This is a genomic window from Peribacillus sp. B-H-3, from assembly GCF_048572925.1.
Classification (GTDB): Bacteria; Bacillota; Bacilli; order Bacillales; family DSM-1321; genus Peribacillus.
Window position 1 is genome coordinate 2,201,102 of record NZ_CP183879.1, and the last position, 53,899, is coordinate 2,255,000.

54 protein-coding genes, 1 rRNA gene and 3 pseudogenes (2 of these 58 cut by a window edge) are annotated in these 53,899 nt (G+C 34.9%); 47 read left to right on the top strand and 11 right to left on the bottom strand.

Translation table 11 applies throughout. The features are described 5' to 3' along the window. The 9 genes and pseudogenes from ACN6MY_RS10860 to ACN6MY_RS10900 form a co-directional block, all read left to right on the top strand. Window positions 1-376: the 3' portion of a YneB family resolvase-like protein gene (locus tag ACN6MY_RS10860; RefSeq protein WP_419883933.1), read on the top strand. It extends 278 nt beyond the left edge of the window; only the last 376 of its 654 coding nucleotides appear in the window; its start codon lies beyond the left edge, outside the window; the stop codon is at window positions 374-376. Between the two features lie 62 nt (window positions 377-438). Next, complete coding sequence (locus ACN6MY_RS10865; protein ID WP_071350648.1) at window positions 439-675, top strand: DUF896 domain-containing protein; 237 nt, start codon at window positions 439-441, stop codon at window positions 673-675. A gap of 260 nt (window positions 676-935) precedes the next feature. Next, the gene (sirA, locus tag ACN6MY_RS10870; protein WP_419883934.1) at window positions 936-1,376 is read left to right on the top strand and encodes a sporulation inhibitor of replication protein SirA; all 441 of its coding nucleotides are present in this window, start codon (window positions 936-938) and stop codon (window positions 1,374-1,376) included. 85 nt (window positions 1,377-1,461) lie between these two features. Further along, window positions 1,462-1,677 carry a YneF family protein gene (locus tag ACN6MY_RS10875; RefSeq protein ID WP_419883935.1) on the top strand — a complete coding sequence of 72 codons (216 nt, stop codon included), beginning with the start codon at window positions 1,462-1,464 and terminating at the stop codon, window positions 1,675-1,677. A 183-nt stretch (window positions 1,678-1,860) separates the two neighbouring features. Beyond that, window positions 1,861-2,769, top strand: coding sequence for a tyrosine-type recombinase/integrase (locus ACN6MY_RS10880; RefSeq protein WP_419883936.1), 909 nt, complete (start codon window positions 1,861-1,863; stop codon window positions 2,767-2,769). A 272-nt stretch (window positions 2,770-3,041) separates the two neighbouring features. Beyond that, window positions 3,042-3,801 (top strand): annotated as a pseudogene (locus ACN6MY_RS10885) (STM4504/CBY_0614 family protein). Between the two features lie 304 nt (window positions 3,802-4,105). Continuing rightward, a pseudogene (locus ACN6MY_RS10890) lies at window positions 4,106-5,110 on the top strand (tyrosine-type recombinase/integrase). A 374-nt stretch (window positions 5,111-5,484) separates the two neighbouring features. Beyond that, window positions 5,485-6,177, top strand: a complete 693-nt coding sequence (locus ACN6MY_RS10895) for a hypothetical protein (protein WP_419883937.1) — start codon at window positions 5,485-5,487, stop codon at window positions 6,175-6,177. A gap of 298 nt (window positions 6,178-6,475) precedes the next feature. Then, on the top strand, window positions 6,476-7,426 hold the full coding sequence (locus ACN6MY_RS10900) for a GIY-YIG nuclease family protein (protein WP_419883938.1): 951 nt from the start codon (window positions 6,476-6,478) through the stop codon (window positions 7,424-7,426). Window positions 7,427-7,602: 176 nt separating this feature from the next. Here ACN6MY_RS10900 and ACN6MY_RS10905 read toward each other — a convergent pair whose 3' ends face one another. Beyond that, entirely contained in the window at window positions 7,603-8,262 is a 660-nt protein-coding gene (locus tag ACN6MY_RS10905; protein WP_419883939.1) for a helix-turn-helix domain-containing protein, read from the bottom strand. 362 nt (window positions 8,263-8,624) lie between these two features. Between ACN6MY_RS10905 and ACN6MY_RS10910 the strand changes: the two genes are divergently transcribed. From ACN6MY_RS10910 to ACN6MY_RS10920, 3 genes are all read left to right on the top strand, one after another. Next, entirely contained in the window at window positions 8,625-9,512 is an 888-nt protein-coding gene (locus ACN6MY_RS10910) for a hypothetical protein (RefSeq protein WP_419883940.1), read from the top strand. 598 nt (window positions 9,513-10,110) lie between these two features. Beyond that, entirely contained in the window at window positions 10,111-10,974 is an 864-nt protein-coding gene (locus ACN6MY_RS10915) for a hypothetical protein (RefSeq protein WP_419883941.1), read from the top strand. 378 nt (window positions 10,975-11,352) lie between these two features. Then, window positions 11,353-11,571, top strand: a complete 219-nt coding sequence (locus tag ACN6MY_RS10920) for a hypothetical protein (RefSeq protein WP_419883942.1) — start codon at window positions 11,353-11,355, stop codon at window positions 11,569-11,571. 13 nt (window positions 11,572-11,584) lie between these two features. On the opposite strand, the gene ACN6MY_RS10925 is transcribed toward ACN6MY_RS10920, so the two are convergent. After that, window positions 11,585-11,758, bottom strand: a complete 174-nt coding sequence (locus ACN6MY_RS10925; RefSeq protein ID WP_419883943.1) for a hypothetical protein — start codon at window positions 11,756-11,758, stop codon at window positions 11,585-11,587. Between the two features lie 15 nt (window positions 11,759-11,773). Continuing rightward, window positions 11,774-12,235: a hypothetical protein gene (locus tag ACN6MY_RS10930; RefSeq protein WP_419883944.1), complete on the bottom strand. Its 462-nt coding sequence runs from the start codon at window positions 12,233-12,235 to the stop codon at window positions 11,774-11,776. Window positions 12,236-12,563: 328 nt separating this feature from the next. Between ACN6MY_RS10930 and ACN6MY_RS10935 the strand changes: the two genes are divergently transcribed. From ACN6MY_RS10935 to ACN6MY_RS10965, 7 genes are all read left to right on the top strand, one after another. Next, window positions 12,564-12,782 carry a hypothetical protein gene (locus tag ACN6MY_RS10935; RefSeq protein WP_419883945.1) on the top strand — a complete coding sequence of 73 codons (219 nt, stop codon included), beginning with the start codon at window positions 12,564-12,566 and terminating at the stop codon, window positions 12,780-12,782. 693 nt (window positions 12,783-13,475) lie between these two features. Then, the gene (locus ACN6MY_RS10940; protein WP_419883946.1) at window positions 13,476-13,649 is read left to right on the top strand and encodes a hypothetical protein; all 174 of its coding nucleotides are present in this window, start codon (window positions 13,476-13,478) and stop codon (window positions 13,647-13,649) included. A 320-nt stretch (window positions 13,650-13,969) separates the two neighbouring features. Beyond that, window positions 13,970-14,386, top strand: coding sequence for a hypothetical protein (locus tag ACN6MY_RS10945; RefSeq protein ID WP_419883947.1), 417 nt, complete (start codon window positions 13,970-13,972; stop codon window positions 14,384-14,386). 905 nt (window positions 14,387-15,291) lie between these two features. Then, the gene (locus tag ACN6MY_RS10950; protein WP_419883948.1) at window positions 15,292-15,855 is read left to right on the top strand and encodes a GNAT family N-acetyltransferase; all 564 of its coding nucleotides are present in this window, start codon (window positions 15,292-15,294) and stop codon (window positions 15,853-15,855) included. 278 nt (window positions 15,856-16,133) lie between these two features. Beyond that, window positions 16,134-16,469, top strand: coding sequence for a hypothetical protein (locus ACN6MY_RS10955; protein ID WP_419883949.1), 336 nt, complete (start codon window positions 16,134-16,136; stop codon window positions 16,467-16,469). A gap of 168 nt (window positions 16,470-16,637) precedes the next feature. Then, complete coding sequence (locus ACN6MY_RS10960) at window positions 16,638-17,000, top strand: hypothetical protein (protein WP_419883950.1); 363 nt, start codon at window positions 16,638-16,640, stop codon at window positions 16,998-17,000. A gap of 188 nt (window positions 17,001-17,188) precedes the next feature. Then, window positions 17,189-17,515, top strand: coding sequence for a hypothetical protein (locus ACN6MY_RS10965; RefSeq protein WP_419883951.1), 327 nt, complete (start codon window positions 17,189-17,191; stop codon window positions 17,513-17,515). A 157-nt stretch (window positions 17,516-17,672) separates the two neighbouring features. On the opposite strand, the gene ACN6MY_RS10970 is transcribed toward ACN6MY_RS10965, so the two are convergent. Further along, a complete protein-coding gene (locus ACN6MY_RS10970; protein WP_419880509.1) occupies window positions 17,673-18,911 on the bottom strand; it encodes an IS110 family transposase in 1,239 nt (412 codons plus the stop codon). Window positions 18,912-19,710: 799 nt separating this feature from the next. On the opposite strand from ACN6MY_RS10970, the gene ltrA (ACN6MY_RS10975) reads away from it, so the two are divergent. Then, the gene (gene ltrA / locus ACN6MY_RS10975) at window positions 19,711-20,985 is read left to right on the top strand and encodes a group II intron reverse transcriptase/maturase (protein ID WP_419883952.1); all 1,275 of its coding nucleotides are present in this window, start codon (window positions 19,711-19,713) and stop codon (window positions 20,983-20,985) included. A 183-nt stretch (window positions 20,986-21,168) separates the two neighbouring features. Continuing rightward, window positions 21,169-21,678, top strand: a complete 510-nt coding sequence (locus ACN6MY_RS10980; RefSeq protein ID WP_419883953.1) for an N-acetyltransferase family protein — start codon at window positions 21,169-21,171, stop codon at window positions 21,676-21,678. A gap of 192 nt (window positions 21,679-21,870) precedes the next feature. Here ACN6MY_RS10980 and ACN6MY_RS10985 read toward each other — a convergent pair whose 3' ends face one another. Then, window positions 21,871-23,109 (bottom strand): IS110 family transposase, encoded by a 1,239-nt coding sequence (locus tag ACN6MY_RS10985; RefSeq protein ID WP_419880509.1) that lies wholly within the window; start codon window positions 23,107-23,109, stop codon window positions 21,871-21,873. Between the two features lie 799 nt (window positions 23,110-23,908). Here ACN6MY_RS10985 and ltrA (ACN6MY_RS10990) point away from each other — a divergent pair. Both ltrA (ACN6MY_RS10990) and ACN6MY_RS10995 read left to right on the top strand, forming a co-directional pair. After that, window positions 23,909-25,183: a group II intron reverse transcriptase/maturase gene (gene ltrA / locus ACN6MY_RS10990; protein ID WP_419883952.1), complete on the top strand. Its 1,275-nt coding sequence runs from the start codon at window positions 23,909-23,911 to the stop codon at window positions 25,181-25,183. A 183-nt stretch (window positions 25,184-25,366) separates the two neighbouring features. Next, complete coding sequence (locus ACN6MY_RS10995) at window positions 25,367-25,876, top strand: N-acetyltransferase family protein (protein WP_419883953.1); 510 nt, start codon at window positions 25,367-25,369, stop codon at window positions 25,874-25,876. A 192-nt stretch (window positions 25,877-26,068) separates the two neighbouring features. On the opposite strand, the gene ACN6MY_RS11000 is transcribed toward ACN6MY_RS10995, so the two are convergent. Continuing rightward, entirely contained in the window at window positions 26,069-27,307 is a 1,239-nt protein-coding gene (locus ACN6MY_RS11000) for an IS110 family transposase (protein ID WP_419880509.1), read from the bottom strand. A gap of 495 nt (window positions 27,308-27,802) precedes the next feature. On the opposite strand from ACN6MY_RS11000, the gene ACN6MY_RS11005 reads away from it, so the two are divergent. The 3 genes from ACN6MY_RS11005 (at window position 27,803) to ACN6MY_RS11015 (ending at window position 30,648) form a co-directional block, all read left to right on the top strand. Next, entirely contained in the window at window positions 27,803-28,681 is an 879-nt protein-coding gene (locus ACN6MY_RS11005) for a serine/threonine protein kinase (RefSeq protein ID WP_419883954.1), read from the top strand. 100 nt (window positions 28,682-28,781) lie between these two features. Beyond that, window positions 28,782-29,621: a DUF5677 domain-containing protein gene (locus tag ACN6MY_RS11010; protein WP_419883955.1), complete on the top strand. Its 840-nt coding sequence runs from the start codon at window positions 28,782-28,784 to the stop codon at window positions 29,619-29,621. 358 nt (window positions 29,622-29,979) lie between these two features. After that, entirely contained in the window at window positions 29,980-30,648 is a 669-nt protein-coding gene (locus ACN6MY_RS11015; protein ID WP_419883956.1) for a hypothetical protein, read from the top strand. 649 nt (window positions 30,649-31,297) lie between these two features. Here ACN6MY_RS11015 and ACN6MY_RS11020 read toward each other — a convergent pair. Further along, window positions 31,298-31,498 carry a hypothetical protein gene (locus ACN6MY_RS11020; RefSeq protein ID WP_419883957.1) on the bottom strand — a complete coding sequence of 67 codons (201 nt, stop codon included), beginning with the start codon at window positions 31,496-31,498 and terminating at the stop codon, window positions 31,298-31,300. A gap of 866 nt (window positions 31,499-32,364) precedes the next feature. Between ACN6MY_RS11020 and ACN6MY_RS11025 the strand changes: the two genes are divergently transcribed. The 16 genes and pseudogenes from ACN6MY_RS11025 to ACN6MY_RS11100 all read left to right on the top strand — a co-directional run. Next, window positions 32,365-33,837, top strand: a complete 1,473-nt coding sequence (locus ACN6MY_RS11025) for an HNH endonuclease (RefSeq protein WP_419883958.1) — start codon at window positions 32,365-32,367, stop codon at window positions 33,835-33,837. Window positions 33,838-34,495: 658 nt separating this feature from the next. Continuing rightward, on the top strand, window positions 34,496-35,059 hold the full coding sequence (locus ACN6MY_RS11030) for a recombinase family protein (protein WP_419883959.1): 564 nt from the start codon (window positions 34,496-34,498) through the stop codon (window positions 35,057-35,059). Window positions 35,060-35,316: 257 nt separating this feature from the next. Next, window positions 35,317-35,808: a hypothetical protein gene (locus tag ACN6MY_RS11035; RefSeq protein WP_419883960.1), complete on the top strand. Its 492-nt coding sequence runs from the start codon at window positions 35,317-35,319 to the stop codon at window positions 35,806-35,808. Then, complete coding sequence (locus tag ACN6MY_RS11040; RefSeq protein ID WP_419883961.1) at window positions 35,808-36,890, top strand: serine/threonine-protein kinase; 1,083 nt, start codon at window positions 35,808-35,810, stop codon at window positions 36,888-36,890. Before ACN6MY_RS11035 ends, ACN6MY_RS11040 begins: the two co-directional genes overlap by 1 nt. Before the next feature lie 12 nt (window positions 36,891-36,902). Beyond that, window positions 36,903-37,085 carry a hypothetical protein gene (locus tag ACN6MY_RS11045; RefSeq protein ID WP_419883962.1) on the top strand — a complete coding sequence of 61 codons (183 nt, stop codon included), beginning with the start codon at window positions 36,903-36,905 and terminating at the stop codon, window positions 37,083-37,085. A gap of 140 nt (window positions 37,086-37,225) precedes the next feature. Next, a complete protein-coding gene (locus ACN6MY_RS11050; RefSeq protein WP_419883963.1) occupies window positions 37,226-37,327 on the top strand; it encodes a hypothetical protein in 102 nt (33 codons plus the stop codon). A 317-nt stretch (window positions 37,328-37,644) separates the two neighbouring features. Next, window positions 37,645-38,013: a DUF4288 domain-containing protein gene (locus tag ACN6MY_RS11055; protein WP_419884139.1), complete on the top strand. Its 369-nt coding sequence runs from the start codon at window positions 37,645-37,647 to the stop codon at window positions 38,011-38,013. 20 nt (window positions 38,014-38,033) lie between these two features. Next, entirely contained in the window at window positions 38,034-38,918 is an 885-nt protein-coding gene (locus ACN6MY_RS11060; protein WP_419883964.1) for a hypothetical protein, read from the top strand. A gap of 492 nt (window positions 38,919-39,410) precedes the next feature. After that, the gene (locus ACN6MY_RS11065) at window positions 39,411-41,147 is read left to right on the top strand and encodes a DUF262 domain-containing protein (RefSeq protein WP_419883965.1); all 1,737 of its coding nucleotides are present in this window, start codon (window positions 39,411-39,413) and stop codon (window positions 41,145-41,147) included. A 485-nt stretch (window positions 41,148-41,632) separates the two neighbouring features. Beyond that, window positions 41,633-42,088 carry a DUF488 family protein gene (locus ACN6MY_RS11070; RefSeq protein WP_419883966.1) on the top strand — a complete coding sequence of 152 codons (456 nt, stop codon included), beginning with the start codon at window positions 41,633-41,635 and terminating at the stop codon, window positions 42,086-42,088. Next, a complete protein-coding gene (locus ACN6MY_RS11075; RefSeq protein WP_419883967.1) occupies window positions 42,081-42,521 on the top strand; it encodes a DUF488 family protein in 441 nt (146 codons plus the stop codon). Before ACN6MY_RS11070 ends, ACN6MY_RS11075 begins: the two co-directional genes overlap by 8 nt. Window positions 42,522-42,539: 18 nt before the next feature. After that, window positions 42,540-43,208, top strand: a complete 669-nt coding sequence (locus ACN6MY_RS11080; RefSeq protein ID WP_419883968.1) for a dual OB domain-containing protein — start codon at window positions 42,540-42,542, stop codon at window positions 43,206-43,208. 1,061 nt (window positions 43,209-44,269) lie between these two features. Continuing rightward, the gene (gene istA, locus ACN6MY_RS11085; RefSeq protein ID WP_419884140.1) at window positions 44,270-45,526 is read left to right on the top strand and encodes an IS21 family transposase; all 1,257 of its coding nucleotides are present in this window, start codon (window positions 44,270-44,272) and stop codon (window positions 45,524-45,526) included. Further along, a complete protein-coding gene (gene istB / locus ACN6MY_RS11090) occupies window positions 45,523-46,284 on the top strand; it encodes an IS21-like element helper ATPase IstB (RefSeq protein ID WP_419880522.1) in 762 nt (253 codons plus the stop codon). The genes istA and istB overlap by 4 nt, the downstream gene beginning before the upstream one ends. A 156-nt stretch (window positions 46,285-46,440) precedes the next feature. Then, the gene (locus tag ACN6MY_RS11095; RefSeq protein WP_419883969.1) at window positions 46,441-47,493 is read left to right on the top strand and encodes a hypothetical protein; all 1,053 of its coding nucleotides are present in this window, start codon (window positions 46,441-46,443) and stop codon (window positions 47,491-47,493) included. 746 nt (window positions 47,494-48,239) lie between these two features. Beyond that, a pseudogene (locus ACN6MY_RS11100) lies at window positions 48,240-48,350 on the top strand (YneF family protein); the annotation flags it as partial. A 361-nt stretch (window positions 48,351-48,711) separates the two neighbouring features. Here ACN6MY_RS11100 and ACN6MY_RS11105 read toward each other — a convergent pair. The 4 genes from ACN6MY_RS11105 to ACN6MY_RS11120 form a co-directional block, all read right to left on the bottom strand. Continuing rightward, window positions 48,712-48,906 carry an aspartyl-phosphate phosphatase Spo0E family protein gene (locus ACN6MY_RS11105; RefSeq protein WP_419883970.1) on the bottom strand — a complete coding sequence of 65 codons (195 nt, stop codon included), beginning with the start codon at window positions 48,904-48,906 and terminating at the stop codon, window positions 48,712-48,714. A 145-nt stretch (window positions 48,907-49,051) separates the two neighbouring features. Next, a complete protein-coding gene (locus tag ACN6MY_RS11110) occupies window positions 49,052-49,498 on the bottom strand; it encodes an NUDIX hydrolase (RefSeq protein ID WP_419883971.1) in 447 nt (148 codons plus the stop codon). A 125-nt stretch (window positions 49,499-49,623) separates the two neighbouring features. Then, window positions 49,624-49,833: a hypothetical protein gene (locus ACN6MY_RS11115; protein ID WP_419883972.1), complete on the bottom strand. Its 210-nt coding sequence runs from the start codon at window positions 49,831-49,833 to the stop codon at window positions 49,624-49,626. Window positions 49,834-50,251: 418 nt separating this feature from the next. After that, the gene (locus ACN6MY_RS11120) at window positions 50,252-50,419 is read right to left on the bottom strand and encodes an aspartyl-phosphate phosphatase Spo0E family protein (protein ID WP_071353307.1); all 168 of its coding nucleotides are present in this window, start codon (window positions 50,417-50,419) and stop codon (window positions 50,252-50,254) included. A gap of 280 nt (window positions 50,420-50,699) precedes the next feature. Here ACN6MY_RS11120 and ACN6MY_RS11125 point away from each other — a divergent pair, with 280 nt between their 5' ends. The 5 genes from ACN6MY_RS11125 to ACN6MY_RS11145 form a co-directional block, all read left to right on the top strand. Beyond that, window positions 50,700-51,407, top strand: coding sequence for a cytochrome c biogenesis CcdA family protein (locus tag ACN6MY_RS11125; RefSeq protein ID WP_419883973.1), 708 nt, complete (start codon window positions 50,700-50,702; stop codon window positions 51,405-51,407). A gap of 188 nt (window positions 51,408-51,595) precedes the next feature. Beyond that, window positions 51,596-51,955 carry a response regulator gene (locus ACN6MY_RS11130; protein WP_071353694.1) on the top strand — a complete coding sequence of 120 codons (360 nt, stop codon included), beginning with the start codon at window positions 51,596-51,598 and terminating at the stop codon, window positions 51,953-51,955. Window positions 51,956-52,264: 309 nt separating this feature from the next. Then, on the top strand, window positions 52,265-52,708 hold the full coding sequence (locus ACN6MY_RS11135; RefSeq protein WP_419884141.1) for a CcdC family protein: 444 nt from the start codon (window positions 52,265-52,267) through the stop codon (window positions 52,706-52,708). A gap of 70 nt (window positions 52,709-52,778) precedes the next feature. Next, window positions 52,779-53,078, top strand: a complete 300-nt coding sequence (locus ACN6MY_RS11140; RefSeq protein ID WP_419883974.1) for a DUF3219 family protein — start codon at window positions 52,779-52,781, stop codon at window positions 53,076-53,078. A gap of 479 nt (window positions 53,079-53,557) precedes the next feature. Next, window positions 53,558-53,899 (top strand): 16S ribosomal RNA (locus ACN6MY_RS11145) (it continues 1,209 nt past the right edge of the window).

Consider the following 53,899-nt stretch of genomic DNA (forward strand, 5'->3'; position numbering starts at 1 on the left):
CAAAGAGGGGATTACTATTTACACGCTTTCACATGAAGGTGAAATAGAATTATCGGATTCTGATGCCATGGTTATAGAAATTGTCGGCATTGTTGAAGAGTATCAGAGAAAACTTCATAATCTAAAAATCAAAAGAGGCATGCTTCGGGCAGTAGAACAAGGGTTCCGACCGGAAAAAAACCTGAAAAACCATGGCAATCCTTCCGGCAGAGAGAAAAAGGAAGTCCCGGTTGAAGAAATTGTGCGTTTAAGGGTGAATGGGCTGACCTTTGAAGAAATTTCAGCAACTTTAAGAGGATTTGGCTATAAAGTTTCTAAGGCTACGGTCCACCGCCGTTATCTTGAGCATCAAAAAGGGATGGAAAATCAGTCATAGAACTTGTTTTTTTCGATGATTTTATATAACATGACAGTATCAGAAAAAGAAGGAGCGAGACGATGCTGTCGAAAGAAAAAATCGCCCGTATTAATGAATTGTCAAAGAAGTCCAAAGCAGAAGGCTTAACAAATGAGGAAGCAAAAGAGCAATCTAAGCTTCGAAGTGAATACCTACAGACTTTTAGAAAATCAATGTCCGATACCCTAGAAAACGTGACAGTGATAGATCCAGAGGGCAATGATGTCACGCCCGACAAAATTAAAGAAATTAAAAGCATGAAAAAAAATCTGCACTAAACATCGCAGCATGGAAAAAGAGAATGCATAATATATGTATTCTCTTTTTTAATAGGAATTCGTGTGAGTTACCTTGAAGAACTGAAGGCCCCTGGTTAAGTCTGTTTCCGATTTATTAGTGTAAAGTCATTGATAAAAAACCTCTCAATAGTGATTGAATCATGCTTTCGACAAAATTATTTAATTTTTTTACCATATAACAACATTTCTTTCCGATAATAGCAGATATAATAAGAAAAAGGCTGTTGGGAGGCGTTGTATTGAGAAATTATCGGATATATCTTATAGAAGATGAATTTGCCTATCATTTCTATGGCAGAGAGAAGATGTTTTTCAATTTGTTTTTGGAGTATACTAATGCCTCTGGTGAGAAGAAGAGTATTTTGCAAAAGCAAATCGAATATGTAACAAAAACGATACCAGTAAACCAGCTGCAGTCAGAAATAAAGAATAAAACAACGGAAAAAAATAATATAATGAGTCAGAATGGTGTTTATCTCTTAGAAAATACAAGAGGTTTCAGTAAAGCAGCTCTGATCATTCATGTCGATTATTTGGCTTTAAAAGCAGACGGCAATTTTGAAGCAGAAACAGCCTTTTTTGAATGCATTAGAAAATGCGATTCCAATTTTCTTGCGCTTGATTTCGATAACAATCGATATGGCTGGCTAAAACCGATAAAAGAGAGAAAATTTGTCTAAATAGAGGACTTTCTACTTCGGAGTATTGTATAATATTCCTTGGTCTAGTACACTGTATGATAGACAACATGAAGGAGGAAATAGTATGTGGGTATACATTCTAGTTGGTGTTCTGGCATTAATCGCCGGAATAGCATTAGGATTTTTCATAGCTCGGAAATACATGATGGACTACTTAAAGAAAAATCCGCCAATCAATGAACAAATGTTAAAAATGATGATGATGCAAATGGGTATGAAACCTTCCCAGAAAAAAATCAATCAAATGATGAGTGCTATGAACAAGCAGCAAACAAAATAAACCCTGATTTATCAAGGGTTTATAACTTGATTGAAGGCAATTATAGGACAAGTTTTTCTAATAATACGATGTAGAGTGAATCTTACATCGGAATTTTTATTCTATACTAGCTGTATCTTTCATCAAACTAATCCGAAACCACTTTTTCTATTGGAAACTAAACCAATGAAGGGTGGTTTTTTTGTGTTATTTGAGGATGTTTTAGAAGAGTATATGTACCACTGCCAAGCTAAAGGATACACAGAAAAGACGATGAAAAATAAACGCCAAGAGTATAAGCAGTTGAAGATTTATTTGAAGGATAAGAGAGCTATTACTGAATTAGAATCTATTACAATTCATGACTTAAAAGCGTATGTAAGATTGAAGCAACAGCAGGGATTAAAAGCACAAAGCATCGTTTCCATGTTTAAGATGATAAAGGCATTCTTTAGTTGGGTTGAGCAAGAAGAATATTTGAAAGAAAATATAGCCAAGAAAGTTGAATTGCCCAAAGTGCCAAAACTTGTTTTAAAAGGTTTTACTATCAAGGAAGTCAAAGCTATGATAGATGCTTTTAGTTATAAGAGCTATCTGGAAGTCAGGAACAAAGCCGTTACTGCTATGTTGGCTGATTGTGGGCTTCGAGCAATGGAAATTAGAGGATTATTAACCGAAAATGTAAAAGAAACATCTATCTTGGTTAATGGCAAGGGTAATAAAGAAAGAATTGTTTTTATTAGTCCTGCTTTAAAGCGAATATTGATTAAGTACGAGAGAATCAAAAAAGAATATTTTCAAGGTGTGGATACAACCAATAATTATTTTTTATCTTACACAGGTACAGGGATTTCACATGTGGCTTTAGATAATATAATCAAAAAAGCAGGGCAAAGAGCTGGAATAGAAGGAAAACGCATCTCTCCACATAGTTTTAGGCACTTCTACGCTGTCCAATGCTTAACGAGTGGAAATATAGATATTTACTCTTTATCACGCCTTCTAGGTCATTCTGACATTTCTGTGACCCAACGTTATCTGCATACTATGAATGATGAACAGTTATTGGGTAAAGCAGTTGCAAGCAGTCCATTGATGAATCTAAAAAGATAATGTGCGAGCAGGAGCAGGGGACAATCCTTGTATCCTGTTTTTTTGTTTTTATTTATACTATTCTGTCACAGTAAGAACAATCTTCTTGGAAGTTACCCTTTGCCTGTGAAGGTTTCCTTAGTTATGCTTTACTATAACAAATATTCTCCTGTACGGAAGTATTTTTCAAAATAATGTTAAGAGACAAAGTCATTTTCTCACAAATAAGCACACTCACTATTTATATGCCTATACAATGTCACTATGGAGAATAATGGTATAATTATTCAAAAATGGTGGGCGGATTAACATTGGGGATTCTTGATATTTTCTCTAAAAGGAATAACGAAAATCAAAAGTCTATTTTTAAACATGATGAAATACCTCAACCATTAAGAGTACAGATAATACATATCTGGCGGGACGCTATTGGTCATTATGTAACTAGGGGATCTTATTATACAGATAGATCTTCAAATGCGACTTGGGAGTTTATACATAAGGCATTATGCAAAGAATATGGATTACTTAGTTTGAGTTCAAAGGGGCATAATTCAATCAGTCGAAAGAGTACTCTATATTATTGAACTCACTTTCAGAGTAATAGATACGTTAGTAAGGGAAGACCGTCGGAATTGGGGAGATAAAGGGATAACTCAAACACCGGACGACGCAATTGAGGAGCTGAATAAAAGGTTCCAAGAACACGGAATAGGTTACCAATACCTCAATGGAAAAATTGTTCGTGTGGATTCCGATTACATTTATAGAGAAGCTGTTGAACCAGCTGTCAACCTTCTGTTCGAAGAAGGGTTTGAAGGAGCTTCAGAGGAGTTTATGAACGCTCACGAACACTTTAAAAATAAAGATAAAGAAGCAGTTACGGAAGCATTAAAGGCATTTGAAAGCGCAATGAAAACAATTTTTATAAAAAAAGGCTGGGAATTACCTCAAAAGCAAACAGCAAGTCCTTTAATTACTGGATTATTCGCAAAGGAGCTTATTCCTTCTAATCTTCAGACACAGCTCAAATCACTCAAGATGTTACTTTAAATTATGTTAACTTATATGCAAAGGATTTAAAAGAAGGATTTGAACAACATAGTATTTTAGCAAATTATTCAAGTAACCCTAGAATGAATAGAGGAAGAAGAGGGTAAGTGTAAATTCTATTAACCGAGCAACGTCCTTCTAAGGCGTCGGTCGGGAGTTCGAATCTCTCCTGGGACGCTAGAAATCGGGTACGAAATCCCGTCAAATCAACCTCTTATATCGTTTAGTGAAACGGTCAGTATAACGGTCATGTAAGAAATTACACCGTATTTCGACTTACTAACGATATGGGAGGTTTTTTTGTATGACTAAAAGAAAAGGTTTGTTTGACGTAAATGTTGACGTTAAAGGGCTATTAGGGGAATTAACCACTGCTATGCCTACAGCTTCAAAAACTAGGATTGATCAACCTGCTTTAAGCGACACAGTCACCGTTATAAAGGCTCTTGAAGTGATTACAAAGCAAATGAAGGTGAGTGGAAATAGAAGCCGTACAATAAGCGATTATGTACAACACGTAGAGCGTTTCCAAAGTGTAACAAATGTCCAATGCATTTCGGAAATTACAGCCCACACCATTTATCAGTGGTTGGATAGCATGAATGTAAGTAATCAGACCAAATTAACCCGTCTAAAATGTTTAAAGGCTTTTCTTTCACGGTGTTTTGACAATGGATGGATTGAAATAAAGTTCTGGAAAACGATTAATATCAAAGTTGACCAAAAGGTAAAAGAAGGTGCGACAGAGTATGATGTGAATGTTCTTCTCTCGCTACTAGACTAAAGTGATTTTGTCCAGCTCAGAGACGCTGTAGCCGTTCTAGTGATGTTTAAAACAGGTATTCGTATAAATACCTTAAGTCAGCTTGAAGAACGGCTAATAGACTTTAAAAACAACGTGCTTAATTTAGAAGGTAGCATCATGAAAAATCATCAGCAACTTAAGCTACCATTTGATGACTTTCTGAGGAAGTTGCTAGAGGTGCTGATAAAGCAGAATGCTGTGATAAGAAAAGGCTATGGGAAGCAAAATAGTTTACTGTTTATTACTAAATATGGTGATCCTATAACAACTTCACCATCACATAATAATATTCAAAAACGGCTGAATAAGTACGCAAAGATGTATGGATTAAAGAATATCAATCCACATGCATTAAGAAGGGGATTTGCTAAGTCTTTATTAGATAAAGGAGCGAATGTCGCTCTGATCTCTAAAGCTTTATCCCACAGTTCAATTTCAACCACAACCATGTATTTGCATTTAGATGTTGATGAAGTAGTAAGTAACCTTCGTTCTTTTTTATAAAATGAGTTTTTTTAATACTTAGATTTGAGAGCGGTCATTTAAGACTGCTCTTTTTTATTGGATAAATGAGCGGGAAGGAGGTATTTCATGATATTAACCATACAACTGAAAAAATGGAGTGTAAATTAACTTATATATTTAAGATGGAATAAAAACTTCCTATGATAATAAAAAAGAAAGTAAGTTATATTGCAATACTTTTGTTTTAGAAACAAGAAGGCGGAATATTAAGCGAAAGATTTGCAATTACAGGGTTTTTAAGTAATTTTAATTTTCTGAATTATGGTTGACAATGATAATGAAATAATATTAATATGTTAATTGTAGGATAATTATTCTATATTCTTACTTAGGAGGTGAGTAAAACAATTTTTGTGGCTTATACAGATGCTTCAGTTAAAGGCAAAAAAGCTTCTCTAGCTTTCTTAATTGTATTTGAAGATAAGAGTATTGTAAGAAGAAGAGTTGTAGTTGATGAATCTAATAACAATATTGCTGAGGCATTGGCATTTGCAGAGTTAGTTTCTTTTCTTAAGTATTACAATATCACTAAAGGGATAATTCTTTTTGATTCAGACTATGTAAAAAGTCGATTAAAAAAGAAAAATAAAAGGCTAAGGAGGAGGGGGGAAAAGAGAACTCTTAGTACTCAGCAAATTCGAACTCAATTAATACCAAGAAAAATTAATGTCGCTCATAGCTTAAGTTACGAAGATAAATTTGTTATATCTAACCCGATTTCAACAATTAACCGCTCTTACTATCACAGAGTACCAGCTTACCCAGAATATCTAATGCAATTATCTGTTCTCGATGAATACAGGCAGCTATATAATAAGCGCTTTGCTACCTTTCATGATGTACAAATGAATCTAAACAAGAAAATCTGGCTAGCTGATCTAGATGAAGAAATAGGTGATATTAAAATTTTCGAAATACAAGACAAGAGAATAGTGGTGTATAGGGACACTATTATAAAACTCTCTAGGGCAAATTATGTGCGAATTAGTAACCATTGGAGGGTGATTAGAAGGAGGAGGAAGTTAAAGAGATTGTTAAATATGTGACGAATGAGTTTTTGAAAGCTATGAATTTAGAATTTAAATGAGCGATGTATTTTTAACATCATTAGTTACCTTTTCTTCAATCTATAGAGCTGGAATACTTATGAAATCTGCTATCAATCAATCTTTGTTATAGTCTCAGGCATAATAACCTCAAACATGACAACAATTTACTAACTGACTTATCTTTTAAGGGTAATTTTAAAACCTTACCTAATGAATCGAGTTATTAAAAATTTTTGAAAACAGAGTGTTTATTTTGGAGACAACATAATACAGTTTGAAGGGATAGATGAGTAGAATGTCATTAACAGATAAAGAAACAAAAAGATGTAGTAAGTGTAAAAAAATAATGCCTAAAACAAGGGAAAATTTTTATGTTGATTCTTCCGCTAAGAGCGGATTTAAATCAAGATGTAAGATTTGTGAAGGAAATTCATACGCTATAAATGAGCGGTATGGTCTGTTTAATATAAAATGGAAAGAGATCGATACCTTAAGTGGAATCTATAAAATTACTTGTACAGATACTGGAAAATTTTATATTGGTAGTGCAGTAAATATTTGTATGAGATGGTCGACTCACCTTCATGATTTAAGGAAGAACCAACATGAGAATACATATTTGCAAAATTCATTTAACAAATATGGTGAAGAAGCTTTCAAGTTTGAAATAGTGGAATCTATCATTGATAAAGAAATGCTAGTAGAAAGAGAGCAATTCTGGTTCGATGAATTGAAACCTTATGATAGAAATATAGGATTTAACATTTTAAAAGTGGCAGGAAGTTGTTTGGGAAAGAAATTAAAAGAGTCAACTAAAAATAAATTAAAAAGAGTATTAAATAAACCCGTTTTGCAATATGACCTTGATGGGAATTTTATAGCTCGACATATTAGTGCTAAAGAAGCCTATAGGCAATTTGGTTATTCAACCGCTCGTATATACAACTGTGCAAATAGACAGATAGAAAAATATAAAGACTTTATATGGATTTATGAGTCAGATAAACATACTTTGCAAGGACGAATTCAATTTATAAGGAATACAGGGAGAACAATCCTTCAATACGATTTAAATGGAGTATTAATTAAGGAGTGGAGGTTTAGTATAAGTAAGATTGCAGAGCAACTAGGTAAGCAATATATAAATATCCCTAACTGTTGTAATGGGAATCAATCAACCAGTGGTGGGTTTATATGGAGATATAGAATCGGTAATGAGGAATTGATTAAAAAGCTTTACGATTAAAGGTGTGGTGTTAAGTAAGCACGTCGAGATTTACTATTTGTTTGATACATCTACTAAACCTTATAAGATAAGATTTTGAATAGAAAAGATATAACCAGAATAAGAAAGCAGTCATATGTACGGCTGTTCTCTTATTCTGGTTAGAGTAAGTAAAACGGAACTATTTTCCATGTATTTCATTTTGAATGCATCTTGTCCATTTCTTCCTTCACTGCTCTCAAAATTTCACCTTTACTTTCATCTTTTAGCACACTCAGATCATTTTCAAATAATCCAACAAAGAATTCGAAATTACCTCTATCTTCCCTCATTGATGTTAAGAAGCTATATAGGTTATCAATAACAGGTTCAAAGATCTGCATGTTTTTGTTTATATTAAACGAAAGTTCTTTTTTTATTTCTTCATTTTTTTCTTCCATCTTCTCATATAGATCCATCATCCATTGACTTTCTAAGTTTATCTTACCATTTTTTGATTTGGCGTTAGGATATTCTTGATCAGTATCCATCTCTTCATGTCCCTGAATCAACATTTCTTCAATTTCAGCCGCTCTCTTTTCATCCCAGTTAGCTACTTCCTCTGATTCAGATTCTATCCTTTCTGGGGATTTAATCTGATAAAAGCTGTCTAAAAATTCATCAATCCCACTCTCTGTAAATCCTAAATGCTTCATTATATCGTAAGCGGTATTATAGTCTAGCTTCTTAATTAATCCCCTTTCTAATTGTGAAATATATGTTTCAGCCTTTCCAATCAAACGTGATAACTCTCTAGATCCAATTCCCCTTTTGGTTCGTAATGCTTTTATGTCTCTTCCGATATTATTAATACTCATTTTTACCCTCCTTCAAAATGAAATGAAGTATATGTAAATAATAACATACTGCAATTGGGTTTGAAAGTGTAATATTGTAAATAAAAAATTTTACAATATTAATTTACATTGTATTATATAAGTGCTACAATGAATTCAGTTAGTAAATAGGTATGGAAGTATTAATAATCAAATTGGGGGGAGATGAGTGGTATTAGAAGCGGAAGCAATAAGATAAATATGAAAAATTTGTATAAGAATTTCGAATGATAACCATGAAAAAAAATAAAAAACTGATTCATCAAATTTTAGTACAATAAATGATTCTAAGAAGAAGGAAAAACTAAACAATAGGATTGGAATTAATTTGGAGGATGTTACTAATGACAAATACTAGATCAATCTTTGAACTTAAGCAACAATATGAAAACATAAAACAAATAGCATACAATCACATTCAGAACTCTTTTAGTTTCTATAAATTTGCTTATCAAGAACTGCTTACTTTTGAGTTAAAACTTCACCAAAAATCAAAGATCTATATTAGTAGTTTTATATGTAATGGTATTGATTCAATGAAACAAGGGAAAAATACAGTTTCTGAGGAAGAACGAAGAATCATTGACGGAATCATTAACGAAATTGATTTTGTTGATCACTACTCAAAATACAATATCTTTGTATGGATTAAACGGTATCATAAACTTCATAAAGAATTATATCGTCAACTATATGAGCATAAGAAGTATTCCAGACATTTGCTCTCTTGCTTGAAAGAATTAAATAATGATTTGCAGCAACATCAGCATGCAATGGTAGTTAAAGAAATTTTTCCATACATTGACGTGATAAGAGAGGATTTATTAACAATAACATCGTTCAAGTTTGAAATATTGGATTACTATACATTAATTGAACAAATGTTTTTATATGATCCTATTATGGATTTAAATGATTTTCTCAGCTTGATAAACATTAGAAAAGAAAAGGAAACATTAGAAGTTATTAATAGTTTGCCAGAAAAAGTGAGTATTGAGGATTTTGAAAATGCGGTATTTGTAGAAGGAATAGAAGATGACTCAAATTATTATCTGCGTGATTCCATGACTAAGCATATTTTTAAGGTGAGAGACGCTAACCCAACATTAGCAAAAGAAATGGACAAACAAATAGGAATAGATATGATTCCAACAATGTCTGTTAGCTTTGATGAATTCGGAGAAGTAAGTGAGATTAAGCAGAATCCACCTAAATTAAAAATAGTTAAATAAAATAGTTCCTTTCATGTATCGGAAAAGAGATATAGCTCCTAAACAAACACATTACGATGTTGAAAAAATTTCGAGACGAGAACGAAAATAGCCCAATTTCTGATTGGTAAAAATAAAGATACCTCTTAATTTGTAAGGTGGATTTCGATAAGCAAAAACTCATCATCAGAAAAAACAAATGTTAAGTAGAATAAACATTGCCTGCAGCATCACGAGAAAATTTATTGTTTTGGCTAAGAAGGAGTAACCATAGACAATAGTTTGATACGAGGATTACATGAGAATTGAGCATATGATAGGTTCAATAAGAAAATTTATGTGTATGTATAGGTACATGGATTTTAGAGATATAAAAATCTGTGTATAAAAAAGCACACACATATTCGTTAACTAGGAAAATTGTGCTTGAAAACCTACACAGAATAGGGGTGTTATAAAGAAAAACATTAAATAGAAAAACTAGATTAAAGAGAGATATGATACGCCCCCCGAGGGGGACGCATCTAATTTGAGTCTTTGGAATTTAAAATGAAAGGGGGGAATTACATGACTGCTATTATCTATAGTGAAACTGTGTCATGAGAAAGAAGATAATAAATTGTCAACAAAGAATACAAATAAACCATATATCATGATTCCGAACGCAATTGTTCGTAATAATGGGATTTCAAACATTAGCAAGATCATTTATACGTCTTTAGCGATGGGACGTAACATAAATCAAACTCGGCTATATCAACAAACAAGCATTCACGGATTGTTGGGTATGGTCGGTTATCAGCAGCGTACCGAAAACCAAAGGGTTTTTAAGAAAGGACTTAAAGAGCTTGTCGAACTAAATGTTATTAGCATGTATTTAGATTTTGCTTTGACAAAAGAAATAAGACCAACAGAATTAAAAGGAAGTACAATGTTCTTCGTAAATTTTAATGATGAAGATGTTTATAACGAGGACTTTGTAAATAGATTTCATGATGATGAAATAGACAAAGAGTTAATTAACTACGGATTCAAGTATACAACAGTCTATATAGAAGATGCAGTTAAACTATTTACAATTGAATCCAATCACAATTTAACTAATATGTTATCGCTATATCTGATGACTGTTTCGAGAGCATTGATTGGAAGTCAGGGTGACAAGTACTCAACAGAAACAATAGAGAATATTACTCACTATGCAAACATAAATGAAAAAACAGCTTCGTCCTATTTTACAACCTTATTTAGTGCCAAACTGTTATACAAATTGACATTGCGGCAATTTAAAAAGAATACAGACGAAGTACGTGACCATAACGTATATTCTAGATGGTGCGATAGACATACAGTTATTAGACAACTTGATTCTGATGAGTGGTTTATGAAACAAACCTTATTAAAAATTGGCGATCAAGAATTATCAGACGAACAACGTGAAGTAATAAAGCAAAAGGCACATGAACTAAATCCTTATCAATAGTTAAATTAATACTAAGGGTCTAATTATAGTCACATGCTGGGACTAGTCTTATTGCCCTTTGAATCGGAGAATTGAATGGATAGGAGCGAAATACTAGAAGTCCTTTTACAAACTAATAAATATAGCGCTTCGAAATAGACATAATGAAATTTAGGTTAGTGTTCATTTATATTGGTAGTTTAAAACTGTATAATAAAGGTAATTAAATCAATTTACTTTTATCTAAGGGTTGTATCCTTTGCGTGTATCACCTTTATTAATCTCAGAAAACATTTCAATTGCATACACTATCTATTGTAGAATATGTAGAGGCAAGCTGAAAAGATTTTTCAAAAAGGTAAATAAAACCCATGTTTTAATAAGTAAGGATGGAGTAACATGTTTTTTAAGAAAAAGGGGAATTACAATAGAAAAGCCGTAGCCAATGGTCATTTCGCAACTTTTGTATTCTGGGGATTAGTTCTCTTCATTAAAGGCGTATGCGAACTTTATGACAAAGAGTTTATTCACAATTCATTGACTATCCTTCTCGTAGGAATAGCGATTTTCTTTATCACTGAATTTATAAGTAACAAAAAATCACAGGCTAACAAATAGCCTGTGACCCTTCTTAATCATTAACTATGCTCTTTTGTTCTTTTTTTTTAGTGTAGTAAAACAATCTTATGCCAGCAAATAAAACTATTCCGATAATAAGATAAGTATAGTCTTTTAAAAAAAGACCAAACGCTAAACTCAAAACTAAAATAATAAATTCTAATGTTTTTTGGGTTTTATTTCTCAAGGTGTTTTCTCCTTTCTAATATTTATAAACGATCTGCTTGCCGTAATAATCTTCTACCATACCTAAACCAGTCTGATAAGTTCTCAAGTAATATCTTTTAACTTTTACTCCATGTTTACCAGAATTGGCTACTTTTAATAATTTTGCGTAATCAGATTTCTTTTTCTTTAAATCAGATACCATTACGTCATGTGCATATATATGAGTAAATCCTAAAAAGAATCCTGTAACAGGGGCTTTAAAACTTATTATTGAATCTGCTATCAATTCCATTAAAGTGCTTGTATGGCTACTGTAATAATTAATACTGTGTTTAGTACGTTTAATTTTTGCTTTTAAGTCACTGCTTGAATAAGTTACTACCGTATATGTTCCTTTTTTATCCTTGTAATTACGTTCACTGTACGCAAAAGAGCTTTTAGCACATAAAGTAAAAGCTAACACGACAATCATAAAAGAAATGAAGAATTTTTTCATAATTCTATCTCCTTATTTTTCAATTTTAATACAGAAAAGGAATAAATGGAAATGTTTTTTTGGCGATAGTCCGAAAACAAAGCAATGACCGATAAGACACTGATAATTCTCTATTTAAGATTCATACACCATCCCTTTCTAGCATTGTATTGAACGCCTTCATTATAGCTAGATTAAGAGGGATATAATAGCAGAAACTGACATAATTGGATAAAATCGTACATATGGATTATAATGGGAATGGTAGAAATAGGTTGAAATCAGTAGATGATTGCAAACAGCAGGGTAGATAGGAGTAGTCTAATTAGAATTGAGGGGAGTGAAGAAGATGGGTATAGATAAGTTTACTATAAGAACAAATACCTTCCTTGCAGGGAAGGACGACAATAATTACTGTAAGGAATGTAGCAAGGAAATAAGTGATGTCGAAGACATCAAGTATAAAGGTCTTTGTTCAAATTGTTGGGGTAACTTAGGTATATCAACAAATACACTACAAACAGATGACGAGATTATGGACATGATAATGGGGAGGAACGGTAAGTGATTACAAAAAGAAGATACTATATGACGTTATTAAATTAGATGAACTCACTGTAAAGATGATAGAAAGCCTCCGTGCGCAACAGGGACTAGTCATTAAAACAGATACTACTGATTTATGGATTATTTGATTCTTCGATATAATCCTGCAGTTCCGAAAGGAACTGTCTAACCTTTACCTGAGTAATGTGACCATTCTCAAATTTAAGCTATAAACATTTCGCACAACTAAACTGCTCCGTTTGCTTAAGTACATTCTTTCACAGTCGATATTACTTACAATTACAACACTCTACCGCTACCGTGTTGTATATACTCTCCATACATGCCTATTGTCGCTCATTATTGCTCGTGATGGCGTTTTATTTGTGTCAAATCTAAGGTCGTTACGTAAGCCTGTTGTGGAGTTTATATGTTGGGTAATACTGAAACCACACTCATCCACACACACACGATCGATAATTGTTCGACACGACTCAAATAATCAGCATATTGAAGTCTATTAGGTGACTGACTGTATCAATAATATTCTAATGAAGTTAGAGTGTTAGCTGAATTGAAATAAGTCTAACCTTCATTCAGTTGAATAGGATTTATCTTACTGTTTTCGAGACGAATGTAAACTAATACATAAAAAGAATTATGATGTTTGAAAAAGCCGAGAAAACAAGGAAAATCACACAAAGGGGATAACTTTTTGGATGCTAAGTTAATAATAGCGATTATAGCTTCAATATTTGGTGTATCGGGATGGGCAACTTTTTTCTATAATCACATCACTCATGTGCATTCACACCCAAAGATTACACTAACGTATATCGGCATCAATAAAGAAGAGACAGATAATGAACTAGATAACTTTAGTTTATAAGAGACTCCACCATCCAAGGAGTCTCTTTTTTTTATGTTGAAGATAGGGAGGCGTATTTTCCACACTTTTGCACGCTTCAAATGGGGGATAGACCCTGTGTACCCTCAGCCACACGTCCCAGATGATGCAAAACGAGAAAAGTATAAACAGCACCAGTTGAGAATTGGAAAATAACCAATTATGCCATGCCATTAATAAAACTCGTCTATTATTAATTGTTATAATAAGCTATATATATCGTGAAAGAATGTACTTAAGCTAACGGGGCAGTTTAGTGGAAGATTGAAAAATATAAATTTTAGAGAGGGGTGGTTGGATAAATGAACAAAGAAATAGAAGAAATCATTGTTAAATCTTTCTTTGAAAAAAGAATACAACAAAGAGTGCTATTCGAATTAACGTCCCCTAAAAAACGAGATAATGCATTAAATAGATTGAACCACAATTATCTAGTTACTTTTCGCAAGGAACTTATGATTGAAATTCCCAAACCAAATTCAGACCCAGATGATATAGAAAAAATAATGAAAAAGCAAGGAGCCGGTAATAGCTGCTATGTAATGTCTCGTAATTCTAGTTTTGATGGGAAAGAGCTGCCTACATCGACTGCAATAGAACAATTAATTTGGTATCAAGCGGCTTCAATTATATCCTTTATACCTGGAAAATTAGCATATTTTCAAGCTGAATTGGATTACGGATTTCTCCCTAGATTTATTTTAAAAAAGCCATTATAAAGGTAATCATTTTATTTATCATTTGATGACTTAGTAAGGGCAAGAACAGCTTATGCTATTCTTTTTTAACTTCTGATAGTAAGTTTGTGAAATATTGTACTTAAACAAACGGGTGCTTGTGCGGCCGAGCCTAGGTCGTATCATATAGCGGGTGGGATTCCCGTCGAGAAAGAACTAGCCATTCACTCGTAGCGAGTCTTGGAGGGCTACTGGCAACATTAGCCTTTAAGCGTAGACAGTTAGATGGCGGGCCGAAAGCCATATGGTTGAAGGGATTGAGCTCCATAATGTTAGTAAATCGAGAGGGCTGATGCCTTAAGCACAGCAGAAAGCTACATTTTATCCGTCGTTAAAGGCAAGAAGGATAAAACCTCTCTGGAGTCAGAGACCTTGGCACGTCAGACATTGATATGATATGGCAACTCGGGAGACCCTACCGGTCTCTTCTTATAGAAGAGTATGGTGTACAAGTGATAATAAGCAAGGAAACCAAATGCCGTTGTAGGGGGTCGGATAGCAGCGTAGTACCAATGAAGTTGGGTAATGCCGATGGAGGAAAGGCTGCTACCAAGTTATCACCCTTACTAGGGACACATTTACTACACACTGAGGTAGAAATTATAAATGTAAACTAAACTATTAAGGATAGCAAAAATTAACCTTTTGTGAATGATGATTTGGAGGAGCCGTGTGCGTAAATAGCGCAAGCACGGTTCTGTGAGGGGGGAGGAACACAATCTACCGTAAGGTAGAGAGGTTCCCTTCTACTCGACTACTTCAATAAGAGAGGTTGCTTAAGCAGCCTTTTTCTTATGGCACTAACGGGGAAGGATAGTTGAAGAAGGAAAATGAAAACAGAGAATCGAAATAAAATAAAAGCGGTATTTTTTTAAGGGTGGGAAGATATGAAAATAGAAGAATTTTTAAAACAAATGCCTGTTTTCGAAACAGCCCGTCTTGTATTGAGAAAGGTAAATTTAAACGACCTTGATGATATATTCGAGTTCTCATCAGACCCAAAAGTGGCACATCATATGACATGGGAGGTTAATAAATCAAAAGAGGAAACACTCAATAATTTTATTAATGTAGTCATGAAAAATTATGAGAAAGGCGAATCTGGGGACTTAGCAATAGTTTTAAAAGAAAGTGGAAAAGTAATCGGTACTTGTTCTTTTATTGATTGGTCTAATGAACATAGTAACGCAGAAATAGGTTATGTATTAAATCAAAATTACTGGGGTAAAGGGCTTGCAACTGAAGCTCTTCAAGAACTAATTAAATTTGGTTTTGAAAAAATTCAACTGAATCGAATTCAAGGCAGATGTGATATTGATAATATTGGTTCTGAAAAAGTAATGTTGAAGGTTGGAATGTGTTTCGAAGGTACCTTAAGAAAAAATGAATTTATTAAAGGTGAGTTTCGGGATACAAAGATATTTTCAATTTTGAATGAAGAATACGCTTAATAGTTACGGTTGTAAGCTAAGTAATCAGCAGCTGCTGTTGGTAGCTTTTTTATATTTCCAAGTAAACTTTGTGAACAAATGTACTTAAACAAACGGGTGCTTTAGTTCATTAACAGGGGTTGCTGCGGCAGCCTTTTTCTTATGGCACTAACGGGGCAGGATAGTGGAAAGGGAATATGGTTAAATGATATTTACCGAGGAAGATATGACTTCAAATAAAAACACTCCAAATTTTACTATAAATGGTGATACGCTCTAAAAAAGGAGGAAAATTCAGAATGGAATTCAAATTTGGGAACTTTGCTATTGTGCTACCCCCTTTACACATTACGATTATAGCAATAATTATTATTTTCTTTTTAGTAAAGTGGAGCAAGCAATTAGAAACAAGACGTTTTACGATTTTCTTTTACTTTCTAATAAGCACTTACATTGCTCCAATTTTTTCTCGCCATACAAAAGAAGGTGTCTTTCAGCTATGGATTCCGTTGGGCTTTATATTAGTTTTCTTATACTTGTATCGCAATAAAAGAAACCAACCATCTAAAATGAAAGCGTGTATTTTAGGACTTTGTATAGCATTATATCAGGTAATTCTTCAATATGTTAGGTAGTTTTTGGTATTCCACTAACGGGGGCAAGAGTTGAAGAAAGAGGATTGCTGCAGCGTTCCTTTTTTTGTTATTGTGCTAACGGGGCAGTTTAGTTAAAGAAGGATTTTCATTCTCCTTTGTAGAAGGTGAGTAATGTATGTGCATTTCTTTATGAAAGAAGGTTTTATTATGGAGTCTTATCCTTCTGAAATTGATTTCATTTCTCTATTTGAATGTCTTCCAGTAAAGAAAGATGATGATGAACTGTTCGAATATAATGAATCAACCTTCAGGTTCAAGGTTAATCAGCATAAATATGAGGTTATCGTTTGCCCGTTTTATAATCAATTTGGGTTATTAGTACAAGAGGGAAGTATGGTTATTGGAAGATATAATTTTCAAACGGTAAGTAAAATCGAAATACTTACCGATAAAAAGGATGAATCTTCTATACGGTTATTTTTAGATGATGATAGAGAAAGGTTTTTAATGATTGTAGAAATTACCTTCAAACCGAACTTTAAGATTGAAATAAAAGAAACGTTTGCTTGATTATATTTAAGAACTGGCTGCCCAAATCGGTAGCCTTTTTATTGAACTAAAGGAGCAGCATTCCTGTAATGAATGTTCTTAATGAACAAACGGGGCAGTTTTATTTAATAAGAGGTGTCATATTATTTAACTATATTCGTCTAATCTATATTCTTACAATATGTATCAAAATGAAGGGGGTAAAAATATTGAAATACATTTTAGTTGGATTTTTAGCTTTTATATTATTGTCTTCAGGCTGCTCTCCAAGAACTGAATCTGAATCCTATGCCGCAACGATGAGAATAAATGGGAATTACTACGATGCAGTAGAAAATGAAAGTCAAGAAAGCTATACGATAGACAAAGAAATTGGGAAGATAGAAAAGAAAGTTCCGCCAACAGAGTCTCGCCTAAAAGAAGATTTTGTGTCTAACTATTTGGATGAAGGTACGGTTATTTATGCTTCTAAAGAAGATAAAGATGTTTTTCTCGTAAAGAAGGAAGGTGTTTATCAGATTTTTAAAAGGCGTTAATCCTATCGGTCTTGTTCAACTAAACCAGCTAATAGTTTGTCAACATTTTTCAATAAAAAGTTTAATAACCTCATGATATACTAAAAATGTTCATGCCAAATAACCTTCCTTTATGCTCTTATTGGAAGGTTTTGACGTATTTAGTTAGAGATAGGTTTTAAAACATATCTTGGAAAGTGGATCTACTTTTTAATAATGCGTAAATCCAATGTAAGAGCTTATTTGCACAGGCAATGATTGCTACTCTGAAGGGTTTTCCTTCTTCTCGTTTCTTGTCGTAAAACTCTCGTAGTCTTCTATTCCGTGGAATGATTTCATCAGTCGTTTTCTTTTTACGGGCATCCCGAATACCACTTTGAACAGCCATATACAGGGCATGGCGAAGTCTACATGAGCCACGTTTGGTAATTCGATTTACGGATGCAGTAAACTTTCCAGAAGAGTACACACTAGGATCTATTCCAGCGAATGCAACTAACTTCTTGGCATCATTAAACCGATCTATCTCTCCGATTTCAGAAATAATCGTTCCAGCGATTTTTTCTCCAATACCAGGGATAGATTGTAGGATCTCATATTCTTCAATTCCCTTAGCGAGAGCATCTATTTCATCCGCAATCTTGGATAGATGCTCTTGGTATTGAAGAACAATCTTAACTAAGATCTCAAGGTTAAAGATATGACTTTGGTAGAGATTGTCTTGAAAAGGATTACGAAGGGCTGCTTCTCGCAACTTCTGTGCCTTTTCCTTTGCCCAAGACTCCGAACGACTTGTACATAATGAAGCTATTTTATCCGTTAACTCTTTATCACTCACACTTAATACTGCCTTTGAAGTAGGGAATGCTAGTAAAGTAAGCAACGATACCTTTGAATAGAGGCTTCCAAACACCCCTCGATACTCAGGAAATACCTGATCGATCAGAGAATGCAGCTGTAACTTTGTTTTCGCTGATATTTCTGCAATACTCTCTTGTTGTCTTGTTAGATTACGAAGGTTTAAGAGTTGAATTCCACGCTTCTTGTAAGGCTCTAACTCCTCTTTGTAATACAGTTCACAAAGGTGATAAGCATCAATTGCATCTGTTTTCACCTTTCGTAGGCTTGAGCTCTTAGCTCTGTGTGAGATAAGAGGATTAACAATAATAAAAACATATTTTTGTTCCTCTAAAAACTGAATAACGGGAGTATGGTAGTGCCCAGTTGATTCTAAAACAACCGAAGGTTGATAACCGCCAGCTGCTCTCTCCACCTCATGAAGGAATTCTAATAAACTCCCTAAACCTTCAAGATCGTGTTTAATACTAAAGCTCTTACGATATGGTTTACCCTTATCTAAAAATGCCTGTACCTGACTTTCTCCTTTTGATACGTCCAGACCAATGACTGGATTCATACTTTATCTCCTCCTAGAAATACAATATTAGTCGGTATCCCCTAAGGCTTCTTGTAATGTCATAGGTTCGCTTGTTAAACGGGATCGTTGTCCCAACCAGCCTGAAACATGCTTATACAAGTAGGGGGTGAACAGTTTAGCTGACGGGATTAAATCCCACGGGTGCGACGTTCTACCCCGACTACCGTTATATTAAGACCATATGAAAAAAGGTCAACCAGAAAAATCTGGCTAACCTTATATTACGAACGGGTGCTTCACTTCAATAAGGGAGGTTGCTTAAGCAACCTTTTTCTTAGTGTGCCAGGCATGGCAACTATCTAGGTGGTGAAAGTCCACTGTGGGGGTACACATCGACCAACCACTAAGGAAGCGCAAGGTACTTATCGTGAGGTAAGGGCTGGAGGAAGCGTGGAATAAAATCTTGACTCGACGAACAGAAATCTGATACTAAGGCTCTATAAAGGGATTAGACTCCTAAGCAAGTTAAAGTCCAAAAGATGTGCGTAACTTTGTAGAGTAAATCAGGCGAGTAAAAGAGGAAAGATAGTTGTCTTACCCTGGGAGGTCTTGCGGATGTACAGAAGTACAGTCGAAAAAGGTTAGTCGCAAGAAGTCAGCAGAAGCCATAGTAGTGAAATTATTTCATGAAGGGCTGAACAATTTATAGTGTTTCAACACCACGAATGCGTGAGTGACGAAAACTCCGAATGTGTTAATGGTAAAAGTATGAGCGTATCTCAAAGGATAACCAAGAGGGAGCTATCACTTACTACGTGAGAGGGAAGGAGAAACGAGTGTGGAACTTTTAGAACAGATTCTAAGAAATCAAAATATGAATGAAGCCTACTTACGTGTCTATAAAAATAAAGGTACAAGTGGGATCGATGGAGTGACAGTCGACGAACTAAAGCAATATCTGAAAGAGAATAAGGATGAACTGCGTCAGCGCATCAGAACAAGAAAATACCAACCACAAGCTGCCTTAAGAGTGGAAATCCCAAAAGAAAACGGAAAGATGCGCAAATTGGGAATACCAACAGTAGTGGACAGAGTCGTTCAACAAGCCATTCATCAAGTTCTCAGCCCGATATTTGAAGAACAGTTCAGCGAATTCAGTTACGGTTTCAGACCAAAAAGAAGTTGTGAGATGGCGATAATGAAAAGCCTGGAATTTCTGAATGACGGTCAAGATTGGGTAGTCGACATTGACCTTGAAAGATTCTTCGATACCGTCCATCACGATAAACTCATGCGAATTATCTCCAACACAATAAAAGACGGAGATGTCATCTCGCTAATCAGAAAATACTTAGTCAGTGGAGTCATGGTGAATGGAAAATATGAAGACACACCTGTCGGTACTCCGCAAGGAGGAAACCTCAGTCCACTATTGAGTAATATTATGTTAAATGAACTCGATAAGGAACTAGAGATAAGAGGACTGAGGTTCGTGAGATACGCTGATGATGCCCTTATCTTTGTGAAAAGTGAAAAAGCAGCGAACCGAATAATGAACTCAATTGTGAGATTTATTGAAGAGGAATTAGGTCTTATAGTCAACGTAGAGAAGAGTAGAATCTCACGTCCAAAAGAATTAAAATTCTTAGGATTTGGCTATTACTACGACATTACTAACAAGAGATATCAAGCGAAACCTCATCCAAGTTCGGTACAGAAGTTTCAAAGGAAGCTTCGACGACTGACAAAACGGAGCTGGAGTGTTTCACTAGACTACCGAATATTGAAACTGAAACAAGTGATACTTGGATGGGTAAACTACTTCAGAGTGGCAAACATGAAAAAGGTGACTGAACGAATAGACCAAAAGCTTCGCTCTAGAATTAGGGTCATCATCTGGAAGCAATGGAAAGTAACGAAGAAACAAATCAAATCGCTTATTCAACTAGGGATTCCGGAGGAAGAAGCGAAAGGATTAACATACTGTCGAAAAGGTTACCGATTCATAGGATTATCAAAAGTCGTCCAAAGAGCAATCTCAAACAAAAGACTAAAGCAGAGGGGAGTCCCCTCTGCTTTAGAACATTATCTAAAAGTACACACTGTGATATAAATTGAAACGCCGTATACGCGAACCGTACGTACGGTGTTGTGAGAGGGGCGAAAATAAATGACTTATTTTCCCTCTACTCGATTGGCACTAACGGGCAGGTTAGCTTAATAAGAAAAAGTACACTTAACGAAACACATTTGTACTTTCGTTGGTATACTTAAAAAAAGGGTAGGGGATGGTTGAGTGATAAGGTTAGCGAAAGAATTTGATGCGGAAGCAATTATTGGTATTAGAAAAGAAATTATTTTATCAAAAACTACATCCAAATTTTTTGTATCTTCTCCAAATGAGATACCGAGTAACGTTAATAAGGAAAGAGAAAAAATACGGAAAAGTTTTGAGAAAAGCAATCTTTATATAGTTTTTGAAGTAGAAGGGAATGTGGTCGGCTTTCTGGTCTTCAACCGTTACGAACACGAACGCTTAAAACACGCTGGGTCATTGGGAATGGGGATTAGAGAAGAGTATACCAATCAAGGTATTGGTACCAAACTAATTGAATTTCTTTTTAGTTGGGCTAAAAAACAGAAAAGTATAGAAAAGATTTGCTTAGGAGTAGTTTCAGTCAATGAAAGAGCCATTAAAGTATATAGGCGTTTAGGTTTTGTAGAAGAAGGCAGACAAAAAAATCAAATTAAATATGAAGATGGTTCATATGGGGATGACATATTAATGGCTTATTATCTTAATTAAAAATCAATCTACTTTATTATTTTGAATGCAATATTGTGAAGAATTGTACTTAAAGTAAACCAGCTAATAGTTTGTCAACATTTTTCAATAAAAAGTTTAATAACCTCATGATATACTAAAAATGTTCATGCCAAATAACCTTCCTTTATGCTCTTATTGGAAGGTTTTGACGTATTTAGTTAGAGATAGGTTTTAAAACATATCTTGGAAAGTGGATCTACTTTTTAATAATGCGTAAATCCAATGTAAGAGCTTATTTGCACAGGCAATGATTGCTACTCTGAAGGGTTTTCCTTCTTCTCGTTTCTTGTCGTAAAACTCTCGTAGTCTTCTATTCCGTGGAATGATTTCATCAGTCGTTTTCTTTTTACGGGCATCCCGAATACCACTTTGAACAGCCATATACAGGGCATGGCGAAGTCTACATGAGCCACGTTTGGTAATTCGATTTACGGATGCAGTAAACTTTCCAGAAGAGTACACACTAGGATCTATTCCAGCGAATGCAACTAACTTCTTGGCATCATTAAACCGATCTATCTCTCCGATTTCAGAAATAATCGTTCCAGCGATTTTTTCTCCAATACCAGGGATAGATTGTAGGATCTCATATTCTTCAATTCCCTTAGCGAGAGCATCTATTTCATCCGCAATCTTGGATAGATGCTCTTGGTATTGAAGAACAATCTTAACTAAGATCTCAAGGTTAAAGATATGACTTTGGTAGAGATTGTCTTGAAAAGGATTACGAAGGGCTGCTTCTCGCAACTTCTGTGCCTTTTCCTTTGCCCAAGACTCCGAACGACTTGTACATAATGAAGCTATTTTATCCGTTAACTCTTTATCACTCACACTTAATACTGCCTTTGAAGTAGGGAATGCTAGTAAAGTAAGCAACGATACCTTTGAATAGAGGCTTCCAAACACCCCTCGATACTCAGGAAATACCTGATCGATCAGAGAATGCAGCTGTAACTTTGTTTTCGCTGATATTTCTGCAATACTCTCTTGTTGTCTTGTTAGATTACGAAGGTTTAAGAGTTGAATTCCACGCTTCTTGTAAGGCTCTAACTCCTCTTTGTAATACAGTTCACAAAGGTGATAAGCATCAATTGCATCTGTTTTCACCTTTCGTAGGCTTGAGCTCTTAGCTCTGTGTGAGATAAGAGGATTAACAATAATAAAAACATATTTTTGTTCCTCTAAAAACTGAATAACGGGAGTATGGTAGTGCCCAGTTGATTCTAAAACAACCGAAGGTTGATAACCGCCAGCTGCTCTCTCCACCTCATGAAGGAATTCTAATAAACTCCCTAAACCTTCAAGATCGTGTTTAATACTAAAGCTCTTACGATATGGTTTACCCTTATCTAAAAATGCCTGTACCTGACTTTCTCCTTTTGATACGTCCAGACCAATGACTGGATTCATACTTTATCTCCTCCTAGAAATACAATATTAGTCGGTATCCCCTAAGGCTTCTTGTAATGTCATAGGTTCGCTTGTTAAACGGGATCGTTGTCCCAACCAGCCTGAAACATGCTTATACAAGTAGGGGGTGAACAGTTTAGCTGACGGGATTAAATCCCACGGGTGCGACGTTCTACCCCGACTACCGTTATATTAAGACCATATGAAAAAAGGTCAACCAGAAAAATCTGGCTAACCTTATATTACGAACGGGTGCTTCACTTCAATAAGGGAGGTTGCTTAAGCAACCTTTTTCTTAGTGTGCCAGGCATGGCAACTATCTAGGTGGTGAAAGTCCACTGTGGGGGTACACATCGACCAACCACTAAGGAAGCGCAAGGTACTTATCGTGAGGTAAGGGCTGGAGGAAGCGTGGAATAAAATCTTGACTCGACGAACAGAAATCTGATACTAAGGCTCTATAAAGGGATTAGACTCCTAAGCAAGTTAAAGTCCAAAAGATGTGCGTAACTTTGTAGAGTAAATCAGGCGAGTAAAAGAGGAAAGATAGTTGTCTTACCCTGGGAGGTCTTGCGGATGTACAGAAGTACAGTCGAAAAAGGTTAGTCGCAAGAAGTCAGCAGAAGCCATAGTAGTGAAATTATTTCATGAAGGGCTGAACAATTTATAGTGTTTCAACACCACGAATGCGTGAGTGACGAAAACTCCGAATGTGTTAATGGTAAAAGTATGAGCGTATCTCAAAGGATAACCAAGAGGGAGCTATCACTTACTACGTGAGAGGGAAGGAGAAACGAGTGTGGAACTTTTAGAACAGATTCTAAGAAATCAAAATATGAATGAAGCCTACTTACGTGTCTATAAAAATAAAGGTACAAGTGGGATCGATGGAGTGACAGTCGACGAACTAAAGCAATATCTGAAAGAGAATAAGGATGAACTGCGTCAGCGCATCAGAACAAGAAAATACCAACCACAAGCTGCCTTAAGAGTGGAAATCCCAAAAGAAAACGGAAAGATGCGCAAATTGGGAATACCAACAGTAGTGGACAGAGTCGTTCAACAAGCCATTCATCAAGTTCTCAGCCCGATATTTGAAGAACAGTTCAGCGAATTCAGTTACGGTTTCAGACCAAAAAGAAGTTGTGAGATGGCGATAATGAAAAGCCTGGAATTTCTGAATGACGGTCAAGATTGGGTAGTCGACATTGACCTTGAAAGATTCTTCGATACCGTCCATCACGATAAACTCATGCGAATTATCTCCAACACAATAAAAGACGGAGATGTCATCTCGCTAATCAGAAAATACTTAGTCAGTGGAGTCATGGTGAATGGAAAATATGAAGACACACCTGTCGGTACTCCGCAAGGAGGAAACCTCAGTCCACTATTGAGTAATATTATGTTAAATGAACTCGATAAGGAACTAGAGATAAGAGGACTGAGGTTCGTGAGATACGCTGATGATGCCCTTATCTTTGTGAAAAGTGAAAAAGCAGCGAACCGAATAATGAACTCAATTGTGAGATTTATTGAAGAGGAATTAGGTCTTATAGTCAACGTAGAGAAGAGTAGAATCTCACGTCCAAAAGAATTAAAATTCTTAGGATTTGGCTATTACTACGACATTACTAACAAGAGATATCAAGCGAAACCTCATCCAAGTTCGGTACAGAAGTTTCAAAGGAAGCTTCGACGACTGACAAAACGGAGCTGGAGTGTTTCACTAGACTACCGAATATTGAAACTGAAACAAGTGATACTTGGATGGGTAAACTACTTCAGAGTGGCAAACATGAAAAAGGTGACTGAACGAATAGACCAAAAGCTTCGCTCTAGAATTAGGGTCATCATCTGGAAGCAATGGAAAGTAACGAAGAAACAAATCAAATCGCTTATTCAACTAGGGATTCCGGAGGAAGAAGCGAAAGGATTAACATACTGTCGAAAAGGTTACCGATTCATAGGATTATCAAAAGTCGTCCAAAGAGCAATCTCAAACAAAAGACTAAAGCAGAGGGGAGTCCCCTCTGCTTTAGAACATTATCTAAAAGTACACACTGTGATATAAATTGAAACGCCGTATACGCGAACCGTACGTACGGTGTTGTGAGAGGGGCGAAAATAAATGACTTATTTTCCCTCTACTCGATTGGCACTAACGGGCAGGTTAGCTTAATAAGAAAAAGTACACTTAACGAAACACATTTGTACTTTCGTTGGTATACTTAAAAAAAGGGTAGGGGATGGTTGAGTGATAAGGTTAGCGAAAGAATTTGATGCGGAAGCAATTATTGGTATTAGAAAAGAAATTATTTTATCAAAAACTACATCCAAATTTTTTGTATCTTCTCCAAATGAGATACCGAGTAACGTTAATAAGGAAAGAGAAAAAATACGGAAAAGTTTTGAGAAAAGCAATCTTTATATAGTTTTTGAAGTAGAAGGGAATGTGGTCGGCTTTCTGGTCTTCAACCGTTACGAACACGAACGCTTAAAACACGCTGGGTCATTGGGAATGGGGATTAGAGAAGAGTATACCAATCAAGGTATTGGTACCAAACTAATTGAATTTCTTTTTAGTTGGGCTAAAAAACAGAAAAGTATAGAAAAGATTTGCTTAGGAGTAGTTTCAGTCAATGAAAGAGCCATTAAAGTATATAGGCGTTTAGGTTTTGTAGAAGAAGGCAGACAAAAAAATCAAATTAAATATGAAGATGGTTCATATGGGGATGACATATTAATGGCTTATTATCTTAATTAAAAATCAATCTACTTTATTATTTTGAATGCAATATTGTGAAGAATTGTACTTAAAGTAAACCAGCTAATAGTTTGTCAACATTTTTCAATAAAAAGTTTAATAACCTCATGATATACTAAAAATGTTCATGCCAAATAACCTTCCTTTATGCTCTTATTGGAAGGTTTTGACGTATTTAGTTAGAGATAGGTTTTAAAACATATCTTGGAAAGTGGATCTACTTTTTAATAATGCGTAAATCCAATGTAAGAGCTTATTTGCACAGGCAATGATTGCTACTCTGAAGGGTTTTCCTTCTTCTCGTTTCTTGTCGTAAAACTCTCGTAGTCTTCTATTCCGTGGAATGATTTCATCAGTCGTTTTCTTTTTACGGGCATCCCGAATACCACTTTGAACAGCCATATACAGGGCATGGCGAAGTCTACATGAGCCACGTTTGGTAATTCGATTTACGGATGCAGTAAACTTTCCAGAAGAGTACACACTAGGATCTATTCCAGCGAATGCAACTAACTTCTTGGCATCATTAAACCGATCTATCTCTCCGATTTCAGAAATAATCGTTCCAGCGATTTTTTCTCCAATACCAGGGATAGATTGTAGGATCTCATATTCTTCAATTCCCTTAGCGAGAGCATCTATTTCATCCGCAATCTTGGATAGATGCTCTTGGTATTGAAGAACAATCTTAACTAAGATCTCAAGGTTAAAGATATGACTTTGGTAGAGATTGTCTTGAAAAGGATTACGAAGGGCTGCTTCTCGCAACTTCTGTGCCTTTTCCTTTGCCCAAGACTCCGAACGACTTGTACATAATGAAGCTATTTTATCCGTTAACTCTTTATCACTCACACTTAATACTGCCTTTGAAGTAGGGAATGCTAGTAAAGTAAGCAACGATACCTTTGAATAGAGGCTTCCAAACACCCCTCGATACTCAGGAAATACCTGATCGATCAGAGAATGCAGCTGTAACTTTGTTTTCGCTGATATTTCTGCAATACTCTCTTGTTGTCTTGTTAGATTACGAAGGTTTAAGAGTTGAATTCCACGCTTCTTGTAAGGCTCTAACTCCTCTTTGTAATACAGTTCACAAAGGTGATAAGCATCAATTGCATCTGTTTTCACCTTTCGTAGGCTTGAGCTCTTAGCTCTGTGTGAGATAAGAGGATTAACAATAATAAAAACATATTTTTGTTCCTCTAAAAACTGAATAACGGGAGTATGGTAGTGCCCAGTTGATTCTAAAACAACCGAAGGTTGATAACCGCCAGCTGCTCTCTCCACCTCATGAAGGAATTCTAATAAACTCCCTAAACCTTCAAGATCGTGTTTAATACTAAAGCTCTTACGATATGGTTTACCCTTATCTAAAAATGCCTGTACCTGACTTTCTCCTTTTGATACGTCCAGACCAATGACTGGATTCATACTTTATCTCCTCCTAGAAATACAATATTAGTCGGTATCCCCTAAGGCTTCTTGTAATGTCATAGGTTCGCTTGTTAAACGGGATCGTTGTCCCAACCAGCCTGAAACATGCTTATACAAGTAGGGGGTGAACAGTTTAGCTGACGGGATTAAATCCCACGGGTGCGACGTTCTACCCCGACTACCGTTATATTAAGACCATATGAAAAAAGGTCAACCAGAAAAATCTGGCTAACCTTATATTACGAACGGGTGCTTAAGTTGAACAAGGGGTGTTATGAATAAGTGCAGAAAGGGGATGACTCAGATAAAGTTATCCCCTTTTTTATCTTGGAGCTAATGTCTGAACATAGGGGGAGAGTTCAAGACACAGCTGCACAGCAATTAATAATACTGTGATTTTAATAAGTTTGTGAAAGAAAAGAATCTAATGATAAAAAAGAGGATTCTTCAATAAGGTTCATGAATTAGATGAATAATAATTGGAGGTCTTAGATGGCTAGAACGCAAGTAATCAATTTAGACAGTGTTTCATTTCAACTAAAAGAAAAACATGATTTTGAATGGCTTAGAAGTCTTGGCAAAGTGTTTTGCGTATTTGATGAACAAGACTCAGGAAATATCTGTTTCGGTATCGAAAAAGATGGTGTAAAACGTTTTGTAAAGTATGCGGGGGCAAAAACTTTAGAGTATTTGGGAGAGCCTGCTGATGCAGTAGCAAGATTGAAGAATTCAATTCCTGTATATGAACAGTTAAGGCATCAACATTTGATAACATTAGTTACCCATTTTCAAGTTGCTGAAGGATATGCACTAGTGTTTGATTGGTTTGATGGGGAATGCCTTCATTCTCATTGGTCTTTTCCTCCACCCCAGAAATATACACACCCCGATTCTCCATTTTTTCGATATAAACAATTGCCTATTGAATATCGATTAGAATCACTGAAATGTATTTTAGAATTCCATGTATATGTGGGGAGTCAAAATTATGTAGCAATTGATTTTTATGATGGTAGTATTTTATATGATTTTGAGAACAATCGAACAAAGATTTGTGATATTGATTTCTATAAGAAAAAACCATTTATTAATACTATGGGGAGATTATGGGGGTCTTCCAGATTTATGTCGCCCGAAGAGTTTGAATTTGGTGCTGAAATTGATGAACGAACTAACGTATTTAATATGGGTGCAATCGCATTTGGATTGCTAGGCGGGGAACTTGACCATTCAATTTTAAAATGGGATGCAGGTCAGGAACTTTACGAAGTAGCACTGAAGGCAGTTGAGAAAGATAGAAAAGATAGGTATTCAACGGTAGAAGAATTCTTCTTAGCGTGGGAATTAGCCTCCATAAAGTGTCTATCTTGAACCCATGTGTGTATAGGAAAGTACACAAGTGCGTTTCTGTAATAGGCAGAAACGCTTTTTGCAATGAATTCAAGATTACTACATATTAGGAGGATTAGGCTTGAGTTTATTTGATGCAATTCTTAATACAGATATCGAAGATGCTTCTGGGAATCCGAACCTTAATTCATTGAGTAAAGCTATACAAGCTGGGCAACAAATTCTAGAATTGTCCGCTAGTAAAGAAAATCTAAAACATCATGATGTTATCATTATCTCGTTATATAGAAAGGTATTAGAGCAAGCAGATGGCTTATTTATTCTTCTAGATCATGATTCAAACAGTGCAGCCACCTCAACAATTAGAACATTGTACGAAACTTCTGTCGGTATGCAATTCATTTTTGAAAAAGAGAACTTACTGGCAAATCGAGCAGACGCATACTATGTTTCTTACATGCACGAACAATTGGCATGGGCAAAAGAAGCTATTAAATCTGACGAAATATCTGGTTTATACACGATAGAGGAACTGAAAGAAAAAATAGTAAAATTCAAGTCCTCTTTATCAAAAGAACCATTGAAATCAGTGAATAAAGTATGGCATAAAGAAAAAGCAAAGTTAGAAAGGAACAACAAACATTTTCCTCCCAAGTGGTATAGCCTCTTTGGAAGTGCAAGTAGTTTCACTCAATTAGCTTCAAGATTTAAAGGCACGCATCCTTTATTGTATTCTGGTTATTCATTAGAAACCCATGGATTTTCAGCACTCCAGAATATTGTAACTGACGAACAGACAAAGAAACAATTCCTTGCACCACTTAGGTATCATCATTCTGGATATGATACCTTTTGCTATCTTGGCAGAACTATTGTAAGTTTGTGTTCATCTTTGATGATAAATCGTTATTGCCCTGAGATTATACTTGAGTTTGAAGAATTCTTTGAAGCTAACCGCTAGAAAGTGAATATTTATAATGAAGGTAAGCACGATCGTTGATTTATGTTCCCTAAACTTCGGGAGCGCCAAACATCTCTCTCTTATTATCTATTCGTGTCTCTTTTTAAATTCGTCTCTCTTATTACAGTACCACGAAGTGTCATCTCAGCGACACTCTGTTCCAGTTGTGCGGAATGAAGTGTCATCTCAGCGACACTCTATTCCGAGGTCTGGAATGAAGTGTCTCAGTGGAGACACTCTGTTCCATGATGAGAAGATTCAAACGTACACTTCAAATTTGCAGAGTTAACTCTACTGTACTCACAATCTAGTGAAATTGACTAAATAAGAATAATAATTGTCTACTTGGAGGTTATGTATGGCTAAATTAAGTTTTTCACAATTGGTGTATATGGCTTTAATAACTGGTTTCATTACAGTTGTCTTTAACACCATATTTCAAGTTTTGAAGGATAAGTTTGATTGGTTTAGTAATGAAAAGAAATTTAAACGGGATTTTGCTTTTGATCAGTTGAAAGAACTTTATATTCCAGTGTATTCAATTGTGGCTCAATCTGAATTCATACGACGATTCAAGGGTCTTGATGATAAACCTTTTGATGAGTTCCCTTTTATTGAAATAAAGAAAACAAAAGAAAAGGTCGTAGTGAATCTTGAAGAAGGCGTTATTAGAAAAGAAACAGTGAATTTTTCAGATGTTATTACAGAGTTTAATAAAGAACAACTGTCCAACATGATTATTGATAAAGGTGCTTTTGCTTCACAAGAATTATTGAAACTGGCAGTGGCTTATAGGTTTGTACATAAACATTATACGGATGAAACTATTGATCGAGAGACTCTTGAAACGTTTCAAGTACAAGAAGTAGATCTCATGAACAAGATTGTAAGACTAATTGTTAGAGAGACAAATGAGAAGCTGGCGCAGTGTAAATTAAGCTATAACAAAGATGAAATTGATCTATCTACTATGTTGGTCGATTACGTGAAAACGGAAATAGAAGCAGATGGCTCTGAAGCACCTTAAATGGTCGCTAGAGCTTTTTTGTTTGGTGAATGAAATTGTGTACACGGGTTTAGAATGATGTGCCTAAAATTGATTCTGAGTGCCTGTAGGGGCAATTTACCTCCACAAATCACACATAACGGTGTAATTACATCGATACGAAAACGAACCGAGTTGAATGTTAGCGGTGCAAAAATGATCAGAAACACCCTTTTTTTCCTGCTTGTTTTTGATAAGAGTACCGAGGCGAATAAAAAGAAATATCGTTTTGCCTCGGCTTTAGGAAATGAAATGGTATCTATTGGGGTACTAGAAAGAGATAAAAATGGGGAAATGAGTTGTATGGCACTGATCTCTTGGTTGTTTCATTAGGTACAATTTCTGCAACGTATTTTGTGAAGCGGGTGAATAAGGGTTTGCATAGTCACATAAGGCGTAAAAATCAATTATGGAGCGTATCATAATCACTATTGACCTTTTGGAACGGCACCGATAACTTAAGAATATCTAATAACAAAGGAAAACTTGGAACAAACCATCCAATTGAAGAAAATGCGGTTGAACTAGTGAAGGAAATGCTTCGACATCCAAACTAAGTTAGGTGTTTTTTTTTGTGCATTCTTAAGATCAGAATAAATTTATGGCTTATCTTTTGGCATTTTGAAAAAACTCACTTTAATTGGTACACCCTATCCCACTTATTTTGACAGTCTGGACACTGCCATTTATGAATGCTATCCACTTTAACGCTTGTGATTCCAATTTTTCTTGTGAAATGACTTGTTCCATATGCCTTCTGTAATTCTTTGGGAATAGGTTCTCCTTGTAAAGCAGCATTACAGTAAGGGCAATACTCTTTACTATCATTCATACGATCACTCCTTGCATAGCTATTAATTAGGTTCTTTAATAATAACATGTGAAGTTAATGTTGTGAGTCTTGAAATGAAACAGCAGACACGCATAAAAACTGTCTATTAAATCATCGTTTTATAGACTATTTGGTGAGAGAGTATAAATTAGCATTTATGCTCTCTTTTTTTGTTTTATTTGTCTATAAACTCTTCTATTGTATAAAGTATATAAAACGTATGAGAAAATAGAAAGAGGTTAAATGATGAACAGGATTATTGGATATTGTCGTATGAGTACAGAAGAACAGAATTTAGATATGCAGGAACGAGCTATTCGAGAAAGGAAGAAATGGGAGAAGCTTTTCGAGGGTGGACAACCTGTTACAAGGGATCTAACTAAAAACAATCCACTTGAAGTGTTTCATAGGATTAGAGACGGTCAAAAGTGAGGAGAGGAGGCTCTTAACGCAGGCTCTCTTTTTTGTATATTGAATCAGGCGGTTGAAAAAGGGGGCAGTACTTATACCATTTAATTCTCAAACTAATAAAATCTGAATATTATTAGTTTGAGAATTTCACTATTTTACTTTTTTACTTCCAAGTATTTTGTAATATCAATTGTATCTTCTAAATCACAAAGTCTACTGTTCATCGCATTTTCTATTGCCTCATCTAACTCGTTATCTCTTAAACCTATGTTATAAAGAGCTTTTTGAACCTCTAAATATATATCCTCACTTATCTCAGAAGGAAGTTGACATACATTATCTAATAAGGAATATTGCTGGGAAAGGATGTACGTACCACAGCAAGTGAAATTTCGTTAAATTACACCTTCCAATATTAGGGTAAAAACCCTAAAATTATTAAAGGGGTGACAAAATTGTTTGATTTGGAAGAATATGAAATACTCATGTCTGGGTTTATGGAATTTGCTACTGAAAAGGCACAGTATCAACCAAGTACACTTACACGTTATAAAGTAATTCTTGACGATTATTTTCACAGTAATGTGATTGATAAAGTTGAAAGAAACAACTATAGTGAAATTTTTAGTCGTGAAAGACTTTCCTTATTAAGAAGGAAATCTAATAATGTGCGTCCCAGTTTGCTTCGATTTTTGTATTTTTTGTATGATGAAAAATTTATCGAAGAACTTGACTATTATCAGCTACAAAATAATGTAAAATCGACTTTTGGTTCTGAAGAACAAGAGAAAGAAGATAGCGTTGAGTTTTTGACACCTAACGAGATACGTACTTTGTTTAGTGATCAATTAACATATAAATATGAATATGAAGAAAAAATGTTGCCTTTGATTTGTTCTCTCTCTTTTTTTTATATGTTTAAGCAAGAAGATGTAATCAAACTTACACTATCAGATATAGTGTTGGAAAAGCAGCGAATAAGAAATGTTCGGCGAACAGAAGAAAATTCTGACTTAGTTGAATGGCTTTCATTAAACGATATAACGGTTAAGTATTTAAAAACATATTTGACTTATCGCCAAACACTTCTTTATCCAGACGATGCGTTATTGGTAATGGAAAATGAACCATTGGATAATAACAAGATAAACAAGTTGTTTAATTGCTTTGAGCGAAGAGATAACAAAGTGCTTTTTGGGAACAAGAAGGTACATCAAAGTTTACTTACTCGCAGTATGATGCTTTACATACTTATCTCCACTAATGGAATAGGTCTTTATCAAATCTTATTAGAACAAGAAATGAATACTGCCTTGGATCATGCGTTTAACGAATATTTATCGATAGTTCGTACTGAAAACAAGAACGAATTGTACGACCGTTATAACATTGAGGAAATCTTACCTAAGAAAAAAAGAGCAGTAGATGTCAATGTCGGCTTCTATTCAGAATTGAATGACGTTAACCAAAAGGATATAGGAGATTACGACATGAATAACAATAGAAACCTTGAAAATAGTAAATTAACAATTCAACGAATGGTTCGAGATAGTAAGATTAGTCGATATCTACGGAACCAGTATGATAATGAATGTCAATTGTGCGGTTATAGATTACGAAAATCTAACGGTGAGTATTATTCTGAGGCTCATCATATTCAACCGTATAACAAGGTTCATCGAGGAGACGATAATAGCAATAATCTAATTGTGTTGTGTCCGAATTGTCATACTCAATTCGATGATTTATATTATGTGATTCATCCAGAAACTCAAAAGGTGCATTGTATATTTGGAGAAGACGATCAGTACCATTTAGAGATGCTGGCAATGAAAGAAGGACATATTTTAAATAGTAAATACTTAGAATATACATGGAAGTTGTTTGAAGAAAAGAAAAGGACATTGGTAAGTAAGGTTGTTCTATAATGGGGGAAATAATTAACTTCACTTTTTTATGTTGTTAATATTTTTACTTGAACTTTCGGGTAGCGTTTCTGTAAAAGCAGGAACGCTTTTTTGTATTGTGTTAACTGCATTAGTGGGAAGAAAGTAAATCCATATAGTACTACACTACATCATACGCTTAGAATCTCGTCTATTTTGGTGATAAAGATGACTCCTTTCACTTTCTCTCGTACCTTATTCATCTTGAATTTGAAGAATTGAATAAAGGGCATTATGTAAGTTTCAAATGATTACTTGGTTGTGATACAGAAACTACACTCATCCACGTACACGCATTCGGTATTTGTTCGATACGACTCAAATAATGGGTATGTTTTAGTACGATAAAGTGATAAAACACGTAGTAATAAACTAATGTTGTTCGAGAGCAATGACCGATAACACGGATATAACTCATTAAGCGATATCAAGGAATAGATATCGCTGTTTTTTTCATGTTGTTTTGGAAGTTGTTTGTAAATCTAGAGCGTGCTTTAACTTTACAATTGTTAAACATCAGAAAGTTGTAAATCAGAAATTATAGCTCTTATTAATTTACGAATTGTAAATAAAGTCTTTGAACCTATTTTTACAATATGCTATTGTTGGTTTATAGATACATACGGAAGGAAAGTTGAACATGAACATAGCATATATCAGAGTATCAACAGTTGAACAGAATGAAGCAAGGCAAGTTAATGTGATGAAGCAGTACAGAATAGATAAGGTGTATCAAGAAAAGGTGTCTGCTAAGAATACAGATAGACCCAAGTTACAAGAGATGTTAGACTTTGCACGAGAAGGCGATACAATTTATGTTGCAGACTTTTCACGATTAGCACGATCCACAAAGGACTTGTTAGAGCTAGTTGAACTATTAGAATCAAAAGGAGTTCAATTAGTATCCATTAAAGAGAATATTGATACTTCAACCGCAACAGGTAGATTGATGCTAAAGATGATTAGTGCCATTAATGACTTTGAACGTGAAAACATGCTTGAAAGACAACGTGAAGGTATTGCTATAGCTAAAGTAGCAGGAAAGTACAAAGGACGAAAAGAAGTATCAATCCCAGACTTCGACAAACAATATCAAAGATACATGAATAGAGAAGTATCAAAATCTCAGCTTGCAATGGAATTGGGTGTTTCAAGACCAACACTAGATAAGTTAATCAAGGAGCATCAAAAAGTGAGAGTTTAAAGGGACTTCCTTAAGGGAGCCTTTTTCTTTTATGGGTAGGGAGGTTATTTCCACTGAAAAACAAGGGGATCTAAAGGGAACAACGTGTAGTAGGTCTGTCCACACACCATCAAATGTTGTTGATTCGATGCGTCTTCATAATACATGAGAAAGCTTGTGCGTGCGAAAGGGATACATAAAAAGCAAAATTCTACTACTGCCTCCTATCATTCTCATAATATGGTAAAATATAGGCAAGTTAGGGGGGATTTTCAATTATGAAATCTATTGGTATAAGGGTTGAACCTTCTGAAATATACTATGTAATTTTAGAACGTGAAGATGATGGAGTAAACTTTAGCTTTTCACTACAAAAATTAGTTCTACCGAAAGCTTTAAATGATGATATTCCTAAACAGCTTTCTTTTATTCGCACAACATTATTCTCAATAATTTGTGAATACGACATTCAGTATGCTGGCTTAAAAACGACTGAAGGTTTAGCTCAAACAAAGAGTGTTTTTAGAATGAATATTGAAGGGGTTATTCAAGAGTTATTTGCAGATAGCACAATCAAAACTTATTTTGCGGGTACATACACTTCAATTGCGGCAAGAGTAAACAATAATAGTACAACTATTAAAGAAAGCTGTAAGGGTGAGAACAACATCTTAGGTATTGATATTTGGGACACTTTAAATCAAAAACATAGAGAGTGTGTCTTTTCTGCGTTAGCAGCAACAAATTATCAGATTGGAGATGGGGAATAATGATCAAAATAAATCATGTTAAACCTCACCTCTCTCTTGATAAATGGAAAAGAATTGGTGACGTAGAGGGGAAAAACTCAGAGGTTTGGATTGCAAGGGATACACAATTAGAGCAGGTGCTTATATTAAAGAAGATAACTAAGGAGTCTCTTGATCGACAGTCAGTTGAGGACTATTTTGCTGAAGCAAAAGTATTGAATACATCAAAACATCCGCATATAATGCCCATTTACTATTCTGCGGAAGATGATGAAAATGTATATATTACAATGCCTTACTATGCAAAAGGATCTTTAAACTCGTTGTTAAATGAACGTTTTTTAACCACTAGAGAACTTATAAGATATTCACTGGATTTTCTTTCTGGGTTATTGTTCATACATATAAAGGGACTTGTTCATTTGGATATTAAGCCTACTAATGTGATAATAGATGATACTAACAAGGCTCTATTAACGGACTTTGGGTTATCAATGTATCTAGATGCTAATGGATTTGCAAATCAAGGGATACAGTATGTAGCACATAGATCACCTCAAGCATATGTTACTACAAGTAAAACAGTACAAGATGATATCTATCAAGCAGGACTAACTTTATATCGAATGTGTAACGGAAATTCTGATTTCGAAAATCAATTTGAATTACTAAAATCAAGTTGTAATAGTAATGAAGAGTTCATAAAAAAGATACATAAGGGCGAATTTCCGAATAGGAAGTCTTATCTTCCTCAGATTCCAGCTAAACTTCGTAGAATAATTAACAAAATGTTGCATACAGATATAGATAAACGATATGAAGATGTCCTATCCATTCTCAATGATTTAAGTAAAATAGATGAGACAATGGATTGGAGATATGATATCATAGAAGAGGAACGTGCGTTCGAATGGACATTGGAGAACGATAGTTCAATTATTACCGTAAGAGTTGAAGAAAACCAAGGAAAATACTTGACTTCTGTTAAGAAATGTGTTAAGAGTAGTGAAAACACTCAAAATCAACCTAGATATAGTATGGCAAATGATACTTTGTTAGAAGCGTTCGCTCATGTTGAAACAGTCCTATCACAATACTCATAAAGGAGGTTAGTTATGATGTTTCGAGAAGCTAATGAGTTATCTAGAAAATATCTAGCGAATCCACATCAAGGTAAATCCTTTATAGAGCGGCTTAAATCCAATAAATCAATTGATCTTAGGAACAATATGGTTATTAAGGATTTGGGAAATGGGTATAGTGATATTAAGCCTATAGATGAAAATAAACGATTTTAATACGACTGTGACTTTCCACTTAACATGTGGGAGGTCTATTTCATTGCATTAACACTAAAGATACTTCCAGTGGGTTGATTACAAGGGCATGGCATTGACATACCTAGAAATCACTCCAAGCAACAAAACATGCATTAGAATTGCTTAAGACTCATACATACAAAGAAGTTGAATCAATGACTGGCATAAAGAAGCGAACACTGATTAACAGAAAGAATGAACTAGAAGCAAAGCAATTATAAGAGACTCCCCTATCCAAGGAGTCTCTTTTCTTTTGCGTTAGGTATGGGGGCGTATTTTCCACACTTTTGCACGCTTCAAATGGGGGATATACCCTATGTACCCTAATCCACACGTCACAGAAAATCCGAAACGATGAAAATGCTTATATTATTAATTGTATCAGATGCAGAAAGGAAATCTAATGAATGAAACCGCTGCAATCCTTTTTTTGTTTTCGAATATCTTTTGCAGGAAAGTTGAAAAGGAATGATGGGAATGGTATGCTGTAAAATTATTATATGAATGTATCATCACGGGAAACCCAAATCCAGAAACAATAGATAAAAATTACACTAATACACACAAAACTTATGAAGAAAGCATTATGCTTGTTAAGGCACAATCCTTTGAACACGCCTATTCTATTGCTGAAAAGAAAGCAAAAGATGAAGAACATGATTACCTCAACCCGTATGAAGAGACTGTAGAATGGAAATATGTTGATGCTTTAGATTGTTTTCATTTATTTGATGAAACTTTAAAAACGGGAACGGAATTATATTCACGTTTTTTTCGTGTTCCCAAAGATGTGCCAAGAGAGAAAGTTATTACCCTTTACTATCCAGAAACAGTTGAGGAAGATGAAGTAGACAAAAACTTCATTTTAAGGTATAGGGATTTTAATGCAAGACCAAACTCAACATAACAAAGAAGGCGATAAAAGTGGTGAATCATCAACAAGTAACTCATAAATTTAACATTGATAATATAGCAGGAAAACATGACGAACTTAATTTTTGTATTGACTATGATGGAAATTTGATAATGTTAACATCGACTAAAGAAAGTGGAAAATACTATCATTCGATTTTCCATGTTACAGAATGGGGGGTACAGTGTATAGTAGTTCCCCCTTCAAAAAAGGAGTTTCGTTATGCTCAGCCATTAGGGGAGAATTGGCTGCTTGTAAATTCCAGAGTAGATGATAAAAAAGCACATAATGCTTTTGTTTACAATGCAAGTGAATATTTGATATCTTCCTTTCATTTGGGCGATGGAATAGCAGATGTGCAAACCACCAAGAATGCCGAAATTTGGGTTAGTTATTTCGATGAAGGGATATATGGAGGTACTATTGGGGGAAGCGGATTACTTTGTTTTGACAAAAATGGAGAGGTAATATTTGATTTTATAAAATTTGTCCAAACTCCTAGTAATAATGAAATTCCCTTTATTGACGACTGTTACTCTTTAAATGTTTACTCAAATGAAACTGTATATTTGTATTACTATTCGGACTTCCCTTTACTGGAGTTACATAATAAGACTGATTATGAGATATTCAAACATAAAGCTTTTGATAAGTCACCAATTGCAGGAAGCCATGCTTTTTCAATTTGGGAAGGTCATATCCTTTTTGGACACGGATATAATGGTAAAGGGAAACTTCATCTTTACTCATTAAACAAAAAAACAACCAAGAGTTTTCTACCAGTGAATGAACAGAATGAAAAAATCAAATATTATTATGCAGTTGGACGTAAGGACAAAATGTTTTTAGTTTGTGAAAATGATGTGTATCTTGTTGATATTCGAGATGTAATTGAGTAGCAACATACAGTCTAATTACAGGTTTATCTTTTGTAAGAACAACTTGCTTAATTCCTATATAGGTGGAAAGCTTCTATAACAGAAATGCTCTTAATATCATCTTGTTGTAGCTGATACCACTGAATTAGGGCAGGCTTATAAGGAATGGAAAGTAGCTGGAGAAATCACTGTAGTTGAAGCAATGAAGAAATCAAATATGACTAAGGCTACATTCTATCGCAAGGTAAAGGAATATGAAGCAAGCTAAGGGACTCTATAGGGGTCTCTTTCTTTAATTTGATTGATATAAGGGGGCGTATTTCCCACATTTTTATTGGGTACATTGTGTGTATACACCCTATGTACCCTAATCTACACGTCACAGAAAATCCTATACGAGAAACATTGACTTTGAACCAAAGACAAATAGTATGGAAAAAACTCATCTATATTAAACTATGATATAATCATTTGGAATAAATAGTTATTAAGAGTAGAGGCAGGGACAAAAAAATGGCTTTTCAGACACCGTTAACAATAAAAAAAGTTGTTGAAAATATTCACAAAAAGAAATATCTTTTGCCAGCTATACAACGGGAATTTGTGTGGGGAACATACCAAATAGAGAAATTATTTGATTCGTTAATGCAGGGTTATCCTGTAGGCTCATTTTTATTTTGGAATGTTGAAAAAGAAAAAAGTAAAGACTTTCAGTTTTATGAATTCATTAGAAACTACAATGAAAAAAACAATCGTCATAATCCTTTAGCAAGTATAGATGGTGAAGAAGACATAATTGCCATATTAGACGGACAACAAAGACTGACATCAATGTATATAGCATTAAAGGGTACTTATGCTTACAAATTACCTAGAATGAGACGTGAAAATCCTTTAGCTTATCCAGAACAACAACTGTATGTGGATCTTTTAGGACCTTCACAAGATTTTGATACAATATATGACTTTAGATTTTTAACAATTGAAGAAGCTGAGGCTGAATATGAAGATGCTCATTGGTTCAAGGTAGCTGATATTCTAAACATTACTAATCCTTTTGAAATACACCAATATTTAATTAAAAACGGTCTGAGTGCAATTGAACAGGAAAAAGCATTATTTGCAAGTGAAACGTTACATAAACTTTATCAAGCAATCAATGAAACACCCAATGTTAACTATTTTTTAGAAGAAGAGCAAAATTTGGAAAAGGTATTAAACATTTTTATTCGTGTAAATAGTGGCGGTACAAAACTCAGTTACTCTGATTTGCTGTTATCGATTGCTACTGCACAATGGAGCAATCGAGATGCTAGGCAAGAAATTACCAGATTTGTTGATGAACTCAATCAAATTGGAGCTGGCTTTAACTTTAATAAAGACTTTGTTCTTAAGGCATGTTTAGTTCTTTGTGATTTTAAAGATATTGCTTTTAAGGTAGATAATTTTAATAAGGACGCAATGCTAAAAATTGAACAGAATTGGGATAATGTAAAAGAAGCGATTCGGTTATCAGTAAATTTAATTTCAAGTTTTGGATATAACCAAGATACCTTGACATCAAATAATGCAATTATTCCTATAGCTTACTACTTATTAAGAAAAGGCATACCTTACAACTTTGTACAATCTAAAAACCATCAAGATGACCGTAAATTGGTTAGGAAATGGCTAGTATTAGCATTATTGAAACAGGTTTTTAGTGGACAACCAGATAATGTGATCAGACCTATCAGGAAAATTATTTCTGAAAATTATAATCAATTTCCATTAGGGAAAATTGCTGAAGAATTTAAGGGTGGTACTAAATCATTTAGCTTTAATGAAGATGAAATCTATAATTTATTAACGTATGAATATGGTCAAAAGCATACATATTCGATACTAGCCTTACTTTATCCAAGTTTGGATTTTCGAAATAAATTCCATATAGACCATATTTTTGCCAAGAGCTTATTCACAAAAAGAAACTTATCCAAAAAAGGGCTTTCCCAAGATAGGGTAGAATTCTACTTTGAACATGTTAACTCAATCATAAATTTACAGTTGTTAGAGGGAATACCTAATATAGAAAAATCTGATAAAGATTTTGCGAAATGGATTAATGAAACCTACACAGACAATACCACAATAAATGATTATTTTACAAAGCATTACATTCCAAATGTTGATTTGAGTTTTGTGAATTTTGAGGAGTTCATCAAAGAAAGAAAAGAATTGCTGTTTCAAAAATTAAAATCACTTGTATAATATCCGTGGTGGATTACAAGAACTTACTTGTATCCACCATTTTTTTGGATTATTGCAATGATGCTATGGATGCATATCTCAAATTGCACTTCCGATTTGAAACATGATTCTTCTTCAATGATCTGATCAACTTAATAATATATCGATTTTATTAGGCTTTATGTTCCATACTAATATTTGGTTAACATTCAATAGCAATGGAGACCAGCTAATCTTCAGATATTTCCTGTTTCTGTTTGTATCAAACGTGCATATCGTTTAGTGTTTATAACTTACATTATGAACTTCTTCATCTCGATATATGCCTCCATATCAAATTTAAATCATGTCTAAAAAGTTACATATGAAATTTCGATATAAGGGGTGGGGAATCCTGCCTGTTCTACAAGTAGTAGCATATTAAAGAAATAGGTGATAACCTGTTTTAGAGTAGTGTACAATTAAATTGTTATGTTAAACTTTAGGAAAAAGAGAGGGGGTACAGTATGTCTAAGTTTAAAGAAGCTAAAGGGAAATTGTATACTAGTAATCCATCAGGCTTATCGAAGTTAGGTATTAAAGCTGAGATTTGGCAGATTACCAGGGCTGGTCATCGTTTGCCTAATACCCTATTAGTTAAGCACCTTTCCCCCTCTAAAGAACTCTTTCAAACGTTTGTAAAGGAGTGGAAAGGAAAACCCTACGATCAATGGTGGGATAAATACGAAAAGAGATTTTTAGAAGAATTAAAAACCGAAGAAAAGCTAAAAGGATTAAGAGAAGTATACAAACGATTACTTATAGGAGAAAATGTGGTTTTAGTATGCTTCTGTAATGATCATAGATTTTGCCATAGGAAACTGGTTGGAGAATTTTTCAAGCCTTTTGGAGTAGTAGCAGAAGAGTTAAATCCTATAACAACAGAACAATTATCGATCTTCAAGGAGGGGTCTTATGAGTAAGGTTTGTACAATTGGTTTTTCAAAAAAAAATTTACGTCAATTCGTCAATCTTTTAAAAGTAAACGATGTACAAAGACTCGTGGATACAAGATTAAATAATACCTCGCAATTGGCGGGGTATTCTAAGAAGGATGATTTGGAATACGTTATGGAGCTACATAATATCGATTATATTCATGAGCCGTCCTTAGCCCCAACTCAAGATATTCTAAAAGATTACAAGAAAAAACAAATTTCTTGGGAAAAATATGAAAAAGAGTATATAAAACTATTAAAAAAGCGTAAAATAGAAGAAAGAATTGATGAAATTTTTGGAAACAAAACCATTTGTTTATTGTGTAGTGAACATGAACCTCATCATTGTCACCGTAGATTACTCGCAGAATACCTTAAAGAACATCGTAGAGATATCAGCATAGCGCACTTAATTTGATTAAGAGGAGTTGTCTCTATGGAAGTAACTGTACTTGCTGTGACAAAGGCTTTTGGTCGATATTGCATTGCTGGAATGAAAAACGACGGCACATGGATACGCCCAATTCCCCAACCTTATGTTATCCCTCATGATGAAGACCGTTTTTGGACGAAAGAGCAACTGACATTCGACAACGAATTTATCCAAGTTGGCGATAAGATTGCCATCGAAGGTTATGCTCCCAAGCATCTTAGATACCCCAATCACTCAGAAGATTTCATAACAACAAGAATTAAGAAAGTAGGGCATTTAACTGTTGAAGAATTAATGGTATTTCTAGATAGATATGCGGAGGATTACATTGATTTTAAAAACACTGTTAATGGAAATAGTGGCAGAAGCTTGTGTTTACTTGAAGTTGATAGTTTTTATCACCGTATGACCCAATTCGATGGTAAAACTAGAATTACAATGGGTTTTAATCATGAACTGTATGATCTAGATAACCCTCGCACAAATGCTGGTGACTTCATTGTTAAAGATTGTCGGTGGGAAGATTTAATACTGAAAAATGCAGTCCCTGATATACAGCATAACAAGCTTTTCTTGTGCATAGGTTTAGCTACTCCATTCAAAGGTGTTGATTTTCCTATGGTAATTGGTTTAATGCCAGATTATGAAGTACCTGTCGCTATTAATAATTAATGTGTTTTTTTTACATTAGAAACACGTATAGTATACAGCCATATGTACCAAATTAAATCCATCTGGAAAGCAAATAGGCAAGTTATTACAATGAAATTTAGTACACTTTTTATTAGCTCTGTTCAGGCATTTAGCTTGAAGAAATAGATAACTCAAAATTAAAGCGGGTGCTATTTGCAACCGCTTTAATTTTTATTCCTTTTAAAATAAGAGTTAATAGGTGGAAATGCTACATGTTGGCTTTAACATTCGCCTTACTTATTTGAACATGACGGAGTGTTATTGCCATATCTTTATGTTTGAATATTCATTTGTAAACTAAACGGGTCACTGCTACCCAGATAATGCTAAACATAACTATAGATCCTTGAATTACAAATAATGAGAGTTTATAATAGGATATAAGTCAAACGGTCTAAGTTCGAAAAGTGACCGTTGTACTGAACGGAAGAAAAACAGCGGTATATATAGAGTTGGTGGCGAAAGCCATAGTAGTAAGCTAAGGCGTCGGTCGGGAGTTCGAATCTCTTCTGGAACGCTAACAGTAATAGAGCCAAAACCCTTGGTGAATGAGGGTTTTGGCTCTTTTTTTGAAAATCCTATGGGGAAAATCAGGGAGTCATATGTTTGGGAGTGGAATTCTTTTTAAAGGTATTTTTAAAGTGAATTCAATTTTGGACATGTTTAACGTTGGTAGATCGTTTGGCTGCTTCTACGACCTTATTTGTTATTTCACTAATGATGGGCAGGTTAGTTTAAGAAGATAATACTCTTATTATTTTGATTTCTATACAAATATCTTAGTGAGTTAGTTGAACAAGGCTTTATGTTTAAGGTCATAATTAAAAGAAATATTGCAAGTATCGGCTAAAGTACACTCTAAAGCTGAATCAGTCTTGGTTTTACAATCTGAGAAGATTTATGGTTCAAGGGCTAGTTAACTAGGAATTACAAAACCTTGTCATCAACGGTGCTAAAATACCCAATATCAGCGGTTTAAAATTCCCCAATAATAACAGATAATTGTCTCATCACTTAAGAGGGTTGGAGTGTATGAGACGATGCTGAAGACTGGGGAATTTTTTATGATAAGAGAATTACATCAAAAAGGATGGACAAAAACAGCTATAGCTGACGAGACAGGGTTTGATCGTAAAACAGTAAGTAAATACATAAATCAAGATCAATTACCTCAATCATCTAAGCGTAAGGTTAGGGAGAGTAAATTAGAAACATTTAAGCCTTATCTTCTTCAAAGAATTCAAGAAGGAACGACAAATTGCATGGTTCTATTTGAGGAAATTCAAGCCATGGGATACGAGGGGAAAACAACTATCCTCCGAGAGTTTATAAAACCCTATCGGGTTCAACCGAAAAAACAAGCCACTGTACGATTTGAAACAGCACCAGGAAAACAAGCTCAGATGGATTGGGCGGATGTAGGTATGTATGAAGTAGATGGTAAGCTTCAAAAAGTTTATGCATTCATCATGGTTTTAAGTTATTCCAGAATGAAATATGTGGAGTTTACAACAGATATGAAATTAGAAACACTAATGAAATGCCACATGAATGCCTTTGCTTACTTTAACGGTCTACCAGAACAGATTCTCTATGACAATATGAAAACAGTCGTCACGAAGCATAGTCCAGTAGAGATTCGATTTAATAGAACGTTTGAAGATTTTCTAGCCTATTATGGAATCATCCCAAAAGCATGTAAACCTCATCGTCCACAAACCAAGGGGAAAGTGGAAAGAACGGTTCTATATGTAAAGAATAATTTCTTCCAAAGAAAACATGAACCTACAATATACGCCTTAAATCATGATATCCGTATATGGCTTGATCAAACAGCGAATCAAAAGAAGAATCAAACAACTAATGAACCACCGGTTCAACGCCTACAACACGAACAAAGGTTTCTTCAGACTTGGGGAACAAAACCCCTCTTCCCGACTAGTCATTGGGAGATACGTGAAGTAAGCCGGGATTGTTTCATCTCTTATTTAGGCAAAAAGTATTCTGTCCCTTTCCGGTATGCGGGCCACAAAGTAAAGGTTAAAGTAACCTTGGATCATCAAATTGAAATCTATGATGAGAAGGAGTGCGTGGCTCAACACCCTATTTTAACGGGTAAAACGAGTGTTCATGTGAAGCTAGAGCATTATGAAGGATTACACAAAACAGGAAAAGAGCAGGAACATCAGAATCCCACTGGTTTGGCGGCCAAAGATTCTGGAAATGTCCCTACTCCTATTGTTGAAACACGTTCTCTAGCTTCTTATGCTGCTCTGGAAGAAGGTGATTCAATATGAAAAACCAACTCGAAGAGCAGCTAGAGAATCTTGGTTGGCAGGAAATAGCCAACCAATTAGATGATCTTTTAGAGAACGCTTCTAGAAATAATGTATCATATTTTGATTTTTTGCACACTCTTGTTTTGAGAGAAACTGAAGCTAGACAGGGGAATCTCTTGTCCAAGAGGATGAAGAGCGCCAAGCTTCCTTACATGAAGAACATCCATGATTTTGAGTATACGTTTCAGCCTAGTGTAAGTGAACAGCGTGTGAAGGAAACCTTGACTTGTAGGTACATCGCAAACGGGGAAAATAGGATTCTATTAGGTCCACCAGGTGTAGGAAAAACCCATTTAGCGATATCCTTTGCCGTAGAAGCTATTACACAAGGATACACTGCGTTATTTTTAACGGCTGATGAATTGGTATCAGAATGCCGAAAGGCAGAATCAAAAGGAACTCTCCATCGCTTAGTTAACAAATGGAGCCGCCCCAATTTACTCCTCATCGATGAGGTAGGATATTTTCCATTTGATGAACTAACAGCCAATATCTTTTTTCAGGTGGTGTCCAAACGATATGAAAATGGGGCAATGATCTTAACATCTAATAAATCATTTATTGAATGGGGAAAAGTATTTGGGGATGATGTTTTAGCTACAGCGATTCTAGATCGACTCCTTCATCACTCTGTCACTTTTAATATCAAAGGAGAGTCCTATCGCCTCAAAGAAAAGAAAAAGGCTGGAATGTTCCCAGCCAAAGTAACTGAGTAACCGATATAAATGGGGACTTTTATTCCGATGACAATGGGGAAAAATAAACCGACGTTGACAACCTTGTATCCTTAATCTGAAAAACATTAATAATGTATTAATAAAATAGAAAATGGTATTATTTACTAAGTTACTAGCTATTTGGGGAGGGAGAATATGAAACTAAAATTTGATCTACATTTACCATTTAAATTACCTATTCTAGATAGCCACAAAGTAGGTAGCTCATATCATAGTGCTGACTTTTTTATAGAATTTAATACTTTCCAGCAAGTTTCATATATAGAGGAAAGCGAAATGCCCCCTCTTACAAAAGAGGCCACTGTAATAACCATTAATTACTTACCTAAGAAAGACATTACAGAAAATTTACAGCATGACGAATTATTACGTATGACGGTCTTAGATTCTCTTCATTATATAAACAGGTTTCTAGACACTATAAGAGCATTTACCGGGTTAAACCATATTTACAATATAACAATTGCTGATTTACCTATTTTACTCCTGATAAATGTGGAAAATGAATTGTATTTATATATCACTCAAGCAGAAGAAATCACCAGGAACGAGGGTACCCTAAGTAAAGAAGAAATAGTAAAGGCTATTAGTACAATGAAGACATATGAAGATGCTCCTGATATTTATCTAGTCGATAAATTCTTTGGTTCAGCAAAAAATCATATATATAAAGAACAGTTTTTGGACGCAATAATAGATTTCCAAACTTCATTTGAAATTTTTATAAGAAATACACACCGCTTAATTTTAACTAAAAATGGTGAAAGCGAAAATACTATTACCGATGCATCAAAAATACCCTTTAGGAACGTAATTGAACACCATTTAACCAAGTATTTAAAAACCAATCTAAATTTTCAAAATCCAGGAAAAATTAATACATGGTATAACAATCTATATAAGCTAAGGAACCAAATAGTACATCAAGGGCGTATAGATATTAGTGGAGAAGAAGCATACGAAGCATACGATTCATATGTAAGCGCTAGAAATTTTATTAGTGATAAGTTAGTTGCTGAAGGATTTCTTGACGCTGAGGGTAGAGTAGACCTAGGTATATTTAAAAAGAATGTTAAAGGTTCCATCAATCAGGAGGATGTAATAAAAAGGTTAAAAGATCTTGGTATTATTGATGAAGGATTAGAATTTCGGAACCCTACTGTCAAAAATTTATACTCGTCAAGCTGAAGGCATAGCTTCTGCAAAGTCACAAGGTAACAACTTGGAAGACCTAAAACATCTATAACAATAGAATATTTGAGCAAGCATACAAGGAATGGAAAGAAGGAAATATCAGATTAACTGTGACGTGGTAGTGGTGTACCGTACCTACCTATGGGGATGGGAATCGTACAGGGCTGGGTTGCTACTTGGAAAATTCACACTATATTTTCAAAACCTTTACTGGTAAACAATGGAAATTACAAAGGGGACTAATATAACTAACAGTAAACAGCCACTAAGCACCATGCAGAGAAACGGCCTACAACGAATCGAAACTTCTTTTTATGGACTTTCACCCTACTAAATGTCATACTGCAAGCCCACAGGTAAGGGGGTGGTTCACTGTATAATTACTTAATATCACTGTATACAAAGGTTCTATAAAATAGATATACCGGAACTTTCCGACTCAAAATCGTGTTTAAATCATATGAAGTGAGCGTTCTCTATCTAGTAAGGGGACGTTTTTTTTCTGTTGGGAATCTAGGAGGTTCATAACAGTGAAAGGTAGTATCAAGAAAGACAAGAAAACAGGTAAGTAAGAAGGAAGCAGAGCGAGTTGTTAGTGGATTTCTAAATGATGAAGGATAAACCAAGTTTCTTCCTTAACATGAATCAATCATAGACAAACATCAAGAAATATGGTATATTTTTCATCATAGAAAAATAGTTTCGGATGGATAAAGAAGATACAGCAAAAGCCTTTAACGCCAATCAATGAACAAATGTTAAAAATGATGATGATGCAAATGGGTATGAAACCTTCCCAGAAAAAAATCAATCAAATGATGAGTGCTATGAACAAGCAGCAAACAAAATAATATTTGTTTAGATGCTTGTTTTACTTCAGCAAAAAAACCGCCTTTCCCGGATTATATCCTAGTGAAATGGCGGTTTTTTTCTTGCATCCAATAAAGCACTCACTCCATTTTTCGGGATGAAAGTAGTGTATAGCATCAGGCGAACTTGAAACCAGCTACCATTGCTCGTCACTTTATGGCAAGATGCTAAGGTTTCTAATGTAAATGAAGTTGAGAGTGGGGAGGATTGTTGTTTTAATTTGATTCAATGGATGTTTTATAATATGAGGACTAAAAGTGCTTACGAAATGAAAACCTGACAGCTCATAACTGGATTGTGTTAAAGTCTTTTGAATCGATAATTTCTTTTGATAAAGGTTATTTAGCGTAAGGGAACTTGATGTGAATTAGAAGTATGTTTATTCCACTTTGATATATTTGTATTTAAATTAAGAAGGTAATCAAGTTCCTGGCTTTTTCTTACAGTAACTGGAGAGGACAATCCGTATTTCAATCCTGCTTCAATCATTTTACCTCTATGCGTTTTAATCATTTCACATAATAAAAGAACAGTCATTGCTAAATCCTCATTTCAAAGGTATTTATAATATATATCGGTATGTTTTATGGGGCATTAATATAGTTTTTACAATTTTTTGCAGATACAATAGGTGAATTAACAGCCGAAAGGTCTAGGGGAGAATGGATAAAAAGAACACTTTTCATTCAGCCCTTAAACCGGATGCCTTTTTAACCGCCCAGCTTTGATGTTCGTGTGTTAATGCTTTTACAGCATCTCTTGGATTTGTCCATTCGAGGATATGGTCTTTTTCAATAGGATCGCATAATTTCACTCCTAATTCACACAAAAAGAAATTCCCAACCCCCAAGTAGTGTGCAGAATACCTTGTTGAATAATGATAAAGCTGTGCTTTTCCAATATGTTCACCGATTATAATGGAGTAGCCCATTTCCTCTAAAATCTCTCTTTTAAGAGCGTCTACAGGGGTTTCGTTTACTTCAATTCCGCCTCCTGGCAAAAAAAACCTATCCTGTATCCGGATAATTGCGATTTCATTTTTGTTGTTAAATATTAACCCATAGCTTCCTTCGCGTTTAATATAATCGATTTTCGTCTCTTTGGTGCCAAAAGTTTGCATATGAATCATGCAGCTCCCTTGATCTTTTTTTTACATAATATCTCATATTTTTAATCAAAACAATTTTTTGCCTTTGAGTATTCCTGTAAATTACTTCCTGCAATAGAAAGCTCGTTTATAGCCTGTTGAATTTGCTAAATTTTTTTTTGTTTTTTAGCTTCTTTATAACTGATATAGCCAAATAAACTGCAAACTATGATAGGAACTCCGCAAAATAAAGCTGTTTCAGATACCAGGCCTTTTGGGTACCCGCCGATCATAAGAAAAAAATAGCCCGCTACGATTATGCATAAGAAAATAGCCATGGCTGCAAGAAGTAGTGGGCTGCCAATAAAATTTTTCACTTCTTCACTCCTAGCAATTATTATAGAATTATATATAAGTTTTCCTGAATGAGAAAATTTATGTTCCAATAAATAGGGAATTTCCTGTGGGTTCTGGAGGGCCCTAACCTGTAACGCTGATTCCCTGCCTGAGCCGAGCGGATCCATTCAGATAATATAAAATGCAAAATTAACAATATATTTTAACGAAGCCTTTGGATTGCAAAACCTTTCTGAGGAGAAAAAATGAATAAAGGGGAGGGTTGAGAGAGAGAAAAAAACTCATTACGAACGAAGGCAAAATTAATTAAAAAAATATTTAATGATGGTATGAAGCAATCATTTGTGGGGAAGAGGAATAAATTATGTAGGTGCACTTTGATATTTAAAAATAAAAACCTGTAAGCATTCATGGAATTATCCTAAATTCTATAAAATATCAGACTGCATTTGCTTTGAAAAACGTCTGGTCATATTGATTTAGCAGCCGGTCAAGTTCCTGACTGTATTTAAGTGTAATATTTGAATTTAAACCATTCTTAGAAACGATGAAAATAAGCTCTGTTCGTTTTTCTTCAATTAAATCAAGGAACTCTTTTTTGTTCACAGCTGTTTTTCCTTTCTGAAACCCAATGAAAATCTTGGGACATAGTATGTATTGTAATTGTAAATAATGTATGATTATTACAATTATAATGTTTTGTGGTAATTAATTCAAATGGTTCTAATCGATAAATTATAAAATATATAAGAAATATAATTGTTTAAATAAAAATATTTATAAAGTAAAAAATCAGTCATGCTATATTTTAAAAATGTTAGTTATCTTTTGGTCTATCGTTTGTTAGAATAGTAATATATTGCTAATAATAGGAGTTGGCTGAATTTTGGCAGATGTTAATTTTTTTCTTGCGTTCGGTGCTGGAGTTTTAAGCTTTATTTCTCCTTGCTGCTTGCCTTTATACCCAGCTTTTCTCTCTTATATTACAGGAATGAGTGTCGGGGAGATAAAGTCGCAAAATGTTATGCTTCATAAAAGAAGTTTTCTGCATACCTTGTTCTTTTTAATTGGTTTTTCATTGGTCTTTCTGGCAATTGGTTTTGGGACATCTATGCTTGGTAATTTTTTCACTCAATATAAAGATTTAATACGCCAGGTAGGGGCAATCATCATTATTTTTTTTGGACTAGTCATAATTGGTGTTTTTTCTCCCTCTTTTCTGATGAGAGACAAGCGATTTGAGTTTAAAAACCGCCCAGGCGGACTTATAGGTTCTGCACTAATTGGTTTAGCTTTTGCTGCAGGATGGACGCCATGCACGGGACCTATTTTAGGATCTGTTATTTATATGTCAACAAGTAATCCCGGTTCTGCATTAATTTACATGATTGCTTACATTCTTGGCTTTGCCATTCCGTTCTTTATTCTTTCCTTTTTTATCGGAAAGATGAAGTTTATAAAAAAATACAGCAGTTCTATTGTCCGAGCGGGGGGATACCTCATGATCGTGATGGGTATTGTACTGTTTTTTGACTGGATGACAAAGGTATATATGGTTTTCACAATGATATTTGGAGGCTTTAAAGGATTCTGATATCTTTGAATTATGTATGGCATGCGGAGTCTAATGAGGAATTTATTGAAAATATTCCTTGATTCGGATATATTTAACATTGGGTTTATTGCGGGCCTAACGTGCCTTTCGAATAAATGTGTATATAATACGAGTTTTACACTAAATAATAGATTGTGTTTTTTGTTGTATTAAAGGAGGATCCGGCAATGGCCAGAATATTAATAGTCGATGATGCAAAATTTATGAGAATCACCTTATCCAATATTTTAACTAAAGCAGACCATGAAATTATCGGAGAAGGGGAAAATGGCAGAGAAGCTGTAAATCTGTATCGTGAATTGCATCCTGACCTGGTCACTATGGACATCACTATGCCGGTAATGAGCGGACTTGATGCTGTAAAAGAAATTAAAAGTGAGTTTCCTGATGCCAAGGTTATTATGTGTTCCGCTATGGGACAGCAAAAAATGGTAGTTGAAGCTATAGAAGCAGGGGCAAAAGATTTTATTGTAAAGCCGTTCGATGAAAACCGGGTGGTGGAAGCGATTAGCCGGGTTCTGGATTAAACCGTTTAGAATACTAATCGGTTTTCATTATATCTTGGAATACAAGAAACAATTATTTTGTTTCTTGTATTATCTATTATATAATTAACATAGACACTATTTATAAAGAGGTTCTGTTTAACCCTTTATGTTGATTTTGGTTCATGGCATTTGGCGCAAAAGGCGTTACACACTTTATATGCAAAATATAGAGCACAAGCCTTCCGCAAAAAGTGTGCACATGAAGCGGAAATCTGCTGCAAGATAAACAAAGCCTATAAAAAAGGATGATAATAGGTGCTATATATTTCATCAGGATTTGCAATTGTCATGGCGATCATGGTTTTGGTCATTAGGGTGAAGGCGGCCAAAAAGCCAACTAATATAAGAAAAATCATTTTACCGCCTATATTTATGAGCACGGGAGCACTGATGTACCTTGTACCTGAATTTCGATTAACAAAGAATGAAATATTGGAAGCGGTCGTTTTTGGGGTGCTGTTTTCATTTTTGCTGATAAGAACCTCCAACTTTGAAGTTCGCGCTGACCAGATATACCTTCAGCGCTCAAAAGCATTTATTTTTATCTTGGCCGGCCTTGTTGTAGTAAGAATCATTGCAAAACTTGTGCTGAGCTATAGTATAGATGTGGGCCAGCTTAGCGGTATGTTCTTTTTGCTGGCATATTCAATGATAGTTCCCTGGAGGATTGCGATGTTCCTGCAATACAGGAAAGTCAAAAATGAACACATGCTGAAACCGAAAATCCTATAAACCCGCTGATTGCGGGTTTTTTGATATCGGTCCAGACTAAAAGAATAATTATATTGGAGGTTTTGGAACTATGACTGAAATTATCTTAAATGATGTGCATATTAAAGCTGAGAATTTTAAAGCAGAAAAGGCTGGAAATCAAAAAGGAGAAAAAGAACTTAGTAAAATAAGTTTTAGCTTTAAAGTTTCGAGCAGTGAATATCACGATATTACTGTACTCCTATATGGTCTTAACTTTAACGTGTGCGTTCCGGAATTTGATATGGAATTTCCCGCTACCATCCTTAATTATTCAACATCCATTACCAATTTATATAAGGAAAATGAGGTTGGCGATTTCAGTCTAGAATTAATAGAGATAACAGAGTAGAGGTGTAACACAAATATGTTATCTCTATATATAATGTGGTACTAAAACATTGTTTTGACAATCTTTTCCTTAAACGAACATTCTGTGCATTTCGCTACGATTTCCAATGCGTCTTCACTTAATGAATGGAGGGTTTCTTTTTTGCAGTTTTTACAATATCTCTTTTCAGTAAACTCTTTCACCAAAAGGACTCCTTTCTAAATGCTCAACATCAAAATCAACTCAGTTTATCTATTTATTGTACCCTTAATTTTATGCATTAACATTTTCTGCGAAAGGATTCATAAGAGACAAAAAAAGAGTTGACTTTATCCGGAGATTCAAGTAATGTTAAAAAGCTGTCAACGATAACTGATTAACAAATGATTTTTGCAGATTGTTGATTAAAACATTGCTCTTTGAAAACTGAACAAAACTAAGCGCCAACGTTTTAAAATAGTGAGCATACACTCTAAAAGCAAATGAGCAAGTCAAACATTTCTTCGGAGAGTTTGATCCTGGCTCAGGACAAACGCTGGCGGCGTGCCTAATACATGCAAGTCGAGCGAATGGATGGGAGCTTTCTCCCTGAAGTTAGCGGCGGACGGGTGAGTAACACGTGGGCAACCTGCCTGTAAGACTGGGATAACTTCGGGAAACCGGAGCTAATACCGGATACGTTCTTTCCTCGCATGAGGAAAGATGGAAAGACGGTTTCGGCTGTCACTTACAGATGGGCCCGCGGCGCATTAGCTAGTTGGTGAGGTAATGGCTCACCAAGGCCACGATGCGTAGCCGACCTGAGAGGGTGATCGGCCACACTGGGACTGAGACACGGCCCA

Bases quoted from the DNA above. Each gene is read 5' to 3' on its own strand.
- ACN6MY_RS11020 (WP_419883957.1), bottom strand. From the start codon at position 31,498: ATGAATGATAGTAAAGAGTATTGCCCTTACTGTAATGCTGCTTTACAA.
- ACN6MY_RS10955 (WP_419883949.1), top strand. From the start codon at position 16,134: ATGGAATTCAAATTTGGGAACTTTGCTATTGTGCTACCCCCTTTACAC.
- ACN6MY_RS11080 (WP_419883968.1), top strand. From the start codon at position 42,540: ATGGAAGTAACTGTACTTGCTGTGACAAAGGCTTTTGGTCGATATTGC.
- ACN6MY_RS11000 (WP_419880509.1), bottom strand. From the start codon at position 27,307: ATGAATCCAGTCATTGGTCTGGACGTATCAAAAGGAGAAAGTCAGGTA.
- istA (WP_419884140.1), top strand. From the start codon at position 44,270: ATGCTGAAGACTGGGGAATTTTTTATGATAAGAGAATTACATCAAAAA.
- ACN6MY_RS11075 (WP_419883967.1), top strand. From the start codon at position 42,081: ATGAGTAAGGTTTGTACAATTGGTTTTTCAAAAAAAAATTTACGTCAA.
- ACN6MY_RS10950 (WP_419883948.1), top strand. From the start codon at position 15,292: ATGAAAATAGAAGAATTTTTAAAACAAATGCCTGTTTTCGAAACAGCC.
- ACN6MY_RS10910 (WP_419883940.1), top strand. From the start codon at position 8,625: ATGACAAATACTAGATCAATCTTTGAACTTAAGCAACAATATGAAAAC.
- ACN6MY_RS11095 (WP_419883969.1), top strand. From the start codon at position 46,441: ATGAAACTAAAATTTGATCTACATTTACCATTTAAATTACCTATTCTA.
- ACN6MY_RS10970 (WP_419880509.1), bottom strand. From the start codon at position 18,911: ATGAATCCAGTCATTGGTCTGGACGTATCAAAAGGAGAAAGTCAGGTA.
- ACN6MY_RS11045 (WP_419883962.1), top strand. From the start codon at position 36,903: ATGATGTTTCGAGAAGCTAATGAGTTATCTAGAAAATATCTAGCGAAT.
- ACN6MY_RS10865 (WP_071350648.1), top strand. From the start codon at position 439: ATGCTGTCGAAAGAAAAAATCGCCCGTATTAATGAATTGTCAAAGAAG.
- ACN6MY_RS11105 (WP_419883970.1), bottom strand. From the start codon at position 48,906: ATGACTGTTCTTTTATTATGTGAAATGATTAAAACGCATAGAGGTAAA.
- ACN6MY_RS11015 (WP_419883956.1), top strand. From the start codon at position 29,980: ATGGCTAAATTAAGTTTTTCACAATTGGTGTATATGGCTTTAATAACT.
- istB (WP_419880522.1), top strand. From the start codon at position 45,523: ATGAAAAACCAACTCGAAGAGCAGCTAGAGAATCTTGGTTGGCAGGAA.
- ACN6MY_RS11130 (WP_071353694.1), top strand. From the start codon at position 51,596: ATGGCCAGAATATTAATAGTCGATGATGCAAAATTTATGAGAATCACC.
- ACN6MY_RS11140 (WP_419883974.1), top strand. From the start codon at position 52,779: ATGACTGAAATTATCTTAAATGATGTGCATATTAAAGCTGAGAATTTT.
- ACN6MY_RS10935 (WP_419883945.1), top strand. From the start codon at position 12,564: ATGGGTATAGATAAGTTTACTATAAGAACAAATACCTTCCTTGCAGGG.
- ACN6MY_RS11135 (WP_419884141.1), top strand. From the start codon at position 52,265: ATGGCGATCATGGTTTTGGTCATTAGGGTGAAGGCGGCCAAAAAGCCA.
- ACN6MY_RS10985 (WP_419880509.1), bottom strand. From the start codon at position 23,109: ATGAATCCAGTCATTGGTCTGGACGTATCAAAAGGAGAAAGTCAGGTA.
- ACN6MY_RS11040 (WP_419883961.1), top strand. From the start codon at position 35,808: ATGATCAAAATAAATCATGTTAAACCTCACCTCTCTCTTGATAAATGG.
- ACN6MY_RS11005 (WP_419883954.1), top strand. From the start codon at position 27,803: ATGGCTAGAACGCAAGTAATCAATTTAGACAGTGTTTCATTTCAACTA.
- ACN6MY_RS10905 (WP_419883939.1), bottom strand. From the start codon at position 8,262: ATGAGTATTAATAATATCGGAAGAGACATAAAAGCATTACGAACCAAA.
- ACN6MY_RS11035 (WP_419883960.1), top strand. From the start codon at position 35,317: ATGAAATCTATTGGTATAAGGGTTGAACCTTCTGAAATATACTATGTA.
- ACN6MY_RS11110 (WP_419883971.1), bottom strand. From the start codon at position 49,498: ATGATTCATATGCAAACTTTTGGCACCAAAGAGACGAAAATCGATTAT.
- ACN6MY_RS11070 (WP_419883966.1), top strand. From the start codon at position 41,633: ATGTCTAAGTTTAAAGAAGCTAAAGGGAAATTGTATACTAGTAATCCA.
- ACN6MY_RS10875 (WP_419883935.1), top strand. From the start codon at position 1,462: ATGTGGGTATACATTCTAGTTGGTGTTCTGGCATTAATCGCCGGAATA.
- ACN6MY_RS10945 (WP_419883947.1), top strand. From the start codon at position 13,970: ATGAACAAAGAAATAGAAGAAATCATTGTTAAATCTTTCTTTGAAAAA.
- ACN6MY_RS10900 (WP_419883938.1), top strand. From the start codon at position 6,476: ATGTCATTAACAGATAAAGAAACAAAAAGATGTAGTAAGTGTAAAAAA.
- ACN6MY_RS11030 (WP_419883959.1), top strand. From the start codon at position 34,496: ATGAACATAGCATATATCAGAGTATCAACAGTTGAACAGAATGAAGCA.
- ACN6MY_RS10930 (WP_419883944.1), bottom strand. From the start codon at position 12,235: ATGAAAAAATTCTTCATTTCTTTTATGATTGTCGTGTTAGCTTTTACT.
- ACN6MY_RS10920 (WP_419883942.1), top strand. From the start codon at position 11,353: ATGTTTTTTAAGAAAAAGGGGAATTACAATAGAAAAGCCGTAGCCAAT.
- ACN6MY_RS11065 (WP_419883965.1), top strand. From the start codon at position 39,411: ATGGCTTTTCAGACACCGTTAACAATAAAAAAAGTTGTTGAAAATATT.
- ACN6MY_RS10960 (WP_419883950.1), top strand. From the start codon at position 16,638: ATGGAGTCTTATCCTTCTGAAATTGATTTCATTTCTCTATTTGAATGT.